The organism is Photobacterium atrarenae, assembly GCF_024380015.1.
Taxonomy (GTDB): Bacteria; Pseudomonadota; Gammaproteobacteria; order Enterobacterales; family Vibrionaceae; genus Photobacterium; species Photobacterium atrarenae.
Window position 1 is genome coordinate 513,777 of record NZ_CP101508.1, and the last position, 57,671, is coordinate 571,447.

Here is a 57,671-nt window from a genome sequence, read left to right on the forward strand (position 1 = left end):
GAGAGAAAACGGTGTCCCGTTGAGGGTACTGTCTTCATTTGAAGATGGTGACGGGACGCTGGTTAGCTTTGATTCTCATGTTTCAGCTGAGGTCGTCGGTGTGGCGCTGAAAAGCCAGCAAACGCAGCTGGAGGTGGCCTTACCGATAGCTGAGCTGCAAGATCAGCTCAACCTGTTTGGCGTGTCGTGCTGGTGTCAGCCCACGACGGCAAATACAACACAATTAGTGACAGCCAATGAGCAGCTGGCCCGTCTGGAGCTGGTGCTGGCAGGAAAAATGCGACCGCTCGCCGGCGTGGCGACCCTGTCGTTGGTCGGTAATGGGGTCGCAGCTCTGGTCGAACCGGTGTGCGCTGTGCTGGCGAAAGCCGGAATCCAGGTGCAGCAACATACGTGTTCGACGCATTGCCTTTCCCTGCTGGTGAGCGATAGTGATCAACAGTTGGCTGTCAATATTGTCCATAAAAGGTTTGTGGTCGAGACCGAAAGTCTGGATAATCGACCGCTTCTCGCTGTTTCTTGAGCAGTGAATATTTACGAATTCGTAGATATTGTTGGATAATAAACATTAAACGCTTATAAAACTGAGATGACTCAAGGAGCACATGAATGCTTATTTTGACACGTCGCGTAGGTGAGACGCTAATGATTGGTGACGAAGTAACCGTTACTGTTCTGGGTGTAAAAGGGAATCAGGTTCGCATTGGTGTAAACGCACCAAAAGAAGTTTCTGTGCACCGTGAAGAAATCTACATGCGTATTCAGGCAGAAAAAGAAACGGGTTCACAAGGATCCGGTAACTACTGATGCAAAAAAGGTCGGCTTAGGCTGGCCTTTTTTATATTTCCTGCACACAGGCCCTCACGCTTGTGGTGATATTTTATTGAAATCAAATGTGATACGGCACAGTGACGTTGGATATATTGCCGGGTTGGCTATTAAGTATCCATCTGCGTCGGCAATGTTACTTTTTGACAATAAAGTGTTTGACTTATTTTGGGGTGGCAGTAATATGAGCCCCCGCAAGACGGTGAGGTGGCCGAGAGGCTGAAGGCGCTCCCCTGCTAAGGGAGTATACGGTTTGTAGCCGTATCGAGGGTTCGAATCCCTCCTTCACCGCCATTCATTTTATGAATGGCCTGCATTGCGCGTCCGTAGCTCAGCTGGATAGAGTACCTGGCTACGAACCAGGCGGTCGGAGGTTCGAATCCTCCCGGACGCGCCATTTTTTATTGCAACGCCTAAAGCGGTGCAAAACACGAATAAAGCGTGCGCTCGTAGCTCAGCTGGATAGAGTACCTGGCTACGAACCAGGCGGTCGGAGGTTCGAATCCTCCCGAGCGCGCCATTATTTAGTGTGGTGAGGTGGCCGAGAGGCTGAAGGCGCTCCCCTGCTAAGGGAGTATACGGTTTGTAGCCGTATCGAGGGTTCGAATCCCTCCTTCACCGCCATTCTTCTCTCCAAGTCATGCTTGAGAAAGAAACCCTGCGCGTCCGTAGCTCAGCTGGATAGAGTACCTGGCTACGAACCAGGCGGTCGGAGGTTCGAATCCTCCCGGACGCGCCATTTTTTATTGCAACGCCTAAGGCGGTGCAGAACACGAATAAAGCGTGCGCTCGTAGCTCAGCTGGATAGAGTACCTGGCTACGAACCAGGCGGTCGGAGGTTCGAATCCTCCCGAGCGCGCCATTATTTAGTGTGGTGAGGTGGCCGAGAGGCTGAAGGCGCTCCCCTGCTAAGGGAGTATACGGTTTGTAGCCGTATCGAGGGTTCGAATCCCTCCTTCACCGCCATTCTTCTCTTCAAGTCTTTCTTGAGAAAGAAACCCTGCGCGTCCGTAGCTCAGCTGGATAGAGTACCTGGCTACGAACCAGGCGGTCGGAGGTTCGAATCCTCCCGGACGCGCCATTTCCCTTTAAGTATCAACGGACTGTTACTTAATACCGATGTTGTTTCAACATTGGGGTTAGGCTTTTCCTGACCAAATGCAACAATATCTGCGCGCTCGTAGCTCAGCTGGATAGAGTACCTGGCTACGAACCAGGCGGTCGGAGGTTCGAATCCTCCCGAGCGCGCCATGATTAAGGTCACAGACCTGATATTGCAACTGCGATATCGAAAGCCTGCGCGTCCGTAGCTCAGCTGGATAGAGTACCTGGCTACGAACCAGGCGGTCGGAGGTTCGAATCCTCCCGGACGCGCCATTTTTTATTGCAACGCCTAAGGCGGTGCAGAACACGAATAAAGCGTGCGCTCGTAGCTCAGCTGGATAGAGTACCTGGCTACGAACCAGGCGGTCGGAGGTTCGAATCCTCCCGAGCGCGCCATCATTAAGGTCACAGACCTGATATTGCATTGCGATATCGAAAAGCCTGCGCGTCCGTAGCTCAGCTGGATAGAGTACCTGGCTACGAACCAGGCGGTCGGAGGTTCGAATCCTCCCGGACGCGCCATCACGACTTTGCAGCGTGATCACGTTGCATTCCTTCAAGATTAAGTGTGCGCTCGTAGCTCAGCTGGATAGAGTACCTGGCTACGAACCAGGCGGTCGGAGGTTCGAATCCTCCCGAGCGCGCCATTTTCTCAAAGCCCGGCCATTGGCCGGGCTTTTTTATTTCTTGCCTTTTTCCTGACAATTGGTCGAAGTGGTTCATTTTGCTATATGAAGTAACGAGATGATCTATCATCGAGCGACTGATTGCATGAATGACATGACGAGTTATCATCTTGTTATGAAACGCTAAATAACGGTGAATCCCCAGTGGTTTGTCTGGCTTGTTGGCCACAGTCAGCGCGATTGCGCCCGTATGCTGCCTTGAAGCGTCCTCCAATCCCCCAGGTTTAATCAGGCACTGTGAGTGTTTAAAATTCAACCTGTTATGTCTAATTGGAAACTTTGTTAAAAAATTGCTGCTAAATCAGGATAAATTGAGGTTAAATGCAGATAATGGCGCTTAAATTGTGAATCAATTTGACATATTTCAGCCACCCGTGTTAATTCTTAGCCAGCCAAACACTCGCTATGAAAGGAATCAATAATGGCAGATTTAAATAATCTGCTGTGGGAGGCGGCGACAATCATGCTCACCGGGATGGTGGTTGTGTTTGCCTTTCTCAGTACCCTTATCTTTCTCGTGCAGCTGCTCGCCAAAGTAGCCCCCAAAGATGACCAGATGGCATCTGCTCCGCAGCCTAGCCCGGCCGCGGCCAATCCCCAAGGCGGGGTACAGGCCGATGTGGTTGCTGCCATCACCGCTGCGGTACATCAGTACCGACAGCGTCACCGCTGATATCAAGGTTGTCGGATAATTTTAATTACAAGGAGTTTGTGAGCATGTCCAAGTCTTTAGCGATCACTGACGTGGTGTTACGTGACGCCCATCAGTCTCTATTTGCTACCCGTTTACGTCTCGAAGATATGCTGCCGATCGCCGAGCAGCTTGATAACGTCGGCTACTGGTCTCTGGAAACCTGGGGCGGGGCAACGTTTGATGCCTGTATCCGTTATCTAGGGGAAGATCCGTGGGAGCGCCTGCGGGCATTGAAACAAGCGATGCCCAAAACCCCGATGCAGATGCTGCTGCGAGGGCAGAACTTGCTGGGTTACCGTCACTATGCCGATGACGTGGTCGAGAAGTTCGTCGAACGTGCCCATGCCAACGGGATGGATGTGTTCCGCATTTTCGATGCGATGAATGATGTCCGCAACTTCGAGCGTGCGGTGAAAGCTGCCGTGGATGTCGGTGCCCACGCCCAGGGAACGATTTCTTACACCACCAGCCCGGTGCACAATTTAGACACCTGGACCGATCTGGCCAAACGCCTCGAAGATCTCGGCTGTCATTCGATCTGTATCAAGGATATGTCCGGCTTGCTCAAGCCGTATGAGGCCGAAGAGCTGGTGAAGCGGATCAAAGCCTCCTGTGATGTGCCGCTGGCTTTGCATTGTCATGCCACGACCGGTCTGTCGACCGCAACGGCGGTGAAAGCCGTCGAGGCCGGATTGGATATTCTTGATACCGCGATTTCGTCGATGAGCCAGACCTACGGCCACACCCCGACGGAAACTGTTGTCGCGATGCTGGAAGGCACTGAGCGCGATACCAAGCTTGATCTCCAGCAGTTGGAGCCGATTGCCGGTTACTTCCGGGATGTGCGCAAGAAATACGCGCAATTTGAAGGCAGCCTGAAAGGGGTGGATGCCCGTATTCTACTGGCCCAGGTGCCGGGCGGTATGCTGACCAATATGGAAAGCCAGCTCAAAGAGCAGGGGGCGGCCGATCGCTTTGACGAAGTGCTGGAAGAGATCCCACGGGTGCGGGAAGATTTGGGCTTTATCCCGCTGGTGACCCCGACGTCGCAGATCGTGGGCACTCAGGCGGTACTGAATGTACTGACGGGTGAGCGATACAAGAGCATCAGTAAGGAAACTGCGGGTGTTCTGAAAGGAGAATACGGTGCGGCGCCTGCGCCGGTGAACGCCGAGCTTCAGGCCCGGGTTCTGGATGGGGCGGAGCCAATTAACTGCCGTCCGGCAGATTTGCTCGATGATGAACTTTCCAGCCTGACCGAAGAGCTGACAGCAAAAGCCAAGGCGGACGGGATCACCCTGGCCGATGAATCGATTGATGATGTCCTGACTTATGCCCTGTTCCCGCAGGTGGGACTGAATTTCCTTAAAAACCGCAACAACCCGGAAGCCTTTGAGCCGGCGCCTGGGACTGAGCCGGAAGCCACACCTGCGCAACCGGCAGCAGCGCCTGTTGCAAGCGGTGGGGTCGAAGCTTACAGCGTGCGTGTGAACGGTCAGGTCTACAACGTGGAAGTGGGACCGGGCGGTGAGTTGTCTTCGGTTGAGCCAGCTGCACAGGCTGCACAACCGGCAGCTGCCCCGGCGACGACGTCGGCTGAGCCGGTTGCGGCGCCACTGGCCGGCAATATCTTCAAAATCAATGTCCAGCCGGGCCACTCGGTGTCGGAAGGCGACGTGCTGGTGATCCTGGAAGCGATGAAAATGGAAACCGAAGTTCGCGCCGCCCGCAACGGGGTTGTCCAGGACTTGCATGTGAAAGAAGGTGACTCCGTGGCGGTCGGCTCTCCGATCCTGAGTTTGGCATAAGAGGAAACCATGGAAGGTTTATTGAAACTTTGGTTAGAAACCGGGATCGCCAACTTTGAGTTCGGCCAGCTGGTGATGATCCTGGTGGGCGCAGGTCTGCTGTTTCTGGCGATTCGCAAGGGGTTTGAGCCCCTGCTGTTGTTGCCGATGGGCTTTGGCGCAATTCTGGCGAATATTCCCAATGCCGGATTTACCGAGCCGGGCGGGTTGCTGTACTACATCTACCATGTCGGGATTGAAACCGGGGTCTTCCCGCTGCTGATCTTCATGGGTGTGGGAGCGATGACCGACTTCGGTGCCCTGATTGCGAACCCTAAAACGTTGCTCCTGGGCGCGGCGGCCCAGTTCGGGATCTTCTTCACCCTGTTCGGCGCGATTTTGCTGAATCTGGTGCCGGGAATGGAGTTTAGTCTGGCGGATGCCTCGTCGATCGCCATTATCGGTGGCGCGGATGGCCCGACGGCGATTTTCCTTGCCAGCCGGTTGTCCCCGGATCTGCTTGGGGCGATTGCGGTAGCGGCATACAGCTACATGGCTCTGGTGCCGATCATCCAGCCGCCGATCATGAAAGCCCTGACGACACCGGAAGAGCGGATGATCCAGATGGAGCAGCTGCGCCACGTCAGCAAAACTGAAAAGGTGCTGTTCCCGCTGGCCGTGCTGCTGATGACGATCCTGTTTCTGCCGTCGGCCACGCCGTTGGTCGGGATGTTCTGCCTGGGCAACCTGATGCGCGAGTCCGGTGTTGTGGAGCGCTTGTCCAACACGGTGCAGAACGAGCTGATCAATATTGTCACCATCATGCTGGGACTGGGGGTCGGCTCTAAGCTGGAAGCGGATAAGTTCCTCCAGTTCGAAACCCTGGGGATCCTGGTGCTGGGTGCTGTTGCGTTTAGCGTCGGGACTGGCGGGGGGGTACTGATGGCCAAGCTGCTCAACCGCTACAGCAAAGAAGCGATCAACCCGTTGATCGGCGCGGCCGGGGTGTCGGCGGTGCCGATGGCGGCCCGGGTGGTGAACAAGGTCGGCCTGGAAGCCAACCCGCATAACTTCCTGCTGATGCATGCCATGGGTCCGAACGTGGCCGGGGTCCTGGGCTCTGCGGTTGCGGCTGGTATTTTGCTCGCCCTGGTGGGGTAGCGCGAAAAATCTCGGAGAACCATCAAAAACGGGTAGCCACAGGCTGCCCGTTTTTTTATGGTCAGTTTGATATGATGCAGAGATTCAGAACCATAAGGAAAGGTGAATATGACAACCTATCAGCAACTGGCGATCACCCGTTTTGGCGAGCCTGCCGTGTTGGCGATGCAAACTCAGCCGTTACCGGCGTTGGCCGACGATCTGGCGCTTTTGGATGATCAGGTCTTAGTGAAGGTGGTGTATGCCGGGGTCAATCCGATCGATGCCAAAACCCGGGCGGGCCTAGGTTGGGCAGCGGCGCAGAATAAGGACAAGCTGCCCTGGGTACCGGGCTATGACATCGCCGGCGAAGTGGTGGCTAGTTGTGAGGCTGCGGGCCGATGGTCGGCTGGCGATCGGGTGTCGGGTTTTATCGGCTTTCCGCTCCAGGGGGGCGGCTATAGCGAGTACGTTGCGGTTCCGGCGGAGCAGCTGAGCCTGGTGCCGGCATCGGTACCTTTGCGTCAGGCGGCAGCTTTGCCGCTGGCCGGACAAACGGCCTGGCAGGCACTGGAGAAAGCGGCGGTGAACGCCGGCGATCAGGTGTTGGTGCTGGCGGGTGCCGGCGGCGTGGGGCATCTTGCCATTCAGCTGGCTGTTGCGCGCGGTGCCAAGGTTTTTGCCAGTTGCTCGGCAGGCAATGCCGATTTTGTGCGCCAGCTTGGAGCGACAGCGCTCGACTACCGGCAAGGGCCGTTGGATGTGCAGCTCAAGGATGCGGATGTGTTGATTGACCTGATGGGCGGCGATGTTGGTATCGGTGCACTCGGTTGTGTCAAAGCCGGTGGCCGGGTGGTGACGGTGCCGACGATCACCGCCGAGCAAGTCTGCAAGCAGGCGCGTCAGCGCGGGTTGCTGGCCGAGGGGATGCTGGTCACGCCATCGGTGATGCAGAACGATGCGATGATGGCCATGCTGGCTGCCGGAACCTTGCGTTTGCATATCGACGCTGTATACCCGCTGGTGGACGGCGCGACGGCCCACCAGGCGATTGAAAGCGGCCATACCCGGGGCAAAATTGTGCTGGCGGTAGGTGGTGATGCGTAACGGTTGTCCGGGCTCGGCCCGGCTCCGCCGAAAGCAAGTGATCTTGTGCCGGGCATTTCAATGCTAGAGTTATTTCAAGGCAGCTCAGCCCTTTGGGTGCTGTTCTCGACCGGCCTGCTCAGTGCAACCCTGCTTCCCGGCGGTTCGGAAGCCAGCCTGGTAGCAGCCTTGAAGCTGGGGGAGCAGCCCGCCTGGCTGCTGGTGATCGTGGCTACGGTGGGCAATACCCTGGGCGGGATGATCAATTACTGGCTGGGAAGATGGCTGCCAGATAAAACTTCTGAGGAGAAAAACGGTCATAAAGCTTTGCAATGGCTGAAAAAGTACGGCTATTGGTCGTTGCTGTTCAGCTGGTTACCCGTGATTGGGGATCCGTTATGTCTGGCTGCGGGCTGGCTGCGCATGCGCCACGACTTGAGCCTGGTACTGATTTTTGTGGGCAAAGCCGTGCGCTATCTGCTGCTGGCGCTGGTTGTCCAAGGTTTATGATAAGGAATGCTTACGTGCAAAAGTGGATTCTAGGTGTCGCTTTGCTTTCTCTTGCGGGGTGCTCGGCCCTTGAGGCGACGCAGGACAAGAGCCCCGCATTACCGGGTGGGGTGACATTTGTTGAACAGGTGACGGATACGGATGATCAGGCCCGGCCGGTGATCCCGTATCGTAAATACATGCTGGAGAACGGACTGACGGTGATCCTGCACGAAGATAACTCCGATCCGCTGGTCCATGTTGACGTGACCTACCATGTCGGTTCGGCGCGTGAAGAACTGGGGAAATCCGGCTTTGCACATTTCTTTGAACATATGATGTTTCAGGGGTCGGAAAACGTCGGCGATCAGGAGCATTTCCGGTTGATCACCGAAGCCGGCGGTACGCTGAACGGCACCACCAACCGGGATCGGACCAACTATTTTGAAACTGTGCCGTCCAACCAGCTGGAAAAAATGCTGTGGCTGGAGTCTGATCGGATGGGTTTTTTGCTCAACGCCGTCTCCCAACGCAAATTTGAGATCCAGCGCTCGACCGTGAAAAACGAGCGCGCACAGCGCTATGAGAACCGCCCTTACGGCTTGGTTTACGAGCGGATGGGCGAAGCACTGTTCCCACGTACCCACCCTTATTCCTGGCAGACGATTGGCTATGTTGAAGATCTCGACCGTGTTGATGTCAATGATCTGAAAGCCTTCTTCCTGCGCTGGTACGGCCCGAACAATGCCACGCTGACCATTGGCGGTGATCTGGATGTGGAGCAGACGCTGGCCTGGGTCAACAAGTATTTCGGCTCGATTCCGCGTGGCCCGCAAGTTGATAAGCCGCAACCACGGTCGGTGACGCTTGAGTATGATCGCTACCTGACATTGGAAGATAAGATCCAGCAGCCGATGCTGCTGATGGCCTGGCCCACCTCGTACCTGGGGGCCGAGGATGAAGCGTCGCTGGATATGCTGGCCCAGGTGGTTGGCGGCGGCAAGAACAGCTTGCTGTATCAGGATTTGGTCAAAACCGGTGAGGTGAACGATGCCGGGGCATTCCATGATTGCGCGGAGCTGGCGTGTACCTTCTATGTTTATGCCATGGCCCAGAGCGGGGAAAAGGGCGATCTGAAGTCACTACGCGCCAAGGTGATGCGGATACTTGAGGGGCTGGAGCAGCGCGGCGTGAATGCCAAAGAGCTGGATGATATCAAGGGTATGGTTGAAGCTGACGCGATATTTGGTCTGCAGAGTGTACGCGGCAAGGTCTCGCAGCTGGCAGCCTATGAAACCTTCTTCGACAACCCGAATTATCTGGGCGTGGAGCTGGATAACCTGCGTGCGGTGACTCCGGCCAGTGTCGAACAAGTATATCAGCGTCATCTCAACGGCAACCCGAGCGTGACACTCAGCGTGGTGCCGCAGGGGCGGACTGCGATCCAGGCAGCCAAGCCGAACTATCAACCGGCGCCGCGGATCATTGCCGAGCACCGGAAAGTCAGTGATGAACAACTGGTGTTGCGAGAAGCCAAAGATGACTTTGATCGCTCTGTGATGCCGGAGCCGTCGTCCCCGGTGCAACCAGTGATGCCGAAGCTGTATGAGTTCGAACTGGCCAACGGGATCAAGGTGCTGGGGACTCACTATCAGGAAACCCCGACGGTCGAGCTACAAATGATGGTGCCTGCCGGGCGTCGGTTTGAGCCGGCCGGCAAGGCCGGGCTGGCGAGCCTGACGGCAGCGATGATGAACGAGGCCAGTCAGAAATCGAGTGTGGAAGAGCTGTCCTCACGTCTTGATCGCCTGGGCAGCACAATTCACTTTGATGCCGGTTTGTACGGCACCGTGGTATCGGTGTCGTCACTGAAGAAAAATCTGGCGGAAACCCTGACCATCCTCGAAGAGCGGCTATTTGCCCCGGCGTTCAATCCGGATGATTTTGCCCGGGTGAAACAACAGGCGCTGGAGGGGATTGTTTATGAACACCAGAAACCGTCTTGGTTAGCGGGTCAGGCTTCGCGTGAAGTGTTGTTTGGCGGCACGTCTTTCAGCTTACCGCCGGAAGGGACCACAGCCTCGGTGAAGGGGATTACTCTGAATGATGTCCAAGCCTTCTATCAGCGTTATTACACCCCGAACGGCACCGATCTTGTGGTGGTCGGGGATATCCAGGCGCAAGCGCTTACGGAGCAGCTGGATTTCCTGGCACAATGGTCCGGTATGCCGAAGCCGGAATATACGCCGCAAACGCTGCCAACCCTGGATCGTCAGGCGATCTGGCTGGTCGACAAACCGGGGGCACCGCAAAGCATGATCCGCCTGGTGCGCCAGGGGTTGCCGTTTGATGCCACCGGAGAGTTGTTTGAAACGCAGCTGGCGAACTTTAACCTGGCCGGTAACTTCAACAGCCGGATTAACCTCAACCTACGGGAAGATAAGGGTTATACCTACGGAGCCGGCGGCTTTCAAAGCGGCGGTAAAGAGGTCGGCATGTCTGCGTTTTATGCCCAGGTTCGGGCGGACGCCACCCTGGCCTCGGTAAAGGAGTTCCTGCGCGAGCTCGAAGCCATGAGCCAGCAGGGGGTCACGGCAGATGAAGTTGCCTTTATGCGCCTGGCGGTCGGGCAAAAAGATGCGCTCAACTATGAAACCCCGGGTAAGAAAGCGCAGCTGCTGGGGCAGATCCTGACCTACGCGCTGCCACAGGACTTTGTTGCCGAGCGCAATGAGATTGTCGCGACCATTACCAAAGCCCGGCTGGATCAGCTGGCCGCGAAATGGTTCGACCCGGCGGATTACCAGATCATCGTGGTGGGGGATGCTGCATCCCTGCGGCCGCAGCTGGAAACGCTGGGGATCCCGGTCAAAGCGCTGCAACCGCGCGGCTAACCGACGGGCAAGCCGGCGTTTATACGCCGGCTTTTTATGTTCCCGCGATACTTGACCGGGCCTTTGCGGACGATGAGGATTGTTTCTGGCCAGTAAAACTGTTTCGTATGAATAATCATGGTAATCGGCAAAAATAATGATTACTCTACCTCACTTCACTCAGTAAAAGATCGAGAATGGCCTTGATGGATTTTTCACAAAGGTTGCAACAGATTTCCGCGAATCCTGATGCACTGACTCAGATAGGGCGTGGCCTGGAACGCGAAGCGCTACGAATCACCCCGGAAGGAACATTGTCTGCACAGCCACACCCGGCTGGATTAGGCTCGGCGCTCACCAACCAATGGGTAACGACCGATTTTGCAGAGTCGCTGCTGGAATTCATTACCCCGGTATCGCGTGATGTGGACAACTTACTGACGCAACTGAGTGATATCCATCAGTTTACTTACAGTAAGCTGGGCGAGGAAACGCTGTGGCCGATGTCGATGCCGTGTTTTGTCGGCAGTGAAGATGATATTACGCTGGCCCAGTATGGCAGCTCGAATAACGGCCGGATGAAAACCCTGTACCGTCAGGGACTCAAGCACCGCTACGGCAGTATTATGCAGGTGATCTCGGGCGTTCATTTCAACTTTTCTTTTCCGGATGCATTCTGGGATCAACTGTTTGGCGAGCAGACGGCTGAAGCACGCCAGGCCGCAGTGTCAGATGCCTACTTTGGCCTGATCCGCAACTACTACCGCTTCGGTTGGCTGATCCCCTACCTGTTCGGCGCATCGCCGGCGCTGTGTGGCTCGTTCCTGGACAACAGCGGCTCAGCCCTGAATTTTGAAAAAGTCGGCTGTGGCACTTATTTTCTGCCTAATGCAACAGCATTGCGCCTGAGCGATCTGGGGTATACCAACCATGAGCAAAGTTCGCTGAAAATTGGCTTTAACAGCCTGGAGCAATACCTGAAAGGCTTGCAACGCGCGATCCGCACCCCATCGGAAGAATTTGCCAAGATTGGTGTCAAGGTTGAGGGTGAATACCGTCAGCTCAATGCCAATGTACTGCAAATTGAGAATGAGCTGTATGCCCCGATCCGACCGAAACGCGTGGCGCAGTCGGGCGAGAAACCGTCCGAAGCTCTGAGCCGGGGCGGGGTGGAGTATATTGAAGTTCGCTCGCTGGATGTTAATCCGTTCAGTCCGATCGGGATTACGGAAGATCAGGTGCGTTTCCTCGATCTGTTCCTGACCTGGGCTGTGCTGTCACCGTCGGATCCAATGGATGATGCCGAATTGGCATGCTGGCGCGATAACTGGAACCGGGTGGTGCTGGATGGTCGTAATCCGGATCTGCAACTGAAAATTGGTTGCAACGGGGAGCGCCTGTCACTGCAGTCTTGGGGGCTGCGGGTGTTTGCTGAGCTGGGCCAAGTGGCCGAGGTGATGGATCAGGCCGCTGGCAGCGATCATTACCAGCAGACTGTTGCTCGGCTGAAAACCTGGGTGGAAAACCCGGATCTGACGCTGTCGGCGCAGCTGCTGGCGCAGATCAAGCAGCAAGACGGAATTGGTAAAGTCGGCAAGGTGCTGGCCGCATCACATGCAGATGCGCTCAAAACCCGTGATTATCAGTTTTACGCAGAGCAGGCGTTTGAGCAGGAAGCGGCTGCATCACATGCCAAGCAGCAGCAGGTTGAGCAGAGCGACACCCAGTCGTTCGACGCTTTTCTTGAGGCGTACTTCGATTATCTGAAATAACACAAGTGGCCTGAGCCCGAAGCTTTGGCTGCAAAAAAAAAGGGCAGCTGCCTTGCTGCCCGGTAATGAATTTCGCAGGGATGACGACAGCACGGCTGCCAGTCATAAATTCTGACCGCCGAATTGCTGTTTGGTTCCCGCTGGGGACGAAAATATGCGTTTTTTGAGACGGACCGTATTGGGCGGTGGACTGGTGATGGTGTTAACCGGCTGTGCCACGCCGCCGCCGAAAGACCAGTCAAACTTATGTCATATCTTCCGCGAGCAGCCCGACTGGTATGAAGCCGGGCTGGACATGCAGGAAGCATGGGGCACCCCCATTCAGGTGGCGATGGCCTTTATCAAGCAGGAAAGCAGCTTTCGTCATGACGCCCGGCCACCGAAGGACTATCTGCTGGGGTTCATCCCCTGGGGGCGGATCAGCAGTGCTTACGGCTATGCCCAGGCTCAGGATCCGGCTTGGGAGGACTACCAGAAGGCAACCGGCAATGGGGGCTCACGCACCAATTTTTCAGATTCGCTGATGTTTGTCGGCTGGTATACTCATGAAACTCAGCGTCAGCTGGGCGTCTCCAAGTGGGATGTCTATAACCAGTACCTGGCTTACCATGAAGGTCGGGGCGGCTACCGGCGCGGCAGTTATCGCGCGAAGCCGGGGGTGATGAAGGTGTCGCGCCGGGTTGAGCAACAGGCCAAGGATTATGGCTGGCAACTGAAGCAATGCCGACAGGAATTGGAAGAGAACCGTAGCTGGTGGCCGTTCTGAGCCAATAAGCACAGGAACAGCTAAGCTATGGAGAGAGCAGAATCACGAAGGGCAAAGGAGAAGGAAGCAATGCCATTACTCGATAGTTTTACGGTCGACCACACCCGCATGCACGCACCGGCGGTCCGGGTGGCCAAAACCATGCAAACGCCGAAGGGCGATACCATTACTGTGTTTGATTTGCGCTTCTGCCGCCCGAATGCAGACATCTTGGGGGAACGGGGCATTCACACTCTGGAGCACCTTTTTGCCGGCTTTATGCGTGATCATTTGAACTCTGAGCAGGTGGAAATTATTGATATTTCGCCGATGGGTTGCCGGACCGGCTTTTATATGAGCCTGATTGGTACGCCGAGCGAGCAGCAGGTGGCTGAGAGCTGGCGGGCGGCGATGGAAGATGTCTTGAACGTGGCCTCTCAGGACCAAATCCCAGAGTTGAATGAATACCAGTGTGGTACCTATATGATGCACTCGCTGGAAGATGCGAAGGATATTGCCAAGCATATTCTGGTCCAGGGCATTGATGTGAACCAGAATGAAGAGCTGGCGTTGCCGGAATCCATGCTGCAGAAGCTGAATGTGAAGTAACGGAGTCGCGCTTTTGGGGGCTATCTCCCTCGGAGTGCATCTGGAATGTGAAATTAAAAAAGCCGGTGAATGCCGGCTTTTTCATGGCAGGTGATCAGGCGACCCGGCTTTTTTTCGCCGGGGGGGCCAGTACCTTGACCAGCTTGATCATGTTGTCCGAGACTTCGACGATTTCCATCTGGTGGCCACCAACTTCAATACTCAGGCGGCAGTCCGGAATGTCTTCGAGGTGTTCAAGGATCAGGCCATTGAGGGTGCGCGGGCCATCCGTGGGCAGATCCCAGTTCAGGCTCTTGTTAAGATCGCGGATATTGGCGGTGCCTTCAATCATCAGGCTGCCGTCGGCCTGCGGGGTGATCTCTTCGGCCAGGGTCGGGGTGATCGAGGTGGTAAACTCACCGACAATCTCCTCAAGGATATCCTCCAGGGTGATCAGGCCCTGGATGTCGCCGTATTCATCGACAATCAGTCCGATCCGTTCTTTATTACGCTGGAACTTCAGCAACTGGATATTGAGCGGGGTGCCTTCCGGGATGAAGTAGACCTCATCGGCCGCCCGGAGCAGGTTGGCTTTACTGAAATCGTTCTTGTCCATCATCAGGCGGTAGGCTTCGCGTACTCGCAGCATGCCGACCACTTCGTCAATGTTGTCGCGGTACAGCACAATCCGTCCGTGGGCGGAGTGGCTGAGCTGGCGGACGATGGATTTCCAGTCATCATTGATGTTGATCCCAGCAATATCGCTGCGCGGGACCATGAGATCTTCGACCGTAACATTTTCCAGATCGAGGATCGACAGCAGCATGTCCTGGTGGCGGCGCGGGATCAGGCCGCCGGCTTCGTTCACCACCGTCCGGAGTTCATCCGAGCTGAGCTTGGCATCGTCTAAGGCATCGACCTTCAGGCCGACCAGACGCAGGAAACCGTTGGTGATCCCGTTGACCAGCCAGACCAGCGGGTAGAGGATCCGCATCAGAAATTGCAGCACGATACTGCTGGTGTAGGACACGCGTTCCGGGTAGAGGGCGGCCAGGGTTTTCGGGGTCACCTCGGCAAATACCAATACCACCAGGGTCAGTGCACCGGTGGCGATTGCGACCCCCATGTCGCCGTAGAGCCGCATCCCGAGGATAGTAGCAATGGCCGATGCCAGAATGTTAACCAGGTTGTTGCCGATCAGGATCAGGCCGATCAGGCGATCCGGTCGCCCCAGCAGCTTTTCAACGCGCTTGGCCCCCCGGTGTCCTTGGTTGGCAAGATGCCGCAGCTTATAGCGGTTGAGTGACATCATGCCGGTTTCAGAACCGGAGAAGTATCCGGAAATGACGAGAAGTAATATCAGGAGGGAGAATAAGACTCCCGTGGATATATCGTCCAAAAAGTTATGCCCTTAACGTTTCTGTTACAAATAATGTGTACCCGGAGTGGGTGGGTGTCAAACCAAAGATGGCTTCATCATCGGCATCAGATACCGATGATGATCTCTTTGACAAACCGGCTCCCGAAGTAGGCCAGTGTCAACAGGAAAGCCCCGACCAGGCTGAACCAGATCACCCGGCGCCCGCGCCAGCCTTTCTGGTAGTGGCCCCACAGCAGGACGCTGTAGACGCACCAGGCGAGCAGGGACAGAACGGCCTTGTGCAGCTTTCCTTGCGCCAGCATATCCTGAATGAAGATAAAACCGGTGATCAGGGTGAGCGTCAGGAGCGAATTTCCGACCAAAATGATCTTGAAAAGTTGTCGTTCCACCATCATTAAAGGGGGAATGTTGGGGTTGATCATCAGGCTCTTTTTCTTTTTTAGTTTGTGATCGAGCCAGGCCAGCTGCACCGCATACAGCGTAGCAATCATCAGCGTGGAGTAGGAGAACAGCGCCAGGGAGATATGCAGCAGCACCTGCGGGTGTGCTTCCAGGTGGGTAATAAACGAGCCCGGAAGCAAGGTGGCCGCGGACAGGTTGATGGCGGCGAAGCTGTAGACCACCGGCAGCAGAAACCAGACTCTGATCCGCAAGATGGCAACCGTGGTCAGCAGGGCGATGATCAGGCTGATCAGTGAGGCGACGTTGAGAATACTTAAGTTCTGGCCAACATCGCCGTGGATCAGGTCTTTCAGCAACAGGATATGCAAGGCAATCGCAGCCAGCGCAGTCATGAAGACCGGTTTGGTTTTGATGCCGTTACTGTTGGTCAACCCAGGAACAACCAGCCCCAGGGCGAGTAAATATAAGCAAGCAGCCATGAAGGCTATCAACATATCCATAGTCGACTGAACAAGTTAAGGTGATTTGAACCCGCAATTATACCTGCTCAATGTCTCGCCGCCAATGTAATGGCGGCCGGAATCTGTGGCGAAGAACTCAGTTCGCAGTTGAACTGAAAGTAAAGTCGCCGCCAGAACATGAAAGCAGGCAGCGGAATGCGGTATACTCACAAGATCTTGCAGATTTAGTTGCGTAACGAGCGAGTAGCACATGTTCGAAAATTTATCGGAGCGTTTATCGCGAACGCTCAAGAATATCAGCGGCCGCGGTCGCCTGACGGACGACAACATCAAGGATACGCTGCGTGAAGTACGTATGGCGTTACTCGAAGCCGATGTTGCGCTTCCTGTTGTCCGTGATTTCGTCAAGCGCGTGAAAGAGCGTGCGGTTGGGACGGAAGTTTCCAAAAGCCTGACCCCGGGGCAGGAGTTCATTAAGATTGTTCAGGCTGAGCTTGAGCAGGTCATGGGTGAGTCCAATGAAGATCTGAACCTGGCCAGCCAGCCACCGGCGGTGATCCTGATGGCCGGTTTGCAGGGTGCCGGTAAAACCACCAGTGTCGGTAAGCTGGGTAAATTGCTCAAAGAGCGCCAGAAGAAGAAGGTGCTGGTGGTGTCTGCCGACGTCTACCGTCCGGCGGCGATCAAGCAGCTGGAAACCCTGGCGGGCGATATCGGCATTGAGTTCTTCCCGTCAAGTCCGGACCAGAAGCCGGTCGATATTGCCAACGCGGCGGTGGATCATGCCAAACGCAAGTTCTTTGATGTCCTGATTGTCGATACCGCGGGTCGCCTTCATGTTGACAGCGAAATGATGGACGAAATTAAAGACGTCCATCAGGCGCTCAACCCGGTTGAAACCCTGTTCGTGGTCGATGCGATGACGGGTCAGGATGCGGCGAATACCGCCAAGGCCTTTGACGAAGCGCTGCCGCTGACCGGTGTGGTGCTGACCAAGGTCGACGGTGATGCCCGCGGCGGTGCCGCGCTGTCGGTGCGCCATATCACCGGCAAGCCGATCAAGTTCCTTGGTGTGGGTGAGAAAACCGATGCCCTGGAGCCGTTCCATCCGGATCGGGTCGCTTCCCGTATCCTCGGCATGGGTGATGTGCTGTCGCTGATCGAAGATCTGGAACGCAACGTCGATAAAGACCAAGCGGAACAGCTGGCGAAGAAATTCAAAGAGAAGAAAGGTTTCGATCTGGAAGATTTCCGCAGTCAGTTGCAGCAGATGAAAAAGATGGGCGGCATGATGGGCATGCTGGACAAGCTGCCGGGCATGTCGCAACTGCCGGACAATGTCAAAGACCAAGTGGATGACAAACAGTTCGTGCAGATGGAAGCTATCATTAACTCGATGACACCGGGAGAGCGTGAGCGACCTGAGCTGATCAAGGGCTCGCGCAAGAAACGGATTGCCCTCGGCTCTGGTACTCAGGTGCAGGATGTGAACCGTCTGCTGAAGCAGTTTACCCAGATGCAGAAGATGATGAAAAAGATGCAGAAGGGCGGAATGAAGAACATGATGCGCAATATGAAGGGCATGATGCCGGGCGGCGGGATGTTCCCGGGCCGTTAAGGCTTTCTTTATCTGCTCAGGGATATTTTACGTTTGCTGGTGAAAATTTAGCTAAAGCGGTTGCATTCGTCAGTTTTCGGAGTAAAATTCCCGAGCTTAATTTGGCACGGGCCCCGTTAATTTAGCGGGGCCACTTTAATTTACAGTAATGCAAAGAGGACGATATGGTAACCATTCGTTTGGCACGTCACGGCGCTAAAAAGCGTCCATTCTATCACATCGTTGTTGCTGACTCTCGCGCTGCTCGCGACGGTCGTAACATTGAGAAAATTGGCTTCTTCAATCCAGTAGCGAAAGGTCAGGAAGAGCGTCTGCGTCTGGACCTGGACCGTGTTAACCACTGGGTAGGTCAAGGTGCAACTGTATCTGACCGCGCAGCTAAGCTAATCAAAGACGCTGCTAAAGCGGCTTAATTAGCCCTGTCTGGTAGCAGAAACGATGAGTTCAAGTAACCAAGACTACGTTGTTGTCGGTAAACTGGGTGCCTCCTACGGTATCAAGGGTTGGCTCAAAGTTTTTTCCTACACAGAACAGTCAGAAAGCATTTTTTCCTATCAGCCGTGGCTTGTGAAAGTCAAGGGTGAGTGGAAGGAGTTCCGCGTTGAGTCGTGGAAACGCCATGGTCAGGGTATGGTCGCGAAGTTAGAGGGATTGGAGGTCCGCGAGGACGCTCAGATGTTCACTAACTGTGAAGTGGCAATACCGGCCGACCAATTACCAGCGTTGTCAGATGAAGAATTCTACTGGCGCGAGTTGTATGGCATGACAGTGGTCACGACCGAAGGTTACGACCTGGGGAAAGTCACTGACATCCTGGAAACAGGATCCAACGACGTACTGGTGGTCAAGGCCAACCTGAAAGATGCTTTCGGACAAAAGGAACGTTTAATTCCGTTCCTCGATGAGCAGGTCATCAAGTCGATTGATCGCACTGCTCAGCGGATCGAAGTTGACTGGGATCCTGGATTTTAATCCCCGGTAATAGGTGAACAAATGAAGGTAGGCATTGTTAGCCTGTTTCCTGACATGTTTCACGCCATTACCAATTTTGGGGTGACAGGCCAGGCGGTAAAGAAAGGCCTTTTGTCGGTAGAAACGTGGAACCCCCGCGATTTTACCCATGACAAGCACCGGACGGTCGATGATCGACCTTACGGCGGCGGACCGGGCATGTTGATGATGGTGCAGCCTTTGCGCGATGCCATTCACGCGGCCAAACAATCTGTCGAAGGTCAGGCTAAAGTTATTTACCTCTCCCCTCAGGGCCGTAAGCTGGATCAAGCGGGTGTTGAGGAGCTGGCGCAGAATGAGAATCTGATTCTGATCTGCGGCCGCTATGAAGGGGTAGATGAGCGCATTATCCAACAAGAGGTAGACGAAGAATGGTCTATCGGGGATTTTGTGCTAACGGGCGGTGAATTGCCGGCCATGACGTTGGTTGATGCAGTGGTTCGGTTTGTACCGGGCGTACTGGGTGACTTTGCGTCGGCAGAAGAAGATTCTTTTGCCAATGGCCTGCTGGATTGTCCGCATTATACGCGTCCTGAAAGGTTGGACGGGCAGGAAGTCCCTCAGGTCTTGCTGTCTGGCAACCACAAGGACATTAGCCGCTGGCGGTTGAAACAATCGCTGGGCCGAACCTGGCTGAGAAGACCAGAGCTCCTGGAAAACCTAGCTCTGACTGACGATCAGGAATTCTTGCTGGCGGAATTTATCCGTGAACACAAAGCAAGTAATTAATTTTATTAGTATCAGTTTATTCTAGGGTATATACCAATGAGTAATATCATCAAAGCTCTTGAGCAAGAGCAAATGAAACAAGACCTGCCAACGTTCGCACCAGGTGACACTGTTGTTGTTCAGGTTAAGGTAAAAGAAGGTAACCGCGAGCGTCTACAGGCTTTCGAAGGCGTTGTAATCGCTAAGCGTAACCGTGGTCTACATTCTGCGTTCACTGTTCGTAAAATCTCGAACGGTGAAGGCGTTGAGCGTGCGTTCCAAACTCACTCTCCAATCGTTGACAGCATTACTGTTAAGCGTCGCGGTGCAGTACGTCGTGCCAAGCTGTACTACCTGCGTGAGCGTTCTGGTAAAGCGGCTCGTATCAAAGAGAAGCTTGCTAAGTAATTCGTCGCGTAAGACGTTTATAGAAAACCCGCCACCCGGCGGGTTTTTTTTATCCACTCCCCAATCCCTTTTCCCGAAGCCGTTGTTTTGAAGCTGTCTCTTTTTCGTAAGGGGACGCTTGTGTTGCGTATGCCTGTTGCTTGTTGTTTGTCGCAAAGGGGCATCATGCTTTCCGACACTGTGGCTGACCCTGGTGTTCGCGTTGCTTGACTGTGCGCTGCTGAACGTCGCCGATGTTGCTTCGTCAGCTTCAGAGCCTCATCTCTGAAATTGGATTTTGAGCTTCCGGCGTCGCTGCCTCAAGGATACAGGGGGACCGTAGAGATGGTTTGTCAGCGGCGCAGAGGATTTCATGCTAGCTGTGGATGAACGCGGAGGCGGGGTGCGAGCACGGGAGAATACTGCCGGGTCGATGAATTCTGAGGAGAAGGTGTATGGCAGGGATGAAATCTAGGCTAATACCAATCGCAGTAAATAACTGGTCATTCTAGCTTGTTCAAATGCTCGATAACTGCGTTAGAATTTTTGACTGTAGAATAACTACTTATCTAAAAATTCTATCTTGTTCTCAAACATTTTTCCGGCGCTATTTCTGATCACTTACTTACTTTGATTGGTATAAAAAGAAACCAGCCGTCGGGCTGGTTTCTGTGGGTGAAGCGTGAGCTTGGGTTAAGCGGTTTCCAGCTTGCCTTTGGTTTCTTCGTCGTCGGCCAGGTCGGTTTCCCCTTTGCCTTTCGAGCGTTTGATGACAAACACGGTTGCGGCCAGGGCGCCGATGATGCCGGCGGTGGTCGAGATGTTCATCGGCAGGCCAAAGCCCAGCTGGCTGTTATTCAGGATGAAGGTAATACAGACCGTAGTCATAAAGATGGCCGGGATGGTGGTTACCCAGTGCAGCTTGTTATGGCGCAGCAGGTAAGCCGATGCAGTCCACAGCATCATCACCGCAGTGGTCTGGTTGGCAAAGCCGAAGTAGCGCCAAATCACTCCGAAGTCGACCTGCGTCAGGATGCCGCCAATCACGAACAGGGGCAGAGCCATCAGCAGGCGGTTGCGCAGGGTTTTCTGCTCCAGGTTGAAGTACTCGGCCAGGATCAGACGGCTGGAGCGGAATGCGGTGTCGCCTGAAGTGATTGGCAGAATGACCACACCCAGGAAGGCGACAATCCCACCGAAGACACCCAGCAAGCCGATAGAAGAGCTGTAAACCACGTTACCCGGACCACCGTTCTTCACCGCTTCAGACAAACCTTCGACAGAGCCGAAGAAAGACAGCGCCAGGGCACACCAGATCAGGGCAATCACGCCTTCACCAATCATGGCACCGTAGAACACGAAGCGGCCGTTTTTCTCATTCTCCATGCAACGCGCCATCAGCGGTGACTGGGTGGCGTGGAAGCCGGAAATGGCACCACAGGCAATGGTGATGAACAAGGCAGGCCACAGCGGCAGATCGTTCGGGTTCATGTTGGTGAACATCTGGCTCATTTCATAGTCGCCCAGCAGCGTGTGCTCGCTGGAGAAACCAATCGCAGTGATCAGGCCGACCGACATGAAGATCAGCAGCGCACCGAACAGCGGGTAGAAGCGGCCGATGATCTTATCGACCGGAACAATGGTCGCGATGATGTAGTAGGCGAAGATGATGCCGACCATGGTGGTCATCGACAGGCCCAGGTCGGTCTGCTCGTTAACCAGGTTGGTGATCATGCCTGCCGGTGCAGAAACGAAGACCACACCCACCAGCAGCAACAGGACAATGGCAAAAATGTTCATGAAATGCTTGGCGCCTTTGCCCAGGTAGCGGCCGGAGATGGTCGGCACGGATGCACCGCCGTTGCGCACGGACAGCATGCCGGAGAAGTAGTCGTGGACGGCACCGGCAAAGATACAACCCAGGACGATCCACAGCATGGCTGCCGGACCGTACAGGGCCCCCATGATCGGGCCGAAGATCGGGCCGACACCGGCAATGTTCAGCAATTGCACCAGGTACACTTTCTTGTTCGACATCGGCACATAGTCGACGCCGTCTTGTTTGCTGTAAGCCGGTGTCTGGCGGTTTTCGTTAATGCCGAACACTTTCTCGATAAATGCACCGTAGATGAAGTATCCACCTACCAGTGCAGCCACGCACATCAGGAACCAGGTCATAGGGTTATCTCTCTTCCGATTGGACTGGATTTGTTTTGCGACCGGGGCCCTGACTTCTACGGGCGGGGATCGGCAAAACTTCTTTGAATTCATGCCATGCTACCGCGCGTTGGCATAGATGCACGTGCTGATCCACTGAGTGGTTGTATAACGAGACGAACGGTCGGTATGCTGGTTGAACGGTTTGGACGGAGACAGTCAGTGGACACTAGGTGCAGGTGAGCGGCGTTCGGAGAAATTGAGCGGATTCAGTCAGGATTCAGCCGGGCGACTTATGGTTATCGGGGAGATGGGAGAATGAGGAGGGTAAGGTGTTGAAAGCGATCTATCGTGCCGGCTTGGTGGTGCTGTTGTTAAGTGGCTGTTCGATGCTGACCACGCAGGCATCGCTGATGGCGGATGAAAACTGGTATCAGCTCGGATTTAACCAGGGGAGCCGGGGAGAAAATGCGGATGAGGAAGCGGTACTTCAGTCCGAAACGCAGGCGGTAGCTCCCGTATTGGCGGTCGATTATCCAGCGTATCGTCGTGGCTATCAAAAAGGGCTGGAATCGTATTGTTCGCTGGAGCAGATGCGCCGGTTCGGATTGGAACGCCGAATGGACTGGGGTGTGTGTGAGTTTCGGCGCCAGGACGGGCAGTTGTATCAGAATTATTGGCAGCAGGGTTTTGATCGCAGCCTGCCCGGAAACGGATAGCTGGTAGGTCCCCGGCTGACAACAGCCGGAATGTTCGGGTCAGCTTAGTCCGAAGCGGTCTTTCAGCTCTTTAAGAAAGCGACGGCTGACCGGGACCTGATGGCCATGCTGGGTGGTGATTTCCGCCAGGCCGTTGTCCAGGAGCTTGATCTCACGGATCGCCTGCGGGTGGATCAGATACTGGCGATGACAGCGGATCAGCGGGGTTTTTTCTTCCAGCACTTTGAGCGTAAGCTGGGTACTGACCCGGCTGTCTTTGGTGACCACATGCACCCCGGCCAAATCACTGTAGGCGGTCTCGATCTCAGCCGGAGCAATCAGCAGGATCCGGTTGTGGCCGGTACAGGGGATCAGCTCCAGCATTTCGGTCATCAGCGGCGAATAATCCGGGCTCAGGCATTCTTTCTTCAGCCGCTTGATGGTTTTTTCAAGCCGGCAGGTCTCAACCGGTTTGAGCAGATAGTCAAAGGCATTATCTTCAAAGGCCTTGAGGGCGTACTCGTCATAGGCGGTCACGAAAATCACCTTGGGCATGGTGTCCGGATCCAGCATGCTGAGCATGTCGATCCCGGTGATCTGCGGCATCTGAATATCGAGAAAAATGGCATCGGGTTTGAGGGAATTGATCTGCTTCAGGGCGTCAATGGCGTTACTGCATTCACCGATCACATTCACTTCCCCGGTTTCTTGCAGTAAATCGATCAGTTCTTCGCGGGCATATCGTTCGTCGTCAATGACAAGGGCTTTGATCATAGTACAGAGTCTCCTTGTACCGATGGCAGGGCATCGGCCGGTAGTGTCAGGGTGGCTCGGGTCCAGGTTTGGGGCTGATAGGTCATGGTGAGCCCGTATTGACGGCCGAACATGTTTCTCAGTCGTTTATCAACAATTTTCATTCCCAGTCCACTCTCTTCGCTAACCGGGGCATAGTTACCGGCATTGTCTTCGACTTCCAGGATGATCCCTGTTTTACAGCGGTAACCGTTGATTGCAATCTTACCATTGTCCAGCAGGGACGAGGTGCCGTGCTTGATCGCATTTTCGACCAGCGGTTGCAGGGTAAAGGTTGGTAGCTTCAGGCCCAGCAGCACCGGGTCGACATTTATCTCAACCGTAAGGCGATCAGAAAAACGCGCCAGCTCGATCTCCAGGTAGGCGTTCACATGCAGCAACTCTTCTTCCAGGGTCACGGTTTCAATGTTCTGCTTGAGATTGCGGCGGAAGAACTGCGACAGGTGCTGGATCAACTGGCGGGCCTTGTCCGGATCGCGCCGTACCACTGAGTTAATGGTATTCAGGGCATTGAACAGGAAGTGCGGGTTGACCTGAGCCTGCAGCAGGCGCAGCTCGGCCTGGGTCAGCAGTGCTTGTTGCTGGGCATAACGACCGGTCAGGATCTGGTTCGACAGTAGCTTGGCGATCCCTTCGCCTAAGGTCAGGTTGACGGTTGAAAACAGCTTGCGCTTCGGCTCGTAGAGCTTGATGGTGCCCAGGACTTCCTGGTTGCCGCCTACCAGCGGGATCACTAATGCCGAGCCGAGTTTACATTTCTCATGCAGCGAGCACTGGTAAGGAATGTCATAGCCGTCGGCATAAATCAGCTCACAGCCGTCAATGGCCCGCTTGGTATAGCCGGAAGAGATTGGGGTGCCCGGCAGGTGGTGATCATCCCCGATGCCGATAAACGCCATAATTTTTTCCCGATCGGTGATCGCAACGGCACCGACGCCGGTTTCTTCGTAAACGATCTTGGCAATTTTTCGGGTACTCTCTTCATTAAAACCCTGGCTCAGGATGCCGACCGAGCGCTGGGCAATTTTCAGCGCCCGGCTGGAAAAAGCCGCAGAATATTTTTCGTAGATGGTTTTCCTGTCCTGAATAATGCTCATAAACATCGCCGCGCCGAGCGAATTGGCAATCACCATCGGCAGGGCAATGGCACTGACCAGGTGCAGGGCTTTGTCAAACGGCTCTGCCACCATCAGGATAATGAACATCTGCAGGATTTCCGCGACCAGAGTGATGGTGAACACGGTAAAAGGTTTGTAGATCTGATCGACCTGCCCCCGGCGGACAAAGTAGCTGTGCATCAAGCCGCCAATCAGTCCCTCGACTGTGGTGGAAATCGCGCAGGCCACGTCAGTAAAGCCACCCATGCTATAGCGGTGGAGCCCCCCGGTCAGACCGACAGCTACCCCGACCACCGGACCGCCCAGCAGGCCGCCCATCACCGCCCCGATTGCGCGGGTGTTGGCGATGGCATCTTCAATGTGAAGCCCGAAGTAAGTGCCTAAAATACAAAAGAGGGAAAACAGCACATAACACGAAAAGCGTTGTGACAGGCGGCCGGAGACTGTGGTGAGCGGCATAAACAGCGGGGTTTTGCTGAGCAGGTAGGCAATCACCAGATAAACGCTGAGTTGCTGTAACAGAGAGAAGATCAGTTCCATCGCGATAGGTCGTGCAGGTGTGATGGGCGCTATAGTAACTGGCTTGCGGGTCAGCACCAAATACAATTGGTGTAATTTTAAGTTTACGAATGGTTATTTTTGTTTACACTCTCTTGCCAGAAGTTAAATTCCCTTGCTATGGTGAATTTATGGAACAGGGCTGCCCTGTTTAACGTCATCGAATTATCACTTGTTTATATAGATTTACAGGGAAGCCAAGATGCAAAGAGATCAGCTCAACAACATTCACATCCAAGATGAATCCGTGCTAATCACGCCAAAAGAGCTCAAAGAAAAAATACCGGTCAGTGAGCATGCTTTACAGTTTATCCACCAATCCCGCCAGACCATTGCCGACATTATTCACAAGCGTGATCACCGTCTGTTAGTGGTGTGTGGTCCTTGCTCGATTCATGATGTGGAAGCGGCCAAAAGCTATGCGATGAAGTTAAAACAGCTTTCCGAAATCTTAAGTGATCAGCTCTACATTGTGATGCGAGTATACTTTGAAAAGCCGCGCACCACCGTGGGCTGGAAAGGCTTGATTAACGACCCGCACCTAGACGGCTCGTTTGAGGTGGAAGAAGGGCTGCATATTGCCCGCCAGTTGTTGACTGATCTGGTAGAGATGGGGATCCCGCTGGCGACCGAAGCGCTGGATCCGATCAGCCCGCAGTATTTGGGCGATCTGTTCAGCTGGGCGGCGATTGGTGCCCGGACGACCGAATCGCAAACCCACCGGGAAATGGCCAGTGGCCTGTCGATGCCGGTCGGATTCAAAAATGGGACTGACGGCAGCCTGGGCACTGCGATCAATGCGATGCAGGCTGCGGCGTCCGGCCACCGTTTTATGGGGATCAACCGGGAAGGACAGGTGGCTTTGCTCAATACCCAGGGCAACCCGGATGGTCATGTGATCCTGCGTGGCGGCAAGCAAACCAACTATGATTCGGTGTCGGTGGCCGAGTGCGAAAACGAGATGACTGCGGCAGGTCTTTCGCCGTCCTTGATGGTAGACTGTAGCCACGCTAACTCGAGAAAAGATTACCGTCGCCAGCCGCTGGTCGCGGAAGATGTGATCCATCAGATCCGCGAAGGTAATACCTCGATTATCGGCCTGATGTTGGAAAGTCATCTTCACGAAGGCAACCAGAGTGCCGATCTGCCGCGCGATGAAATGGCCTACGGCGTATCGATCACCGATGCCTGCATCAGCTGGGAAGCGACGGAGTCCCTGCTGCGCCAAGCGCATCAGGAGTTGACCCCTTTCCTGACAGAACGAAACGCGGGTTAAAGCGTGTTTTTGGCCGACGTCTCTACAGGAGCGCTGGCCAATCTAGAACTGTGCTCGGTAGGCGACAGTTGCTGCTTTGGCTGAACGAATTCGGATAAAAGAAATCATGGTTGCAGAGTTAAGTAAATTAAGAGATCAAATTGATGAAGTTGATCAGCAGATGGTGGAGCTTCTTGCGCGCCGTCTGGCCCTGGTCGAAGAAGTCGGGCATGTCAAAAGTCAGCACGGCCTGCCGATTTATGCCCCGGACCGGGAAGCCGCGATGCTTGCATCTCGGCGCCGGGAGGCGGAAAGCAAAGGGGTGCCGCCGGATCTGATTGAAGATATCTTGTGTCGCACTATGCGCGAATCTTACGCCAGTGAAAATGACTCCGGTTTCAAATGCCTCAAGCCAGATCTGCGTCCGATCGTCGTGGTTGGTGGTCATGGTCAGCTCGGCGGGCTGTTCTGCCGCCTGTTTGAGCTGTCGGGTTACACCGTGCGTAAGCTGGGCAGCCAGGATTGGGAGCGCGCTGATGAATTGCTCTCTGATGCCGGTATGGTGGTGGTGTCGGTACCGATTAACCTGACCGAGCAGGTGATCCGCAAGCTCGATCACCTGCCGGAAGACTGCATCCTGGCGGATCTCACCTCGGTGAAAAGTGGTCCGCTGCAGGCAATGCTGGAAGTGCATCCGGGGCCGGTGGTTGGCCTGCACCCGATGTTCGGGCCGGATATTGCCAGCCTGGCAAAGCAGGTGGTGGCTTACTGTGACGGCCGCAACCCGGAGCGTTACCAGTGGCTGCTGGAGCAGTTCCAGATCTGGGGCGCCAGCTTAAACCGGATCAGTGCAGTTGAACATGATGAAGGGATGACGCTGATCCAAGCGCTGCGCCACTTTACCTCCTTTGCCTACGGGGTTCACTTGGCCGAGGAAGATCCTAAGCTGGAGCAACTGCTGGCGCTGAGCTCGCCGATCTACCGCCTGGAACTGGCAATGGTCGGACGCCTGTTTGCCCAGGATGCCCAGCTCTATGCCGACATTATTATGTCGTCACCGCAGAATCTGGCGATGATCAAGCGCTTCCATCGACGGTTTGGTGAAGCGATTGCGATGCTGGAAGGCAAGGACAAGGCCGCGTTCAAGCAGGCCTTCGGACAGGTGGAAAGCTGGTTTGGAGATTATGCCCAGCATTTTTTAACCGAGAGCCAGGGATTACTTAGACAGGCGAACGACGCAACGCACCGAACATAAGCGAGGGAAACCTTGCAGGATCAAAAACGAGAGCTTCGGCTCTCGTTTTTTTGAGGGCAGGGCTCGCGCTTGACTTACTCTACTTCAATCTCGACTTCCGTCGGCTTGACGTTCTCACTTGGATAGCAGCCGAGTACTTTGATAAAGCGGGTCAAACGAGTCAGCTCTTCCAGCGCCTGCTGCATGACCTCAGACTTGAGGTTCTCTTCGACATCAACATAGAACATCTCTTCCCACGGGTTGCCGATCACCGGACGTGATTCCAGTTTGGTCATGTTGATCTTGAGGTTACGCAGCACCAGCAAACATTCGACCAGCGAGCCAGCCGCTTGCGCTGTGGACATGATCAGTGTGGTCTTAGCTGGGATCAGCGTCGTGACCTCCACCGGTTTGCGGGCGACAACAATAAAGCGGGTGTAGTTTTCCTGCTGGTTGGCAATGTCAGACTTCAGCGGGGTCAGACCGTACAGCTCGCCGCTGGAGGCGTTGCCGATTGCTGCCACATTCGGCAGCTTTAGCTCGGCGACTTGCTGCATCGCTTCTGCGGTGCTGGAGCAGTACTCCTGGGTAATTTTCCCCATCGTATGCAGGTACTCACTACACTGCTGGTGTGGCTGTGGGTGCGAGTACAGGGTATCAATTTGATCCAGGTGGGTATCGACCGCGGTTAGCAGGCAGTGCTCGATGGGTTGAGTGATCTCGCCGACAATCGACAGGCTGGTATGCTGCAGCAGATCGTACACCTCGTTAATCGAGCCGGAGCTGGTATTTTCGATCGGCAGCACCCCGTAGTCGGCATTGCCGGTTTCGACCACATTCACTACATCCCGGAATGTCTCGCAGCTGATCTCGACCAGGCGGGTCTGTTTTTTACTGAAGTAGTTGCGGCTCGCCAGATTAGAATAGGAGCCTTTGGCACCAAGGAAAGAAACCCGGGCGACCGGTTGCAGGCTGTCGGGGTTGGCCAGTTTTTGCAGGTAAGCCTGCTGAAACAGGACAGAGTCTTCAATAATGGTATGGAAAATTTGGGTGACATACTGGGCATCGAGTTGCTCTTGCTTGCCCCATTCAATCAGCTTGAGCAGCAATTCCTGCTCCCGGGCCTGATCCCGGACCGGCTTGGTGGTCTGGATTTTACTCTTGGCTACCGCCAGGCTGAGCTGGCGTCGCTCTGCCAGCAGTTTGATGATTTCATGGTCTATGCGGCTGACATTGTCTCGGATGTCGTCCAGTGAATAAGTTTGCTCTGTCATTGTCTGTCCCTGTCTGCATACGCCTGATACAAAAAAGCCTCCCGGGTGGGAGGCTTCTGTTCGTCTTGCGCTTGTTTCTCGCGTCACGAATCGCCCCCGTTACGGTGACATAAAAAAGAAGCGAAAGAAAAACAGTTGAAATCGGCGCATGATGTTGATGATTTTATCGTTTGTGATCCGTGAATATGATTCCACAGTATTCAGCCGGTCAGATCTTGTCAAGCAGAATGTAAACCGCCCTGCAAAGGCAGGGCGGTTTGAAATCCTCTCGGTGTGATTATGCTTCTTCTTGCTCTTCAACTTCAGCTTCCGGTTTGCTGCTGTGGCTGGCACGACGGGCGGCCGGTTTGTGCGCTTGCTTGTTCAGCTGGCGATCTAGTTTTTGGTACACCTCGGTAATCGCACCGTACATGTCGTCATGCTCTGCAGAGGCGACGATTTGCCCGCCTGGGATTGCAGCGGATACTTCGATTTTGAATTGCTTGCCAGGCTCGGTGCTGATGGTCGCATTTTTGCTGATGAGTGGAACCTGGTATTTCTCTAACTTTTTGAATTTAAACTCAATTCTGTCACGGATAGCAGGAGTGATGTCTAGGTTTTTGCCGGTAATATTCACTGTCATAATTATCTTTCCTCTTTTGCTACCCTTCGTTGGGTTAACTCCAGATTACTAAAATCATGATTGAATAATGTGATCTGGATCATGTTTAGGAGGATGGGATAATGTCCAGAAAAATTATGTGATCCGTCCTCATTTGTTGCAAAATTTTATGATGAAAACACTTGTCCGGAGTGTTGGGACTGAGGCAGTATGAAGCAAGGAAGAATGCTGGCGGCTGGTGCTGACCAGGGACTGAATTCGGTTCAGAACACAGTGTTGGGTGATGTTTAACCAAGCGGAATAAACTTGGATGGAGACCTGTGAGGCTTGCTTTTCCCCTGAGCTGGCTCGTCGCGCCGGCGTCATACCACCGAAGTGAAAAAACAGCAGCCTCAGGCTGCTGCTTTTGTTTTCGGCTTGTCTTTTTCTTGTCTTTTTACTGAGGGTTCAGCGCCATCAGCTCACGGGTATGTTCCAACGGTTGTTGCAGTCCTAATTCCTGGTAGGCGGTTTCCATCAGCGCCAGCGACTGGCGGGCGGCTTGGGTATCCGGGTAGTGACGCTGCAACTGCTGTGCCCGGTTGATCGCAGCGACCCAGGCTTCACGGCGAATATAGTAGTCGGCAGCGGCCAGCTCATAATCAGCCAGGCGATTTTTCAGAAAGACCATCCGCGCTTTGGCATCCGAGGCATATAAGCTGTTCGGGTAACGTTCCAGCAGGCGTTTAAAGTCACGGAAAGCCCGGCGCGAAGGCTCCGGATCCCGATCATGGCGATCGATGTTAAAGAGATCGTGCAAGAAGCTGCGATCCTGGGCCATATTGGTCAAACCGCGCATGTACAACACCCAGTCGGCTTTCTCATGTGCCGGGTTCAGGCGGTTGAACCGATCGATGGTTGCTTCGGCCAGCGCCAGATCATCATTTTTGTAATAGGCATAGATCAGATCCAGCTGAACCTGCTCGGAGTAGGCGCCAAACGGATAACGGGAGTCAAGAGTCTCCAGCCGTTCAATGGCGGTGATCCAGCTGCCTTTCTGCAGCGCTTGCTGGGCGGTGGCATAGAGTTCGGACGGTGGAATGTCGGGCACAATTTCGTCAGTGCTGGAACAGCCTGAAAGAAGGGTAACGGCAAGCAGAGTCGAGATTGTCAGGCGTTTCATTGTGTCGTCTGTTTCCTTGGTCAATTTATTTTCTGTGGATCCATTACGGACAGAGCCGTTAACAGATACAATGGCACTATCAGATTATTTTACGCAGCGTTTGACGTTTAGTCCCACGCTTTTTGAAAAAGTTCGCTATGGCACAGCAAATAGAGTTAACAAATACGGTAAACGAGAGCCAGTTAGGGCAACGCCTTGACCAGGCATTAGCAGAATTATATCCGGATTATTCCCGTTCCCGGATCAAAGATTGGATCCTGGAAGGCAAGGTATCGGTTGATGGTGAAGTGGTCAAGAAGCCGCGCACCAAAATGATGGGTGGCGAGTCGCTGCTTGTTCAAGCTGAAATTGAAGATGAAGTCCGTTGGGTCGCACAGGATATTCCGCTTGATATCGTCTTCGAAGATGAGCATATCCTGGTGATCAACAAGCCGCGCGACTTTGTTGTTCACCCGGGGGCTGGCACCCCGGACGGGACGGTTCTGAACGCCCTGCTGCACCACTGTCCGGAGTTGGCAGAAGTGCCGCGGGCCGGGATCGTTCACCGTCTGGATAAAGACACGACGGGTCTGATGGTGGTGGCGAAGACTATTCAGGCGCAAACACGTTTGGTGCGCGCGTTGCAAAAACGCAAGATCACCCGCGAATATGAAGCCATTGCGATGGGCAAGATGACTGGTGGCGGTATTGTTGAAAAGCCGATTGGCCGTCATTCGACCAAACGTACCTGCATGGCGGTGCATGAGCTGGGGAAACCGGCGATCACGCATTACCGGGTGGCCGAGCATTACCGCGAGCACACCCGCATTGTTCTGCGCCTGGAAACCGGCCGAACCCACCAGATCCGGGTGCATATGTCCTATCTGTCACATCCGCTGGTGGGGGATGCCACCTATGGCGGCCGTCCGCGCCCGCCGCGTCATGCTTCCGATGAGCTGATCCAGGCACTGCGTGCGTTTGATCGTCAGGCGCTGCATGCACGGATGTTACGTTTGGACCACCCGATCACAGGGGAACTGATGGAGTGGCATGCGCCATTGCCGACCGATATGGTGGTGATGATGGATATTCTGCGCAAAGATAAAGAAGAGCACCCAGAGGACGACTACTAACATGTTCCTGACACCCGACTGGCCGGCACCGGCGCATATCAAAGCAGTTTCGACTACCCGTGAAGGGGGGATCAGCCTGGCGCCGTACCAGAGATTGAACCTGGGCGACCATGTCGGGGATCAGTCTGAACATGTAGTATCTAACCGCGAAGCACTGCGCCAGGCTTTAGATTTGGCCCAGCCGCCGGTCTGGCTTAATCAGATCCACAGCAGCCGAGTGTTGACCCTGACGGTGTCGACGTCGGCCTTGCCGGATGCTGATGGGAGCTATACTCAAACCCCCGGAGTGGCCTGTACGGTGATGACGGCGGACTGTCTGCCGGTGTTGCTGTGCGATCAAGATGGCACGCAGGTTGCTGCCGTTCACGCCGGCTGGCGCGGCCTGGCGGACGGCATTCTTGAAGCGGCGCTGGCAAAATTTGCGGGACCGGGTGAGGCGATCTTGGCCTGGCTGGGACCGGCAATCGGACCGGGAGCTTTTGAAGTCGGCAGCGAAGTCCGGGCGCAGTTTATGGCGGTGATGCCGGAAGCTGAAGCAGCGTTTCAACCTCACGGTGAGAAGTGGCTGGCCGATCTGTACCTGCTGGCGCGCCAGCGACTGGCCCGTGCCGGGGTTCACCAAATCTTTGGTGGCGATCAATGTACTTACAGCCAGCCGCAACAATACTTTTCTTATCGCCGCGACGGTATCACCGGCCGTCAGGCCAGCTTGATCTGGATTGAACCTTCGTGAGCGCCCGCCGGGCTCAGGCTTGGCATTGGGTAATATCGACCGATAAATGATCCGGATGATTGAACAGCGCCGTGATGGCGTCATAACTGCCTGAGTAAAACGCACTGAGCGTGATCATGAGCTGCGCCTGACCTTGCGGATCGGTATAAGCCGACAGGTGGGCCTCAATCGCAGAACTGCGTTCAAAGGCTGAGCCGGTCAGGATCCCCTGAAGAACTTCCACTTTTCTTTTGACGATGTCTCCGGCATTGGTGCCGGACGCAAAGTGCGCCACAGATACCAAAGTCACCTGCCCGTTGAATCCCACGTCACATAAGCTGGCCTGCGCCGGTAAGGGGAGAATAAGGAACCAGACACCTGCCCAAAGTGCTTTGAAGCGTCGTTGAATGATACCTGCTATGAACATGAATCCTCTGAATTAAACGTTGGCGATAAGAGCGAAATACTATTTTCCCGGGCTGGAAGGAAAGGAGAGTTCGGCTTTATGCGAGGGAGCTCGACGAATACTTTAAATCCTGAATCAGACTTACATTAGCGATGTTTCATCAGACGCACTTCTTAGCTTGAAAAACTTGAAAATGTCCGCTGCGGCAACCATATCAATGATTGTGATTCAATAATGATAGGGGGCCATATGCGTCTTGACCGCTTTACTAGCAAATTCCAGATGGCGATCTCTGATGCTCAATCGCTAGCATTGGGGCGAGACCATCAGTATATCGAGCCGACTCACCTGATGTTGGCCTTGCTGAACCAGGATGGCAGTACCATTCGTCCGCTACTGACACTGCTGAATATTGATGTATCCCAGCTTCGTTCCAGCTTGTCCGAACAACTGGATCGCCTGCCGAAAGTCAGCGGTATTGGTGGCGATGTTCAGTTGTCCCACGGCATGGGCATGTTACTGAACATGTGTGACAAACTGGCGCAGAAGCGCAAAGACAAATTCATTTCATCTGAGCTGTTTATTCTGGCGGCAGTGGATGATAAAGGTCCGTTGGGACAACTGCTCAAGCAGATGGGCCTGACGGCTGAGAAAGTGGAAAAAGCGATTGAGCAAGTGCGTGGCGGTCAGAATGTTGATGATCCCAATGCGGAAGACAACCGCCAGGCCCTTGAGAAATATACCATTGATCTGACCGAACGCGCCGAACAGGGCAAGCTGGATCCGGTGATTGGCCGGGATGATGAAATCCGCCGCACGATCCAGGTGCTACAGCGCCGAACCAAGAACAACCCGGTGCTGATTGGTGAGCCGGGGGTCGGTAAAACAGCGATTGTCGAAGGACTGGCCCAACGGATTGTCAACGGCGAGGTGCCGGAAGGGCTGCGTCAGAAGCGGGTGCTGTCGCTGGACATGGGTGCCCTGATTGCCGGAGCCAAATATCGCGGCGAATTTGAAGAGCGTCTCAAAGCGGTGCTCAATGAACTGGCGCAGGAAGAAGGCAATGTGATCCTCTTTATTGATGAGCTACATACCATGGTCGGTGCCGGGAAAGGTGAAGGGGCCATGGATGCCGGGAATATGCTCAAGCCGGCCTTGGCACGCGGTGAATTGCATTGTGTGGGTGCCACCACGCTGGATGAATACCGCCAGTATGTCGAAAAAGATGCCGCGCTCGAGCGCCGTTTCCAGAAAGTGCTGGTGGAAGAGCCGACGGTGGAAGATACCGTGGCGATCCTGCGAGGCCTGAAAGAGCGCTATGAGCTGCACCACCATGTGGAGATCACAGACCCGGCAATCGTCGCAGCGGCCGGCCTGTCCCATCGTTACGTCTCTGATCGTCAGTTGCCGGATAAGGCCATTGACCTGATCGATGAAGCCGCATCCAGTATCCGGATGCAAATTGACTCCAAACCGGAGTCGCTCGATCGCCTCGAACGCCGAATTGTACAGCTCAAGATTGAGCAGCAGGCGATGGAAAAAGAGAGTGATGATGCCAGCAAAAAGCGCTTGAGCGATTTACGCGAAGAGCTGGACAGCAAAGAACGTGAATATGCTGAACTGGAAGAAGTCTGGAATGCAGAAAAAGCGGCACTGTCCGGTACTCAGCACATCAAGGCCGAGCTGGAGCAGGCGCGGACGGATATGGAAGTGGCGCGCCGCGCGGGTGATTTAAACCGGATGTCGGAGCTGCAATACGGCAAAATCCCGGCCCTGGAGAAACAACTGGATCTGGCCACACAGGCGGAAATGCAGGAAATGAGCCTGCTGAAAAACCGGGTCACTGATGCTGAAATTGCCGAAGTACTGTCGCGTCAGACCGGGATCCCGGTGGCGAAAATGCTGGAAGGAGAGCGTGAGAAACTCCTTCGCATGGAAGAGGCCTTACACAAACGGGTGATCGGCCAGAACGAAGCCGTGGATGCGGTGGCGAATGCAATACGCCGTAGCCGGGCCGGACTGTCGGACCCGAATCGTCCGATCGGCTCGTTCCTGTTCCTCGGCCCGACTGGGGTCGGTAAAACTGAGCTGTGTAAAACGTTGGCGAACTTCATGTTCGACAGTGATGATGCCATGGTCCGCATCGATATGTCGGAATTTATGGAGAAACACTCCGTCGCCCGCTTGGTGGGGGCGCCTCCGGGTTATGTCGGTTATGAGGAAGGGGGCTACCTGACCGAAGCGGTTCGACGTAAGCCTTATTCCGTGATTTTGCTTGATGAGGTGGAAAAAGCTCACCCGGATGTGTTCAACATCCTGCTTCAGGTGCTGGATGATGGTCGCCTGACGGATGGTCAGGGCAGAACGGTCGACTTTCGTAACGCTGTGGTGATCATGACCTCGAATCTGGGGTCGGATCGAATCCAGGAACACTTCGGTGAGCTGGACTATGACGGTATGAAGCAAACGGTCATGGAAGTGGTGCATCATCATTTCCGCCCTGAGTTTATTAACCGGGTTGATGAAACCGTGGTCTTCCACCCACTGGGCGAGGCGCATATCAAGAATATCGCGTCAATACAGCTGGAGCGTTTAGTCAAGCGTCTGCAAGAGCGTGATTATTTGCTGAAGGTGAAAGACAGTGCGTTGGATCTGATTGCTGAAGCTGGGTTTGACCCTGTGTATGGTGCCCGTCCGCTCAAGCGTGCGATTCAGCACTATATCGAGAACCCGCTGGCGCAGGATATCCTGTCGGGCAAGTTTGAGCCGGGCAAAGCCATTGCGGTGACAGCTGAAGACGGTAAGATTGCCGCCAAGCAGTGACGAGTCATTAAACATCTCGAAAATCGAAGGCCCTCATTTGAATCAAATGGGGGCTTTTTATGGGTGAGATTTTAGATAAAAGGAGTTTTGACCCGTTTTATTGATTCTGAAACATCGGAATAGACGGCCAATGGGCAAAGGTTGTGATGAAAAAACAAACCCAAGTTGGTGTTGTGGTCAATATTTGTTCGGTTGGTCGTTTTTGATGATATTTTTAGAAAAACTCTCTTGCCAATATGATCCAAGTCTCTATAATGCCGCCTCACCGACACGGAGTATGGCGAAATAAGTCAGCGTCGTGAAAGGAATGTTCTTTAACAATTTGACCATGCAATCTGTGTGGGCACTCGTGAAATGATAGTCAAAACTTTTTGTCTTCACTTTTAAAAAAGTGAAAGCAAAATAGGTATCAATGAACTGAGTGACCAAAACGAATAACTTCGGTTATTTGGCACAGTCAATTCGTTCTAACTTAGTTAGAACAATCAGTATTCATTGAGCCAAACAAAATCTTAAATTGAAGAGTTTGATCATGGCTCAGATTGAACGCTGGCGGCAGGCCTAACACATGCAAGTCGAGCGGCAGCGACTTAACTGAACCTTCGGGGAACGTTAAGGGCGGCGAGCGGCGGACGGGTGAGTAATGCCTGGGAATATGCCCTGATGTGGGGGATAACCATTGGAAACGATGGCTAATACCGCATAATCTCTTCGGAGCAAAGAGGGGGACCTTCGGGCCTCTCGCGTCAGGATTAGCCCAGGTGAGATTAGCTGGTTGGTGAGGTAACGGCTCACCAAGGCGACGATCTCTAGCTGGTCTGAGAGGATGATCAGCCACACTGGAACTGAGACACGGTCCAGACTCCTACGGGAGGCAGCAGTGGGGAATATTGCACAATGGGGGAAACCCTGATGCAGCCATGCCGCGTGTGTGAAGAAGGCCTTCGGGTTGTAAAGCACTTTCAGTCGTGAGGAAGGCGGCCAGGTTAATAGCCTGGTTGTTTGACGTTAGCGACAGAAGAAGCACCGGCTAACTCCGTGCCAGCAGCCGCGGTAATACGGAGGGTGCGAGCGTTAATCGGAATTACTGGGCGTAAAGCGCATGCAGGCGGCTTGTTAAGCCAGATGTGAAAGCCCGGGGCTCAACCTCGGAATCGCATTTGGAACTGGCAGGCTAGAGTCTTGTAGAGGGGGGTAGAATTTCAGGTGTAGCGGTGAAATGCGTAGAGATCTGAAGGAATACCGGTGGCGAAGGCGGCCCCCTGGACAAAGACTGACGCTCAGATGCGAAAGCGTGGGGAGCAAACAGGATTAGATACCCTGGTAGTCCACGCCGTAAACGATGTCTACTTGGAGGCTGGGGTCTTGAATTCTGGCTTTCGGAGCTAACGCGTTAAGTAGACCGCCTGGGGAGTACGGTCGCAAGATTAAAACTCAAATGAATTGACGGGGGCCCGCACAAGCGGTGGAGCATGTGGTTTAATTCGATGCAACGCGAAGAACCTTACCTACTCTTGACATCCAGAGAACTTAGCAGAGATGCTTTGGTGCCTTCGGGAACTCTGAGACAGGTGCTGCATGGCTGTCGTCAGCTCGTGTTGTGAAATGTTGGGTTAAGTCCCGCAACGAGCGCAACCCTTATCCTTGTTTGCCAGCACTTCGGGTGGGAACTCCAGGGAGACTGCCGGTGATAAACCGGAGGAAGGTGGGGACGACGTCAAGTCATCATGGCCCTTACGAGTAGGGCTACACACGTGCTACAATGGCGCATACAGAGGGCGGCGAGCTAGCGATAGTGAGCGAATCCCAAAAAGTGCGTCGTAGTCCGGATTGGAGTCTGCAACTCGACTCCATGAAGTCGGAATCGCTAGTAATCGTGGATCAGAATGCCACGGTGAATACGTTCCCGGGCCTTGTACACACCGCCCGTCACACCATGGGAGTGGGCTGCACCAGAAGTAGATAGCTTAACCTTCGGGAGGGCGTTTACCACGGTGTGGTTCATGACTGGGGTGAAGTCGTAACAAGGTAGCCCTAGGGGAACCTGGGGCTGGATCACCTCCTTAACGATATGACGCATTGTTTGACGCAGTGTCCACACAGATTGCCTGGTCGAAATAGAAAGAACATGTTGTTCTAAGTGCCCAAACTTAGAAACCAAAGTCCCATTCGTCTAGAGGCCTAGGACACCGCCCTTTCACGGCGGTAACAGGGGTTCGACTCCCCTATGGGACGCCACGGGTCGTTAGCTCAGTTGGTAGAGCAGTTGACTTTTAATCAATTGGTCGCAGGTTCGAATCCTGCACGACCCACCATTTCCTTTCCACGAAGGAAAGCAAGTTTGCTTCTGCTTTTTAAAGCGGAGACAAATAAGCAACTATCGTGGGCGATTAGCTCAGTTGGGAGAGCACCTCCCTTACAAGGAGGGGGTCACTGGTTCGAGCCCGGTATCGCCCACCACTTTTCCTTTATGCTGCGTTATCGCATTTCTCGTTTAGCAAACTAGACATCGAAACCCGACGCCTTGCCTAAAGAAAAAGCACCACATGATGGGGCTATAGCTCAGCTGGGAGAGCGCCTGCTTTGCACGCAGGAGGTCAGCAGTTCGATCCTGCTTAGCTCCACCACTCTTTAAGGGTTTTCCCTGAGAATCTTTAAACAGTGGATATCGAAAGATAAACACATGCTCTTTAACAATCTGGAAAGCTGACTAGTAAATTGAATGTTTGACATTCAATACTAAAGTTTCATTTCTCTTCATTGAAGCGTGATGAAACGAGTTCTCAAGCAATACACATTCAAGTGTCTTGTGTAAGAAGAGTCCGGCAAAACAAACTAATCCGTCAAGTCATTGATGGAAACCTTGGTCGTTTGCGATACAGACCCCTTGGGGTTGTATGGTTAAGTGACTAAGCGTACACGGTGGATGCCTGGGCAGTCAGAGGCGATGAAGGACGTACTAACTTGCGATAAGCGTAGATGAGGCAGTAAGAGCCACTTGAGTCTACGATTTCCGAATGGGGAAACCCAGCTGCAGCAGCAGTTATCATTAAGTGAATTCATAGCTTAATGAGGCGAACCGGGGGAACTGAAACATCTAAGTACCCCGAGGAAGAGAAATCAACCGAGATTCCGGCAGTAGCGGCGAGCGAAACCGGATTAGCCCTTAAGTTGATTTGGTGTCAGGTGAAGGCTCTGGAAAGTGCCGCGATACAGGGTGATAGCCCCGTAACCGACAACACCTTATCAGTGAAAACGAGTAGGACGGGACACGTGTTATCTTGTCTGAAGATGGGGGGACCATCCTCCAAGGCTAAATACTCCTGACTGACCGATAGTGAACCAGTACCGTGAGGGAAAGGCGAAAAGAACCCCTGTGAGGGGAGTGAAACAGAACCTGAAACCGTGTACGTACAAGCAGTAGGAGCACCCTCGGGTGTGACTGCGTACCTTTTGTATAATGGGTCAGCGACTTAATTTCAGTAGCAAGGTTAACCGTATAGGGGAGCCGTAGGGAAACCGAGTCTTAACTGGGCGTGCAGTTGCTGGGATTAGACCCGAAACCAGGTGATCTAGCCATGGGCAGGTTGAAGGTGCGGTAACACGCACTGGAGGACCGAACCGACTAATGTTGAAAAATTAGCGGATGACTTGTGGCTAGGGGTGAAAGGCCAATCAAACCTGGAGATAGCTGGTTCTCCCCGAAAGCTATTTAGGTAGCGCCTCGGACGAATACTACTGGGGGTAGAGCACTGTTAAGGCTAGGGGGTCATCCCGACTTACCAACCCTTTGCAAACTCCGAATACCAGTAAGTACTATCCGGGAGACACACGGCGGGTGCTAACGTCCGTCGTGGAGAGGGAAACAACCCAGACCGCCAGCTAAGGTCCCAAAGTTATCGCTAAGTGGGAAACGATGTGGGAAGGCTCAGACAGCCAGGATGTTGGCTTAGAAGCAGCCATCATTTAAAGAAAGCGTAATAGCTCACTGGTCGAGTCGGCCTGCGCGGAAGATTTAACGGGGCTAAGCGATACACCGAAGCTGCGGCAATGCATTTTATGTATTGGGTAGGGGAGCGTTCTGTAAGCCGTTGAAGGTGGCCTGTAAGGGCTGCTGGAGGTATCAGAAGTGCGAATGCTGACATGAGTAACGATAAAGGGGGTGAAAAACCTCCTCGCCGGAAGACCAAGGGTTCCTGTCCAACGTTAATCGGGGCAGGGTGAGTCGACCCCTAAGGCGAGGCCGAAAGGCGTAGTCGATGGGAAACGGGTTAATATTCCCGTACTTCTTGCTATTGCGATGGGGGGACGGAGAAGGCTAGGTGGGCCTGGCGACGGTTGTCCAGGTTCAAGGGTGTAGGCTGTAATCTTAGGCAAATCCGGGATTACAAGGCTGAGACCTGATGTCGAGCCGCTACGGCGGTGAAGTCATTGATGCCATGCTTCCGGGAAAAGCCTCTAAGCTTCAGATAGCAAGGAATCGTACCCCAAACCGACACAGGTGGTCGGGTAGAGAATACCAAGGCGCTTGAGAGAACTCGGGTGAAGGAACTAGGCAAAATGGTACCGTAACTTCGGGAGAAGGTACGCTGCCGGCGGTAAAGAGACTTGCTCTTGGCGCTGCTGGCAGTCGCAGATACCAGGTGGCTGCAACTGTTTATTAAAAACACAGCACTGTGCAAAATCGAAAGATGACGTATACGGTGTGACGCCTGCCCGGTGCCGGAAGGTTAATTGATGGGGTTATCTTCGGAGAAGCTCTTGATCGAAGCCCCGGTAAACGGCGGCCGTAACTATAACGGTCCTAAGGTAGCGAAATTCCTTGTCGGGTAAGTTCCGACCTGCACGAATGGCGTAATGATGGCCACGCTGTCTCCACCCGAGACTCAGTGAAATTGAAATCGCAGTGAAGATGCTGTGTACCCGCGGCTAGACGGAAAGACCCCGTGAACCTTTACTACAGCTTGGCACTGAACATTGACCCTACATGTGTAGGATAGGTGGGAGGCTTCGAAGCAGGTACGCCAGTATCTGTGGAGCCGTCCTTGAAATACCACCCTTGTAGTGTTGATGTTCTAACGTCGGCCCTTATCGGGGTTGCGGACAGTGCCTGGTGGGTAGTTTGACTGGGGCGGTCTCCTCCCAAAGCGTAACGGAGGAGCACGAAGGTGGGCTAATCACGGTCGGACATCGTGAGGTTAGTGCAATGGCATAAGCCCGCTTGACTGCGAGAATGACGGTTCGAGCAGGTGCGAAAGCAGGTCATAGTGATCCGGTGGTTCTGAATGGAAGGGCCATCGCTCAACGGATAAAAGGTACTCCGGGGATAACAGGCTGATACCGCCCAAGAGTTCATATCGACGGCGGTGTTTGGCACCTCGATGTCGGCTCATCACATCCTGGGGCTGAAGTCGGTCCCAAGGGTATGGCTGTTCGCCATTTAAAGTGGTACGCGAGCTGGGTTTAGAACGTCGTGAGACAGTTCGGTCCCTATCTGCCGTGGGCGTTGGATGATTGAGAGGGGCTGCTCCTAGTACGAGAGGACCGGAGTGGACGAACCGCTGGTGTTCGGGTTGTGTCGCCAGACGCATTGCCCGGTAGCTAAGTTCGGAATCGATAACCGCTGAAAGCATCTAAGCGGGAAGCGAGCCTCAAGATGAGTCATCCCCAAGGCTTCAAGCCTTCTGAAGGGTTGTCGTAGACTACGACGTTGATAGGCAGGGTGTGTAAGCGCTGTGAGGCGTTGAGCTAACCTGTACTAATTGCCCGTGCGGCTTAACCATACAACACCCAAGGGGTTTTGTTTACGAAGTACGGACTCCGCAAGCACTTGAATGGAGTGTTTGAGAATACTGGTCAGATTTTCCGAGATTGTATCTTCCGCCGAAGGCGCAAGATAAACAGAATTTGCTTGGCGACCATAGCGTTATGGACCCACCTGATCCCATGCCGAACTCAGCAGTGAAACGTAACAGCGCCGATGGTAGTGTGGGGCCTCCCCATGTGAGAGTAGGACATCGCCAGGCTTCCAATTTAGTGCGGAGTGGTAGTTCAGTTGGTTAGAATACCGGCCTGTCACGCCGGGGGTCGCGGGTTCGAGTCCCGTCCACTCCGCCAATTCTTTGAAAGCCCCGCTAGAAATAGCGGGGCTTTTTACATTGTGCGCCGAGCATGGCGTTGTTCTAGGAGGTGAAAGTCCTCTACGGGCTCAGTCGAGCGAGAACCGTTAGCCTATGCAAGGGTGCCCACCGTGAGGTGGGATCTGAAGGAAGCAAACGGCAAAACTTGGGTGTGACGAACAGAAACCTGATAGTAGGCCAGTACAACTTGGGTAACCTAGCAATATATAGAACAGCCCAATGCCTCGACGGGAAGTGTGTACGGGTAAATCAGGCACAGCCAAGGGAAAGAACAACGTCTTACCTCGGGAGATCTTACGACCTGTCTCGGATGAGACTAATACAACAGTGATGTTGTGTGACGGGTAATAAGAAGTCAGCAGAAGGCATAGTACCTTGGGGAAGTACAACCCAAGGGAAGGCCGGAACTGAATATATCAAGAAGCAGTCACTAGACACTCAATCATGTGGGGTCATAGCAAGATGAACAACATCTCTACGTACTACTGGGCAACACCGCAAGTGACGCTCATGGCCACGAAGAATGACAAGCATGATCGGCGTAGACAGGAGGACGAGTCTTGGTGACCTCAACTCAGTTGATGGAGCGGATCTGCTCCTCAACAAATCTGAACCAAGCCCTGAGAAGAGTGAAGAAGAACAAGGGATGTGCTGGGGTTGATAAACTCGACATAACAGCGACTATCTCGATGCTTCGGCAGTCTTCTAATGGGCAAGCGCTCCGCCAGAGCCTTCTGGACGGGAGCTACCAACCGCAACCCGTTCTGGGTGTAGAAATTCCCAAACCTAGCGGGGGAGTGAGGCAGCTAGGTATCCCAACTGTACTTGATAGGGTAGTCCAACAGGCCATTACCTCAGTACTGACAGATATCTACGAACCTCAGTTTTCAAGCAACAGTTATGGGTTCAGGCCTAACCGCAGTGCCCACCATGCATTGGTGGCAGCAAGCCACTACATCAGGGAGGGGCGGGGTTATGTAGTCGACATAGACCTGGCGAAATACTTCGATACTGTGAACCACGATAGACTGATGCACAGGCTATCGGAGGACATCACAGATAAACGGGTCCTGAAGCTGGTCAGGTCATACCTACAGGCAGGCATAATGCGAAACGGGTTAGTTGAGCAGAGGCAACGAGGGACGCCACAGGGTGGACCATTATCTCCGCTGCTATCAAATATCGTATTAGATGAGTTGGATAAAGAGCTTGAGCGAAGAGGGCATAAGTTCTGCCGATATGCAGACGACTGCCAAATCTACGTGCACAGTGAGGAAGCCGCCAATCGAGTAAAAGCCTCAATCACGGAGTTCTTGGAGCAGAAACTGAAACTCAGGGTTAACCGTGAGAAAAGTGCGGCAACGAGAGTGACAGAGCGGACTTACCTAGGCCATCGCTTTCAACGAGATGGAAGCATCCATATCTCGAAGACAGCACAAACTCAGATGAAGAAGCGAGTGCGTCAAATAACGAAGCGGAATCGAGGGCGAGAGTTGAAGACAGTCCTAGTCGAACTCACTCAATACCTAAGAGGTTGGCAACACTATTTCAAGCTTGCCATACGGAAAAGCGCGATGCAGCGCTTGGATGAATGGATAAGGCGGCGCTTACGGTGCTATCGCCTCAAGCAGCGCAAGCGCAGATACAGCATAGCGACATGGTTACGCCAAGAGGGTGTAAGCGAACGCAATGCGTGGAAGCTGGCGATGTCAGATAAAGGGTGGTGGCACTTGGCTTTATCGCCCCAGCTCAATCAGGCCATGCCAATGAAATGGTTCAAGGAGATGGGTCTGTACTCGTTGCGAGATGGGTACGAGTCACTGAAAATATATTCGGAACCGCCGTATGCGACCCACGCTTGTACGGTGGTGTGAGAGGACGGAGGCCGTGAGGCCTCCTCCTACTCGATTGTTGATTTTGAAGGTCCGTCCTTCGGCCGGATAGCCCGAGACTAGGCGTCCCCGACGAAAGATTCGGGCTTTTTTACGTTTGGAGCTTTCTATGTCCGTCCTGTGGACTAATGAGCCCCACCGGAGTGCCGGCCCAGCTTTAAGAAGCCCTGCTGGAAACTGCAGGGCTTTTTGCTATTTTTTTCTCCTGGATTGTCATACCCGTTTACAACTCTTTGCCTTGGCACTGCAATTGGGGCTTGTGGTGGCCGTCGCGGTTGTGAGAGGGTATGGCCATGAACTGGAATGGAACAACATCTCATGAAATTCTTTTTTGAACGTACTGAAACCGATCAAGCAATTCAGATTGTACTGAAACCTCACTCTTTGTATCTCATGCTGTTGATGCTCGGCGGTTGGTTGCTGAACGATCTGGTTATGCAGTCGGCCCCGATAGCCCAAGTGATCATGCCGGTCTTTATCGTCTTCATGGTGATCCGCTTTTTCGCGCTGATCAGGATCCAGAAAGAGGTGTTGGTAGCGATGAAGCAAAATAAGGTCACCACCACCGGGAGTAAATTCTCTTTCGCCAACCCTTTCACTTATACCATCAATAAGTAATTTCACTACTGTTGCGTCGCCCGATTGCCGGGCGGTGTATCACTCTTTCCTGTTAAGAAATAATCTCTGTAGAACACGCTGCTTCTTGTTCGCCGCTTGTTGTGGATAATAAAGAGTTCGCCCTCATTTGGGCAGTTCATTGAGAACAATACAGGAGCGTTATGGACAGATTTCACTGGAAACCCTTGTTGTTGGCGTGTTTGATCGTCAGCATCGGTCAGCTGAGCCTCGGATTGATCTTTCCGTCGCTACCCTGGATCGCAAAGGATCTTGGGATCAGTGCCGATCAGGCCCAGTACCTGGTTTCCGGTTATCTGCTCGGTTTCGGCGGCTCCCAGCTGATCTACGGGCCGCTGTCTGATGTCATTGGTCGTCGGCCGGTATTGCTGTCCGGGTTGTTGATCGCTATGGCTGGCTTGCTGATTGCGGTGTTTCAGGCGGAGTCGTTTACGTGGCTGCTGCTCGGTCGCTGTATCCAGGGGCTGGGCGCCGGGAGTGTGTCCGTTCTGGCCCGGGCGACAATCCGCGACAGTTACTTGAGCCACCACCTGGTGAGGGCGATGAGCTGGGTGGCCATTGTGGCGGCATTTACCCCGATCATTGCGCCTGTGCTGGGCGGGTTGATCAACCACTATGCCGGCTGGCTGGCAGTGTTCGTGTTGCTGCTGGGGTATGTTGCGGTGATTTGGTTGCTGATGGCGATGACGTTTAAAGAGACCCTGGCCAAACCAGCTCAATCGCGCTCGGTCGGCCAGTTGGTGATGTCCTATGGCACGCTGTTGCGTGAGCGCCATTTTCTGATCTTTGCTGGGATCGGCTGGCTGAATTTTGCTCTGGTGGTGCTGGCGATCTCGCTGTTGCCCTTTATCATGCAGGTGCAAATCGGGATGTCGTCTGATGAATATGCACTCTGGGCGATGGTTCCGGCGATAGGTTTTCTCTCCGGTGGTTTGCTGTGTCAGCGGTTGAGTCCGAAATTTGGTGCTCACCGGATGCTTCTCATCGCCCCTTTTCTGCAACTCACCGCAGGTTTGATCCTGATTTGTTCGCCTCTGGTGCCAACCTGGGTGATCTCCGGCCACTTTTTCCTCGCCATGACCAATGGCCTGGCGTTTCCTTGTGCTCAGTCTTTGCTGTTGGTCCCGTATCGTGAACGCTCCGGGACCGTGTCGGCGCTCTCCGGTGCCTGTCAGATGATGTTTGCCTCGCTTGCCAGCAGCCTGCTGCTGAAAGCAGGGATTCAGCAACCGGCACAGTTGGGCGGGGTGATCCTGGTTGCAGCGGTGAGCGGTGCTCTCCTGGTGACGCTGGGTGCCCGTAGTTCCAGTGGACGGCAGGCGGTGGCTTCGCTGAGTGAAGTCCGGTAATGGCAGAAAAGTTGAACCATAATTAAGACAGCTGAAGCAAAGTGGTTATAGGCAATGAAATGTGCAAGCACTGTCTTTTAGTGGTCGGGCTCCTGTTGGTTGGCTGTGTTAGTCCTCATGAAGCAGAGTTGTCGCAGCAGGATGCCTGGGATCAGTTGGGGGCTTATCACGGCAAGCAGGGGTATCTCGAGTGGGATGAAAAGCGGCTTAGTAAACAAGGCGCCATGACGGAAACGGATTACGAGGAATATCGTGCTGGCTATCTACAGGGCCGGTATGAGTACTGTAGTAAGAAAAAACAAGTCACTACCGTGGTGAATCCCGGCTATCCGGACGAATGCAAGCCGAACCAGGGCAGTTATGGTCTGGTGGAGCGCGGTTATTAGCGTTCGGGGCGCGAGCATAAAAAAGGCTGCAACGCAGCCTTTTTCGTATTTCATGCCTGGGAATTAGTTGTTGCTGTGCAGTTCGCTGTTGAGCTCAACCGCAGTCTTGTTGGTCAGACACTCGATTTGGCCGGTGACTGAATTACGACGGAACAGCAGATCGGACTTGCCGGCCAGATCGCGGGCTTTCACGACTTCTACTTCTTGACCGTTCGCATCGAGCATACGGACTTTAGAGCCGGCAGTGACGTACAGGCCGGATTCGATGGTGCAGCGATCACCCAGTGGGAAGCCAAGCCCGGCGTTGGCGCCCAACAGGCTGTTTTCACCAATAGACACGACCACTTTACCGCCACCGCTCAGGGTACCCATGATGGAAGCACCGCCGCCGATATCTGAGCCTTCGCCAACCATGACACCGGCAGAAATACGACCTTCCACCATGCTCACGCCAGCTGTACCGGCATTGAAGTTGATAAAGCCTTCGTGCATGACGGTGGTGCCTTCACCCACGTGGGCACCCAGGCGAACGCGTGAGGTATCAGCGATTCGGACCCCGGCCGGAACCACGTAATCGACCATTTTCGGGAACTTATCGACGCAATCGACCGTCAGGGTTTCGCCGTTCAGGCGCGATTCGATCTGGCGCTCTTCCAGCTCTGGCAGATCGATCGGGCCTTGGTTGGTCCAGGCGATGTTATGCAGCAGGCCGAAAATACCGTCCAGCACCACACCGTGTGGCTTCACCAGGCGGTGAGAGATCAGTTGGAGTTTCAGGAAACCTTCGGCAACGGACGTAGGCGCAGCATCGCTCGCCAGCACCACAATCACCAGCGGCTGTGAAGACAGGGAGGCTTTGGCTGCAAACTGGGCACTTTTCTCTTCACCTGCGGTGTTGAACGCCGTCGCCAGGTCGGCACACTGGGCCGGGGTGACTTCAATGGCCTGGTTGCCTTCTTTGTAATCGACGACTTCTGCAATGGCTGAAACCAGCGCATCAGACGGGTTCAGGACTGGCGTCGGAAAGAAAGCTTCAATGATTTTGTTGTCGCGGTTTTTGGTTGCAGTACCAAGGGCTAGGGCAAAGCTGGCCATGATTGATCGTTCTCCATGTCAAATTGATTGAGCAATGCAGTTGAGACCGGTGGTCTGCTGAAGCTGCTCATCGTGAATAAACCCATCATAATGACACTTGGCACGATATTGAAGGGGGAGTGGGCGATTGAGTGAAAATTGGCGGCAGATTGGTGTGAATCACACCGGAATCCAAAGAGAAGTGTGATAGAAAAATCAGTTTAGTGTGAGTTTTATGCATAAATAAACCTCCATGAAGGAGGCTTATTCAAAAGAGCGTGTCAAAGCCGAGCGGACTCAGGCAGCATCCGGCGTGGATTCAGCCGCTTCGTCAGATTGAACTTCGGCTGGCTTTGCCGGTTTCTTTTTCGGGGCCGCTTTTTTCTTGGCACCCAGTGCGACTAGCACTTCCTCACGTTTATGCGCCAGGAACAGTGATAGTTCTTCTTGTTTGGCTTCATCTTCGAACAATTCGCTTTCGCCCAGCAAAGCAAACATCTCGTCAGCCATATCTAGCATTTTGTCGTATGCGTCGGCTTCGGATTTAGAGGTGAAAGTCATCTTTTCTTCTCCGTTGCGCTCAACCACATATTTGACGATAACAGCCATGGTCACCCTCTCCGAAATTGATTTACTGGCTGTTTATACAGTAGCATGGTGGCTATTGTCCAGAGGGAAGCGAATTAATGTGATGGCGAGAGAAAAATTCGATCAGATTTATGCCCGTGCAGCAGCGCGCAAAGGCGGCGATGCTGCGTTGGAAAGTTTACTGGCGACACCGCTTACAGCTGATGAAATCAAAGCAATTCCAGACAGTCGCTGGCTGGCGGCCTTTTCCGAAAAAGTGTTTCAGTCTGGCATGAGCTGGAAAGTGGTGCGCAGCAAGTGGCCCAACTTCGAAGAAGCCTTTTTTGGCTTCGACATTGAGAAAATGCTGCTGATGCCGACGGAAATGTGGGAGCGCAAGGCAACCGACCCGGCGATTATCCGCCATCTGGGCAAAGTGATGACCATTCCGGCCAATGCTCAGATGATCCATGAAGCAGCGTTGAAGCACGGTTCCTTCTCGGCAATGGTGGCCGACTGGCCGGGCGAGAATATCACCGGCCTGTGGCGCTATCTGAAAAAGCATGGCCAGCGGTTGGGCGGCAATACCGGTCCGTATACGCTGCGGGTCATGGGCAAGGATACCTTCATTGTGAGCCAGGATGTCGAAGCCTATCTGCGTCATACCGGGATCATCGACGGCGGCAAGGATACCCAGCGCTCGCAACAGGCGATGCAGCAGGCGTTCCACGCCTGGCAGCAGGAATCCGGCCGACCGCTGTGTCAGATCAGCCAGGTGATTGCCTTCAGCCTGGGCGACAACCGGGTTTAAGGCACTGCGGGACGAGAAGGTTCGCTGAGAGCTTAAAGTGATGGCTGGGTGTTCGGGAGTCGCCATTCCCGGCAGAACTCGATAAACAGTTTCAGTAACGGGCTCTGGTACTTTTCCCTGTGATACAGCAACCAGTATTGGCGGTGCATATCCAGTGGTAGTTCGAGCTGTATCAGGCGTTGATCGTTGACGGCATGGGCCACGGCAAGGCGGGACAGACAGGTCAGCCCCAGCCCGGCGGCAGCACAATTGATAATGGCTTCGGTGGTGTTGAGTTCAAATGCCTGTTGCCAGTGTTCTAAGCGTGGCGCGATTCGGTTGAGGAAAAACTCCCGGGTGCCGGAGCCCGGCTCGCGGAGGATCCATTGGGATTGCTCCAGATCCGACAGCTGCAGTGCCGGCACGCGGGTCAGCGGGTGCTCGGGATGACACACCACGATCATTTCGTCATCCAGCCAGGGTTCTGCCGCTAAATCCGGAGCCTGGACTTTGCCTTCAACCAGGCCGATATCGAGCTCGAACTCGTTCAGTTTGTCGCAAATCTGGGTGGTGTTGGCGATATGCAGCGACTGCTCTTCATGGTCACAGCGGGCGCGAAAGTCACGCAGCAGGAAGGGCGTGATCTGGTTGCCCACGGTGTCGCTGGAGCCAATCTTCAACTGGCCGGTCACGGGACCGGTGTGGTCAAACAATTGCTCAATCGCCCGACTGCGCGCCAGTAATTCATCGGCCAGCGGTAACAAGCGTTTGCCTTGCTCGTTGATGATCAGCCGGTTGTTGTTACGGTCAAACAGTTTGTGTCCCAGTTGTTTCTCCAGCTCAGACAGCGCCATGCTGACTGCTGGTTTGGAGAGAAATAACCGCTCGGCTGCGGCCGTAATCGTGCCTTCCTGGACCACGGTAACAAAAACTTTTAGTTGCTTGAGTGCAATCGCCATTTCCTGCTTCGTTCAATAGGGTTGAGCCTGAATCATAAAGGATTCAGCATAGCTTAACCATGCTTACTGTTGCCCGATGCCCTGCTCCGGAGAGTGTAGCGAAGCAGCAACCGGACGTGCAGCGAGTGTTGTCAGGCTGATGGCTTTTGCTTGCACGGGTGGCGCGGAATACGTTGGGGCTGAAAAGCCGCCAGTGCCACAGCCTTTCGTTTGCAGGGCGCCCGGGATTGATAGACAATCAGGCTAATTTTCTTTGTCTGCGAGCGACCTGCGTGTTTACTGTTTATCACTCCAATCAACTGGAACTGCTGAAATCCCTGCTGGTGGAGCTGATCCGGCTCGATCCGCTTGAGAACCCGTTCGAGCAGGAGCAAATCCTGGTGCAAAGCCCTGGGATGTCGCAATGGCTGAAGCTGGAGCTGGCCAAGTCCTTCGGGATTGCGGCCAATATCGAATTTCCGCTCCCGGCGACCTTTATCTGGACCATGTTTACCCGGGTGCTGGCCGATGTGCCTGAGCGCAGTGCCTTCAACAAAGAGGCCATGACCTGGAAGTTGATGAAGGTACTTCCGGAACTGCTCAGCCTGCCGGCGTTTGAGCCGCTGGCCCGCTATCTGCAGGAAGATGAACAGTCCGTCAAACGCTATCAGCTGGCCGGCAAAATCGCAGACATTTTTGACCAGTACCTGGTGTATCGCCCGGAGTGGATCCAGGCCTGGGAAGCGGGGGAGATCGACCCTGAGCTGACGGGGGAGCATCCGTGGCAGCCGCTGCTGTGGCAGGCGCTGTATGATCATACCCTGGCGCAGGATCAGTCGCCGTATCACCGGGCTAACCTGTACGATCATTTTATTGAAACCCTCGATAGCTATGCCCAGAGCGGTGCGCCGCTCCCGGCCGGGTTACCGAAGCGCTTGTTCGTGTTCGGGATTTCGGCTTTGCCGCCGCGCTACCTCGACGCCCTGGCGGCGCTTGGCAAGCATATTGATGTCCACCTGATGTTCACCAACCCGTGCCGTCATTACTGGGGGGAAGTGCGGGATCGTAAATACCTCGCCCGGCTGGCGGCCCGGCAGCGCCAGCAAATCCGGTGGTGCGTTGATCACAGCGAGCGTGGCGAGCTGATCTCGCCGCTCAAAGGCGATCTGGAAGAGAACCTGGTCGATGATACCCATGAGGGGGCGGTTGGCAATACCTTGCTGGCGTCGCTGGGCAAGCTGGGCCGGGATAATCTTTACCTGTTGTCCGAGATGGAAGCCTACGATGTGGAGGCGTTTGTCGAGATTGAGTCGGACACACTGTTGCATGCGATCCAGGCCGATATTCTCAACCTGGATGATCGTCTCGATGACACCCTGACCGAATCCAGCCACCACAAGTTGGCGATTTCCCCACAGGATCAATCGCTGGCCATTCACGCCTGTCACTCGCCGATGCGCGAGGTGGAAGTGCTGCATGATCGCTTGCTGGCAATGCTGGCCGCAGATCCGTCGCTGTCGCCGCGCGACATCATTGTGATGGTCGCCGACATCAACAGTTACAGCCCGTATATTCAGGCCGTGTTCGGCAATGCGCCGGGCGATCGCTATATCCCGTTTTCGATTTCCGATCGCAGTGCTGATCAGGAAAACCCGGTGTTGCTGGCGTTCCTACGGCTGCTGAGCCTGCCCGAAAGCCGCTGTCAGGCCTCAGAGCTTCTCGAACTGCTGGAAGTCCCGGCGGTGATGGCGAAGTTCGGCTTCGACAGCGACCGCTTTGAGCGGGTCAAAAGCTGGATTGAAGAAGTCGGGATCCGATGGGGGCTGGATGAAGCCACCGCCAGCGAGTTCCAGTTGCCGCGCCAGCGCCAGAACACCTGGTTGTTCGGCCTGCAACGTATGCTGCTCGGTTATGCAATGCCGCAGGAATCCGGTTTGTATCAGGGCATCCTGGCCTATGACGAAGTGCAGGGTATGGATGCCGAGCTGGCCGGTCAGCTCGGCCTGTTTGTCGAAATGTTGATGCACTACCGTCAGCAGCTGGCGCAGCAGCAACCAGCACAGGCATGGACCGGGCTGCTCAATCAGCTGCTGGATGATTTTTTCCGGGTTGATACCGACGGGGAAATGGTGCTGCGGATGATCCGCGATAAGCTCGAGCAACTGGAGCAGCAGTTGCTCGATGCCGGATACCGGGAAGTCATCAGCCCGGCGGTGCTGCGCAGCTATCTCAATGATAAGCTGTCCGGCGAGCGGATCAGCCAGCGCTTCCTCGCCGGTCAGGTCAACTTCTGTACCCTGATGCCGATGCGTTCGATCCCGTTCAAGGTGGTCTGCCTGCTGGGGATGAACGACGGCGTGTACCCACGCTCGATCCCGCCGGAAGGCTTTGATCTGATGGCCGGACAGGGACGTTACGGGGATCGTTCGCGCCGGGATGATGACCGTTATCTGTTCCTCGAAGCAATTCTCTCGGCGCAGGAAGCCTTGTATATCAGCTATGTCGGCCGCTCGATCCAGGATAACAGTGAGAAAATGCCGTCGGTGCTGGTCAGCGAGCTGCTTGAATACTGCCAGCAGGGATACTGCCTGGAAGGCGATCAGCCGCTGAGCGCCGATGAATCGGCGGCCCGCATCGTCGACGCGCTGCAACATTATCATCCGCTGGTGCCGTTCAGCCCGCAGGCGTTTCAGGGGCCGAATCCGAGTTTTGCCGCCGAATGGCTGCCGGTTGCCCGGCGTCATCAGGTGGCGAGCGAAGCGTTTCACAGCCAGCCGTTGGCCCGGGAGCCGGAGAGCGAGGGCACCGAGCCTGAGCTGGAGTTGGCGGAGCTGATCCGTTTCTGGCGTCTGCCGGTGCAGTATTTTTTCAACCGGCGGTTGAAAGTCTTCTTCGAGGCGGCCAAAGGGGCGATGGCAGACGATGAGCCGTTTGCCCTCGACGGGCTGGGCCGCTTCCAGCTGCGCAGCGAATTACTGACTGCCTTTCTGGAGGCCGGCAGCCAGGGCACACCGGCACAGAAAGATGCGCTTTTTGCTCGCTTTACCTGCTATCAACAAGCTTCCGGCGCGCTGCCGCTCGGGGAGTTCGGCGCGCTGGAGCTGGCTCAGGAGCGCGGGCCGATCGAGACGCTGGCCGATACCGTAACCGGGCTGATGGCCCAGCCGCTGCCGGATGTCGAGGTGGACCTAACGTTGGATCTCGGCGAGCGTTCAATCCGCTTGCTGGGCTGGCTCAGGCACCACACCCTGGCAGGGCTGGTGCGTTATCGTCCGGGGGCGATCCGGGCGCAGGATATTTTGCAGGGCTGGATGGAGCACCTCTGTCTGGCCTTGGCCGGTCAGGCCGGGCCAACGCATTTGCTGGGCGTGGATGAGCACTACACGCTGGCCCCGGTCGACGCGGCAGAAGCCCGGACCCACCTGACATCCTTATTACTGGCTTATGATCAGGGACTGTTGCAACCGTTGCCGTATTTCCCACGCACGGCACTGGCAGGGTTGCAGGCGTGCCAGGATAAGCAGGGCAACTGGCACAGTGACGAGGACACGCAGGAGAAAGCCCGGCTCAAGATGGCCGAAGCGTTCAACGGCGGGTATCTGTTCAGCGGTGAAGGGATGAATGTGTATATCAACCGGGTATGGCCGGAATGGGACGATTCTGTCAGTAAATCGGCGGCGCTGGCCGCAGAAACTTACCTCAAACCGGCAGTGCTGAAACTACAGAAAGTTGAGTCGTAGGGCTGGGCAAGCAGGGAAAGAAAAAGTAGCGTGGCCGCCAGCAAATCATTGTAGATTGTAGGGTGCTTGCTGTACGGCCACAGGTCCAGAGGTGACCAGATTTCGTGGGGCGAATGATAGCGAATGACGCCGGGGGAAAATGTGAAAGATCTCTCATATCAACAGATAAGAATGTCATTAAATTCGATATATTCCTTTGAGTTCGCCCCTGATCACAAAAAAATATATTGGACGAACAGGGTTTCGGGCCATAACAGGAACGCATGTATCCGATGAGTCAACAACATACATCAGCAGATCATCTTCAGGACGGTTCGGCAGTCGCGAGCACCACGCCGCAGGCGCTGGAGCCGATGACGTTTCCGCTTCACGGCAACCGGCTGATTGAAGCCTCGGCCGGGACCGGGAAGACCTTTACCATTGCCAGTCTCTACCTGCGCCTGCTGCTCGGCCATGGCGATCCTGTCAGCCGGTTTCCGCGCGAATTGCCGGTCGATCAAATTCTGGTGGTGACGTTTACCGAAGCTGCCACGGCTGAGCTGCGCGATCGGATCCGGCGGCGGATCCACGATGCCCGTCTGGCCTTTAATCGCGGCCAGAGCAACGATCCGGTGATTGCCCCGTTGCTGGATGAGATCCCGGATCACAAGGCGGCTGCGGCGATCCTGCTTCAGGCGGAGCGGCAGATGGACGAGGCGGCGATTTTTACCATTCACGGATTTTGTCAGCGGATGCTGACCCAGAATGCCTTTGAATCCGGCAGCCTGTTCGACAATGAATTTGTGACCGAAGAGAGTCAGTTGCGGGCGCAGGTGGTGGCCGATTACTGGCGTCGCCATTTTTACCCGCTGTCTCGCACCCTGGCGTCTGAAGTACGCAGCATCTGGGCCTCGCCGGGTGCACTGTTAAAAGACATTAACCTGTTCCTGTCGGGCGCGGAGGTTGCGATCCGGGCTCCCGAGCTGTCCGGCTCCCTGGAGCAGCTGCATGCACAGAATATCGCTCGCATTGAGCAGGTGAAGCAGCTGTGGCGGGCCGATGCCGCCGACTTTCAGGCCCTGATTGCTGACTCCGGCGTGAACAAGCGCAGCTATACCAAAACCAGCTTGCCGAAAGCGCTGGCGGAAGTGGGGGCCTGGGCCGATCAGGACACCACGGATTACCGTCTGCCCAAGGCGCTGGAGAAGTTCTCGCAGCAGGTGTTGGTGGAGAAAACCAGCAAAGGTAATCCGCCGCAGCATCCGGTCTTTGTCGCGATTGATGAATTACTCGAAAACAAACCCAATGTCAGGGATCCCTTGCTGGCCCATGCCATTCGCGAGTGTCGCCAGCTCTTGGCTGAAGCCAAGCAGCGCAAAGGCTGGCTGTCATTTGATGATCTGCTGACCCAGCTGGCTGCCGCGCTGGCCAATGACCCTGATGGCAGCCTGGCGGCGCGGATCCGCAGCCAGTTCCCGGTAGCAATGATCGATGAATTTCAGGATACCGATCCCCTGCAATACAGCATTTTCAATACCGTGTACGGCGAGCAGCGCCCGCAGGCAGCCGATGTAACCGAAGTGTCGGTGGACATGGCGGCACAATCGCCGGACTGCGGCCTGTTTATGATCGGCGATCCCAAGCAGGCCATTTATGCCTTCCGGGGGGCGGATATCTTTACCTATATCCGTGCCCGACGTCAGGTTAGTGCTCACTACACCCTGGGCACCAACTGGCGCTCGACCGCTGAAATGGTCACCGCGGTGAATTGCATTTTTGAACAACCATCCCGGCCGTTTATCTACGATCTCGACATCACCTTCCTGCCGGTCAAGTACAGTCCGAAAGCGGGCAATCGCAGCTGGCAGCTGGCAGGCTGCAAGCAGCCGGCCCTGACCTTCTGGTCTCAGGAGGCCGATGTACCGGTCAAAAAAGGCGACTATCAGCAGGTAATGGCAGCGGCGACTGCCGCTGAGATCCAACGCATCCTGACCTTGTCACAGCAGGGCGACGCCAAACTGATGGACGGCGAGGAGAGCCAGCCGATCCGCGCCAGTGATATTTCGGTGCTGGTGCGTACCGGCAACGAAGGGGCGATGATCCGTCAGGCGCTGGCTGCGCAGGGGATTGCCAGTGTCTACCTGTCGAACCGCGACAGCGTTTTTGCCTGCGCCGAAGCTCAGGATCTGCAACGGTTGCTGGCTGCTGTCCTGATCCCGGAAGATGAGCGGGCATTACGTGCGGCACTCGCCTCCGGGCTGTTTGCGCTCAGTGCCCGCCAGCTCGATGAACTCAATGTCAGCGAAGAGAAGTGGGAGCAGCAGGTTGCTGAGTTTCGCGAGTATCGCAAAGTATGGCAAACCCGTGGGGTGTTGCCGATGCTGCGACAGGTGCTGACCAAGCGCCAGATCCCGGAGCGGCTGTTGGCCGAAAACGGCGGCGAGCGGCGCCTGACCGACATTCTCCATCTCGGCGAGTTGTTGCAACAGGCGAGCCAGACCCTCGACAGCGACCACGGCCTGATCCGCTGGCTGGCCGAGCACATCGACATGCCGAACGGCGATGTTGATGAGCAGCAGTTACGGCTGGAATCGGATCGCAATCTGGTGCAAATCGTCACCATCCACAAATCCAAGGGGCTGGAATATGATCTCGTCTTCCTGCCGTTTGTCTGTGGCTACCGGGCGGCGGACACCGCGTTGTTTCACGATGAAGTGACCCAGCAGGCGGTGCTGGATGTCACCGGGCAGGAAGAGAGCCTCGCCCTGGCGGAGCAGGAGCGGCTGGCGGAAGATTTGCGGCTGATGTATGTGGCGCTGACCCGCGCCGTTTACGGCTGTTATATCGGCATGGCGCCGCTGCGCAACGGCCTGAGTCGCAAGGAGCCGACCGGGCTGCACCAGTCGGCCATCGGCTGGCTGGTTCAGGATGGTCAGGAAGGCGGGATAGCCGAGCTGGAGCAGGCATTGCTGAAGCTGGCTTCGGCTTGTGCCTCGATTGCAGTGACAACGCCGCCTGCGTTGCCGGAAACTGCGTGGACGCCGGTTGAAAGTGAGCCGCCGGAACTGGCTGCGGCGACCTTCCAGCAGCAAATTGAGCGCAACTGGTGGATCACCAGTTATTCTGGCCTCATCAAGCAGGGCCACCATAACCATGATGCTTCGTTCGAGATGCCAGGTTTTGATACCGACTCCTCCGGCGAGCAGCAGGCCGAAGACGGCGAGGCGGAAGCGCAGCAGCTGTCGATTTACACCTTCCCGCGCGGTGCCCGGCCGGGGACGTTCCTGCATACCCTGTTTGAGGAGATCGAGTTTACCGCGCCGGTTGACAGCGAAGCGACCCGGGAGAAAATCCTGGCCCTGTTGCGGCTGGAGAACTATGACGCCGCCTGGCTGCCGGTGCTGCAGCAACTGATCGCCGATGTGCTGCGCTGCCCGCTCGATGGTGAGGCCATGTGCCTGGGGACGCTCCCGGCCTCGCAGCGCCTGACCGAAATGGAATTCATGCTGCCGATTAACGTCCTGTCGGCGCCGCTGCTGAATAAGGTGATCGCCCGCCATGACCCGCTTTCAGCCCGGGCCGGCGAGCTGGGATTTGCCACCGTCAGCGGCATGCTCAAAGGCTTTATCGATCTGGTGTTTGAGTACCAGGGGCGCTACTACGTGCTGGACTGGAAATCCAATTACCTGGGCGATGATCCTGAGGTGTATCGCGGCGAGAAGCTCAATGAGGCGATGCGGGATCACCGCTATGACTTGCAGTACCAACTCTATGCCCTGGCGCTGCATCGCTTCCTCAAAAGCCGCAAGGCAGATTATGACTATGATCGCCATTTTGGCGGCGTGTATTACCTGTTCCTGCGCGGGATGCAGGCCGATGGGACCAGCGGGATCTTCAATGCCCGCCCGAGTCTGGCATTGCTTGAAGAACTGGAAACCCTGATTGACGGAGAATCCCTCGATGCTTAAACAGCTTGAATCACTGACCCGACTGGGGGCTATCCGTCCGCTGGATTCACAGTTTGCCCGTTTTATTGCCACCTCCGTTGCGGCCGAAGATCCCGAAACACTTCAGCCTCTGATCACCTTGGCCGCTGCGTTGGCGAGTTACGAGCTGGGGCGCGGCCATGTCTGTTTGCCGCTGGCCCGGCTCGACGGGCAGCACTTGTTTGGCCTCAATCGTGAGTTGAGCGCTCAGCTGAGTGAAGGATTACCTGCTATCGGGGAGTGGGAAAATCTGTTGGGGGCATCCGCGGCGGTGTCGGACGGCAGCGAAGCGACGCCGCTGGTGCTGGCTCAGGGCCGCTTGTATCTCCATCGCTACTGGCAATATGAGCAGACGGTGGCGCAGCGGTTGCGCCAGGCGGCGCAGGGCGTGACCACTGAAATGGCCGAGAGCGCCCAGATGGCGACCGAGCTGGATACCCTGTTTGCGCGTAGTTATGCCTACCTGTTTCAGGACTTGCAACAGTTGCGGGGGTCATCATCCGACTCGTCG

42 protein-coding genes, 18 tRNA genes, 3 rRNA genes and 1 other annotated feature (2 of these 64 cut by a window edge) are annotated in these 57,671 nt (G+C 54.8%); of the genes, 51 read left to right on the forward strand and 12 right to left on the reverse strand.

Going from position 1 to position 57,671, the window contains the following annotated elements; genetic code table 11:
* From NNL38_RS02550 to luxS, 24 genes are all read left to right on the forward strand, one after another.
* Positions 1-523: the final stretch of an aspartate kinase gene (locus NNL38_RS02550; protein WP_255389498.1), read on the forward strand. 674 nt of this gene lie to the left of the window's left edge; only the last 523 of its 1,197 coding nucleotides appear in the window; its start codon lies beyond the left edge, outside the window; it ends in the stop codon at positions 521-523.
* 86 nt (positions 524-609) lie between these two features.
* A complete protein-coding gene (csrA, locus tag NNL38_RS02555; protein WP_036818084.1) occupies positions 610-807 on the forward strand; it encodes a carbon storage regulator CsrA in 198 nt (65 codons plus the stop codon).
* A 222-nt stretch (positions 808-1,029) separates the two neighbouring features.
* Positions 1,030-1,122 (forward strand) — tRNA-Ser (locus NNL38_RS02560).
* A gap of 26 nt (positions 1,123-1,148) precedes the next feature.
* Positions 1,149-1,225, forward strand: a tRNA-Arg gene (locus NNL38_RS02565).
* 46 nt (positions 1,226-1,271) lie between these two features.
* A tRNA-Arg gene (locus tag NNL38_RS02570) sits at positions 1,272-1,348 on the forward strand.
* A gap of 11 nt (positions 1,349-1,359) precedes the next feature.
* Positions 1,360-1,452, forward strand: a tRNA-Ser gene (locus NNL38_RS02575).
* A 38-nt stretch (positions 1,453-1,490) separates the two neighbouring features.
* Positions 1,491-1,567, forward strand: a tRNA-Arg gene (locus tag NNL38_RS02580).
* A gap of 46 nt (positions 1,568-1,613) precedes the next feature.
* Positions 1,614-1,690 (forward strand) — tRNA-Arg (locus tag NNL38_RS02585).
* Between the two features lie 11 nt (positions 1,691-1,701).
* Positions 1,702-1,794: transfer RNA gene (locus NNL38_RS02590), tRNA-Ser, on the forward strand.
* Between the two features lie 38 nt (positions 1,795-1,832).
* Positions 1,833-1,909 (forward strand) — tRNA-Arg (locus NNL38_RS02595).
* 93 nt (positions 1,910-2,002) lie between these two features.
* Positions 2,003-2,079 (forward strand) — tRNA-Arg (locus tag NNL38_RS02600).
* A gap of 49 nt (positions 2,080-2,128) precedes the next feature.
* A tRNA-Arg gene (locus NNL38_RS02605) sits at positions 2,129-2,205 on the forward strand.
* A 46-nt stretch (positions 2,206-2,251) separates the two neighbouring features.
* A tRNA-Arg gene (locus NNL38_RS02610) sits at positions 2,252-2,328 on the forward strand.
* Positions 2,329-2,377: 49 nt separating this feature from the next.
* Positions 2,378-2,454: transfer RNA gene (locus NNL38_RS02615), tRNA-Arg, on the forward strand.
* Positions 2,455-2,502: 48 nt separating this feature from the next.
* Positions 2,503-2,579, forward strand: a tRNA-Arg gene (locus NNL38_RS02620).
* A 460-nt stretch (positions 2,580-3,039) separates the two neighbouring features.
* Positions 3,040-3,291, forward strand: coding sequence for an oxaloacetate decarboxylase subunit gamma (locus NNL38_RS02625; protein ID WP_255389503.1), 252 nt, complete (start codon positions 3,040-3,042; stop codon positions 3,289-3,291).
* Positions 3,292-3,335: 44 nt separating this feature from the next.
* Positions 3,336-5,120, forward strand: a complete 1,785-nt coding sequence (gene oadA, locus NNL38_RS02630; protein ID WP_255389505.1) for a sodium-extruding oxaloacetate decarboxylase subunit alpha — start codon at positions 3,336-3,338, stop codon at positions 5,118-5,120.
* A gap of 9 nt (positions 5,121-5,129) precedes the next feature.
* On the forward strand, positions 5,130-6,260 hold the full coding sequence (locus tag NNL38_RS02635) for a sodium ion-translocating decarboxylase subunit beta (RefSeq protein WP_255389507.1): 1,131 nt from the start codon (positions 5,130-5,132) through the stop codon (positions 6,258-6,260).
* A 108-nt stretch (positions 6,261-6,368) separates the two neighbouring features.
* Positions 6,369-7,346 (forward strand): NADP-dependent oxidoreductase, encoded by a 978-nt coding sequence (locus tag NNL38_RS02640; protein ID WP_255389509.1) that lies wholly within the window; start codon positions 6,369-6,371, stop codon positions 7,344-7,346.
* Positions 7,347-7,406: 60 nt separating this feature from the next.
* The gene (locus tag NNL38_RS02645; protein ID WP_255389511.1) at positions 7,407-7,835 is read left to right on the forward strand and encodes a YqaA family protein; all 429 of its coding nucleotides are present in this window, start codon (positions 7,407-7,409) and stop codon (positions 7,833-7,835) included.
* Between the two features lie 14 nt (positions 7,836-7,849).
* Entirely contained in the window at positions 7,850-10,708 is a 2,859-nt protein-coding gene (locus tag NNL38_RS02650) for a M16 family metallopeptidase (RefSeq protein ID WP_255389513.1), read from the forward strand.
* A gap of 185 nt (positions 10,709-10,893) precedes the next feature.
* Positions 10,894-12,459, forward strand: coding sequence for a glutamate--cysteine ligase (gene gshA, locus NNL38_RS02655; protein WP_255390544.1), 1,566 nt, complete (start codon positions 10,894-10,896; stop codon positions 12,457-12,459).
* Positions 12,460-12,613: 154 nt separating this feature from the next.
* Positions 12,614-13,225, forward strand: coding sequence for a transglycosylase SLT domain-containing protein (locus NNL38_RS02660; RefSeq protein WP_255389515.1), 612 nt, complete (start codon positions 12,614-12,616; stop codon positions 13,223-13,225).
* Between the two features lie 69 nt (positions 13,226-13,294).
* A complete protein-coding gene (gene luxS, locus NNL38_RS02665; RefSeq protein ID WP_255389517.1) occupies positions 13,295-13,813 on the forward strand; it encodes an S-ribosylhomocysteine lyase in 519 nt (172 codons plus the stop codon).
* A gap of 94 nt (positions 13,814-13,907) precedes the next feature.
* On the opposite strand, the gene NNL38_RS02670 is transcribed toward luxS, so the two are convergent.
* Positions 13,908-15,191, reverse strand: coding sequence for an HlyC/CorC family transporter (locus NNL38_RS02670; RefSeq protein ID WP_255389519.1), 1,284 nt, complete (start codon positions 15,189-15,191; stop codon positions 13,908-13,910).
* An 86-nt stretch (positions 15,192-15,277) separates the two neighbouring features.
* The gene (locus NNL38_RS02675; protein ID WP_255389521.1) at positions 15,278-16,075 is read right to left on the reverse strand and encodes a cytochrome C assembly family protein; all 798 of its coding nucleotides are present in this window, start codon (positions 16,073-16,075) and stop codon (positions 15,278-15,280) included.
* Between the two features lie 211 nt (positions 16,076-16,286).
* On the opposite strand from NNL38_RS02675, the gene ffh reads away from it, so the two are divergent.
* The 5 genes from ffh to rplS all read left to right on the forward strand — a co-directional run bounded on the left by ffh (position 16,287) and on the right by rplS (position 19,781).
* Positions 16,287-17,654 carry a signal recognition particle protein gene (gene ffh / locus NNL38_RS02680; protein WP_255389523.1) on the forward strand — a complete coding sequence of 456 codons (1,368 nt, stop codon included), beginning with the start codon at positions 16,287-16,289 and terminating at the stop codon, positions 17,652-17,654.
* A gap of 164 nt (positions 17,655-17,818) precedes the next feature.
* Positions 17,819-18,067 carry a 30S ribosomal protein S16 gene (gene rpsP, locus NNL38_RS02685; RefSeq protein ID WP_255389525.1) on the forward strand — a complete coding sequence of 83 codons (249 nt, stop codon included), beginning with the start codon at positions 17,819-17,821 and terminating at the stop codon, positions 18,065-18,067.
* Positions 18,068-18,092: 25 nt separating this feature from the next.
* On the forward strand, positions 18,093-18,626 hold the full coding sequence (gene rimM, locus NNL38_RS02690; RefSeq protein WP_255389526.1) for a ribosome maturation factor RimM: 534 nt from the start codon (positions 18,093-18,095) through the stop codon (positions 18,624-18,626).
* A gap of 21 nt (positions 18,627-18,647) precedes the next feature.
* Positions 18,648-19,394 carry a tRNA (guanosine(37)-N1)-methyltransferase TrmD gene (gene trmD / locus NNL38_RS02695; protein ID WP_255389527.1) on the forward strand — a complete coding sequence of 249 codons (747 nt, stop codon included), beginning with the start codon at positions 18,648-18,650 and terminating at the stop codon, positions 19,392-19,394.
* A 36-nt stretch (positions 19,395-19,430) separates the two neighbouring features.
* A complete protein-coding gene (gene rplS, locus NNL38_RS02700; RefSeq protein ID WP_255389528.1) occupies positions 19,431-19,781 on the forward strand; it encodes a 50S ribosomal protein L19 in 351 nt (116 codons plus the stop codon).
* Positions 19,782-20,453: 672 nt separating this feature from the next.
* Here the strand turns inward: rplS and NNL38_RS02705 are convergent.
* On the reverse strand, positions 20,454-21,938 hold the full coding sequence (locus tag NNL38_RS02705; protein ID WP_255389529.1) for a carbon starvation CstA family protein: 1,485 nt from the start codon (positions 21,936-21,938) through the stop codon (positions 20,454-20,456).
* A gap of 311 nt (positions 21,939-22,249) precedes the next feature.
* On the opposite strand from NNL38_RS02705, the gene NNL38_RS02710 reads away from it, so the two are divergent.
* Positions 22,250-22,636, forward strand: a complete 387-nt coding sequence (locus tag NNL38_RS02710) for a DUF2799 domain-containing protein (RefSeq protein WP_255389530.1) — start codon at positions 22,250-22,252, stop codon at positions 22,634-22,636.
* A gap of 39 nt (positions 22,637-22,675) precedes the next feature.
* Here the strand turns inward: NNL38_RS02710 and btsR are convergent, their stop codons facing one another.
* Both btsR and NNL38_RS02720 read right to left on the reverse strand, forming a co-directional pair.
* A complete protein-coding gene (btsR, locus tag NNL38_RS02715) occupies positions 22,676-23,389 on the reverse strand; it encodes a two-component system response regulator BtsR (RefSeq protein WP_255389531.1) in 714 nt (237 codons plus the stop codon).
* Positions 23,386-25,086, reverse strand: coding sequence for a sensor histidine kinase (locus NNL38_RS02720; RefSeq protein WP_255389532.1), 1,701 nt, complete (start codon positions 25,084-25,086; stop codon positions 23,386-23,388). Before NNL38_RS02720 ends, btsR begins: the two co-directional genes overlap by 4 nt.
* Positions 25,087-25,306: 220 nt before the next feature.
* On the opposite strand from NNL38_RS02720, the gene NNL38_RS02725 reads away from it, so the two are divergent.
* Both NNL38_RS02725 and tyrA read left to right on the forward strand, forming a co-directional pair.
* Positions 25,307-26,380, forward strand: a complete 1,074-nt coding sequence (locus tag NNL38_RS02725) for a 3-deoxy-7-phosphoheptulonate synthase (RefSeq protein WP_255389533.1) — start codon at positions 25,307-25,309, stop codon at positions 26,378-26,380.
* Between the two features lie 106 nt (positions 26,381-26,486).
* A complete protein-coding gene (tyrA, locus tag NNL38_RS02730; RefSeq protein WP_255389534.1) occupies positions 26,487-27,614 on the forward strand; it encodes a bifunctional chorismate mutase/prephenate dehydrogenase in 1,128 nt (375 codons plus the stop codon).
* A gap of 74 nt (positions 27,615-27,688) precedes the next feature.
* Here tyrA and pheA read toward each other — a convergent pair whose 3' ends face one another.
* From pheA to bamD, 3 genes are all read right to left on the reverse strand, one after another.
* Complete coding sequence (gene pheA, locus NNL38_RS02735) at positions 27,689-28,867, reverse strand: prephenate dehydratase (RefSeq protein WP_255389535.1); 1,179 nt, start codon at positions 28,865-28,867, stop codon at positions 27,689-27,691.
* 27 nt (positions 28,868-28,894) lie between these two features.
* Positions 28,895-29,013, reverse strand: a sequence feature (Phe leader region).
* A 131-nt stretch (positions 29,014-29,144) separates the two neighbouring features.
* The gene (gene hpf / locus NNL38_RS02740; protein WP_255389536.1) at positions 29,145-29,489 is read right to left on the reverse strand and encodes a ribosome hibernation-promoting factor, HPF/YfiA family; all 345 of its coding nucleotides are present in this window, start codon (positions 29,487-29,489) and stop codon (positions 29,145-29,147) included.
* 415 nt (positions 29,490-29,904) lie between these two features.
* On the reverse strand, positions 29,905-30,630 hold the full coding sequence (gene bamD, locus NNL38_RS02745) for an outer membrane protein assembly factor BamD (RefSeq protein ID WP_255389538.1): 726 nt from the start codon (positions 30,628-30,630) through the stop codon (positions 29,905-29,907).
* A gap of 137 nt (positions 30,631-30,767) precedes the next feature.
* On the opposite strand from bamD, the gene rluD reads away from it, so the two are divergent.
* Both rluD and pgeF read left to right on the forward strand, forming a co-directional pair.
* Positions 30,768-31,742: a 23S rRNA pseudouridine(1911/1915/1917) synthase RluD gene (rluD, locus tag NNL38_RS02750; protein ID WP_255389539.1), complete on the forward strand. Its 975-nt coding sequence runs from the start codon at positions 30,768-30,770 to the stop codon at positions 31,740-31,742.
* 1 nt (position 31,743) lies between these two features.
* Positions 31,744-32,475, forward strand: coding sequence for a peptidoglycan editing factor PgeF (gene pgeF, locus NNL38_RS02755; protein ID WP_255389540.1), 732 nt, complete (start codon positions 31,744-31,746; stop codon positions 32,473-32,475).
* A 13-nt stretch (positions 32,476-32,488) separates the two neighbouring features.
* Here pgeF and NNL38_RS02760 read toward each other — a convergent pair whose 3' ends face one another.
* Positions 32,489-32,881, reverse strand: a complete 393-nt coding sequence (locus NNL38_RS02760) for a hypothetical protein (protein ID WP_255389541.1) — start codon at positions 32,879-32,881, stop codon at positions 32,489-32,491.
* Positions 32,882-33,109: 228 nt separating this feature from the next.
* Between NNL38_RS02760 and clpB the strand changes: the two genes are divergently transcribed.
* The 13 genes from clpB to NNL38_RS02825 all read left to right on the forward strand — a co-directional run bounded on the left by clpB (position 33,110) and on the right by NNL38_RS02825 (position 46,086).
* Complete coding sequence (gene clpB, locus NNL38_RS02765; RefSeq protein ID WP_255389542.1) at positions 33,110-35,683, forward strand: ATP-dependent chaperone ClpB; 2,574 nt, start codon at positions 33,110-33,112, stop codon at positions 35,681-35,683.
* 514 nt (positions 35,684-36,197) lie between these two features.
* Positions 36,198-37,749 (forward strand): 16S ribosomal RNA (locus NNL38_RS02770).
* A gap of 96 nt (positions 37,750-37,845) precedes the next feature.
* Positions 37,846-37,921 (forward strand) — tRNA-Glu (locus tag NNL38_RS02775).
* A 1-nt stretch (position 37,922) separates the two neighbouring features.
* Positions 37,923-37,998, forward strand: a tRNA-Lys gene (locus NNL38_RS02780).
* Positions 37,999-38,067: 69 nt separating this feature from the next.
* A tRNA-Val gene (locus tag NNL38_RS02785) sits at positions 38,068-38,143 on the forward strand.
* Between the two features lie 91 nt (positions 38,144-38,234).
* Positions 38,235-38,310, forward strand: a tRNA-Ala gene (locus NNL38_RS02790).
* A gap of 272 nt (positions 38,311-38,582) precedes the next feature.
* Positions 38,583-41,466, forward strand: a 23S ribosomal RNA gene (locus NNL38_RS02795).
* Positions 41,467-41,593: 127 nt separating this feature from the next.
* Positions 41,594-41,709: ribosomal RNA gene (gene rrf / locus NNL38_RS02800) — 5S ribosomal RNA — on the forward strand.
* The 16S, 23S and 5S rRNA genes sit together here with 5 tRNA genes alongside, the layout of an rRNA operon.
* A 14-nt stretch (positions 41,710-41,723) precedes the next feature.
* A tRNA-Asp gene (locus NNL38_RS02805) sits at positions 41,724-41,800 on the forward strand.
* Positions 41,801-42,404: 604 nt separating this feature from the next.
* A complete protein-coding gene (ltrA, locus tag NNL38_RS02810; RefSeq protein ID WP_369414611.1) occupies positions 42,405-43,697 on the forward strand; it encodes a group II intron reverse transcriptase/maturase in 1,293 nt (430 codons plus the stop codon).
* Positions 43,698-44,033: 336 nt separating this feature from the next.
* Positions 44,034-44,333: a hypothetical protein gene (locus NNL38_RS02815; RefSeq protein WP_255389543.1), complete on the forward strand. Its 300-nt coding sequence runs from the start codon at positions 44,034-44,036 to the stop codon at positions 44,331-44,333.
* A gap of 161 nt (positions 44,334-44,494) precedes the next feature.
* On the forward strand, positions 44,495-45,700 hold the full coding sequence (locus tag NNL38_RS02820; RefSeq protein ID WP_255389544.1) for a multidrug effflux MFS transporter: 1,206 nt from the start codon (positions 44,495-44,497) through the stop codon (positions 45,698-45,700).
* Positions 45,701-45,759: 59 nt separating this feature from the next.
* Positions 45,760-46,086 carry a DUF2799 domain-containing protein gene (locus NNL38_RS02825; RefSeq protein ID WP_255389545.1) on the forward strand — a complete coding sequence of 109 codons (327 nt, stop codon included), beginning with the start codon at positions 45,760-45,762 and terminating at the stop codon, positions 46,084-46,086.
* A gap of 63 nt (positions 46,087-46,149) precedes the next feature.
* On the opposite strand, the gene dapD is transcribed toward NNL38_RS02825, so the two are convergent.
* Both dapD and NNL38_RS02835 read right to left on the reverse strand, forming a co-directional pair.
* On the reverse strand, positions 46,150-47,181 hold the full coding sequence (gene dapD, locus NNL38_RS02830; RefSeq protein WP_255389546.1) for a 2,3,4,5-tetrahydropyridine-2,6-dicarboxylate N-succinyltransferase: 1,032 nt from the start codon (positions 47,179-47,181) through the stop codon (positions 46,150-46,152).
* A 276-nt stretch (positions 47,182-47,457) separates the two neighbouring features.
* The gene (locus NNL38_RS02835; RefSeq protein WP_255389547.1) at positions 47,458-47,769 is read right to left on the reverse strand and encodes a YebG family protein; all 312 of its coding nucleotides are present in this window, start codon (positions 47,767-47,769) and stop codon (positions 47,458-47,460) included.
* 82 nt (positions 47,770-47,851) lie between these two features.
* On the opposite strand from NNL38_RS02835, the gene NNL38_RS02840 reads away from it, so the two are divergent.
* A complete protein-coding gene (locus NNL38_RS02840) occupies positions 47,852-48,538 on the forward strand; it encodes a DNA-3-methyladenine glycosylase I (protein WP_255389548.1) in 687 nt (228 codons plus the stop codon).
* A gap of 32 nt (positions 48,539-48,570) precedes the next feature.
* Here the strand turns inward: NNL38_RS02840 and NNL38_RS02845 are convergent, their stop codons facing one another.
* On the reverse strand, positions 48,571-49,476 hold the full coding sequence (locus NNL38_RS02845; RefSeq protein WP_255389549.1) for a LysR substrate-binding domain-containing protein: 906 nt from the start codon (positions 49,474-49,476) through the stop codon (positions 48,571-48,573).
* Positions 49,477-49,748: 272 nt separating this feature from the next.
* Between NNL38_RS02845 and recC the strand changes: the two genes are divergently transcribed.
* The 3 genes from recC to recD form a co-directional block, all read left to right on the forward strand.
* Positions 49,749-53,195, forward strand: a complete 3,447-nt coding sequence (recC, locus tag NNL38_RS02850; RefSeq protein ID WP_255389550.1) for an exodeoxyribonuclease V subunit gamma — start codon at positions 49,749-49,751, stop codon at positions 53,193-53,195.
* 272 nt (positions 53,196-53,467) lie between these two features.
* On the forward strand, positions 53,468-57,142 hold the full coding sequence (gene recB / locus NNL38_RS02855; RefSeq protein WP_255389551.1) for an exodeoxyribonuclease V subunit beta: 3,675 nt from the start codon (positions 53,468-53,470) through the stop codon (positions 57,140-57,142).
* On the forward strand, positions 57,135-57,671 hold the 5' end (the start) of the coding sequence (recD, locus tag NNL38_RS02860) for an exodeoxyribonuclease V subunit alpha (RefSeq protein WP_255389552.1). 1,575 nt of this gene lie beyond the right edge of the window; the window shows 537 of its 2,112 coding nt (coding positions 1-537); it begins with the start codon at positions 57,135-57,137; the stop codon falls past the right edge of the window. Before recB ends, recD begins: the two co-directional genes overlap by 8 nt.

Coding starts and splice junctions, on each gene's coding strand:
- NNL38_RS02815 (WP_255389543.1), top strand. CDS start 44,034: ATGAAATTCTTTTTTGAACGTACTGAAACCGATCAAGCAATTCAGATT.
- NNL38_RS02840 (WP_255389548.1), top strand. CDS start 47,852: ATGGCGAGAGAAAAATTCGATCAGATTTATGCCCGTGCAGCAGCGCGC.
- ltrA (WP_369414611.1), top strand. CDS start 42,405: ATGGAGCGGATCTGCTCCTCAACAAATCTGAACCAAGCCCTGAGAAGA.
- NNL38_RS02635 (WP_255389507.1), top strand. CDS start 5,130: ATGGAAGGTTTATTGAAACTTTGGTTAGAAACCGGGATCGCCAACTTT.
- btsR (WP_255389531.1), bottom strand. CDS start 23,389: ATGATCAAAGCCCTTGTCATTGACGACGAACGATATGCCCGCGAAGAA.
- NNL38_RS02835 (WP_255389547.1), bottom strand. CDS start 47,769: ATGGCTGTTATCGTCAAATATGTGGTTGAGCGCAACGGAGAAGAAAAG.
- NNL38_RS02845 (WP_255389549.1), bottom strand. CDS start 49,476: ATGGCGATTGCACTCAAGCAACTAAAAGTTTTTGTTACCGTGGTCCAG.
- bamD (WP_255389538.1), bottom strand. CDS start 30,630: ATGAAACGCCTGACAATCTCGACTCTGCTTGCCGTTACCCTTCTTTCA.
- pgeF (WP_255389540.1), top strand. CDS start 31,744: ATGTTCCTGACACCCGACTGGCCGGCACCGGCGCATATCAAAGCAGTT.
- oadA (WP_255389505.1), top strand. CDS start 3,336: ATGTCCAAGTCTTTAGCGATCACTGACGTGGTGTTACGTGACGCCCAT.
- tyrA (WP_255389534.1), top strand. CDS start 26,487: ATGGTTGCAGAGTTAAGTAAATTAAGAGATCAAATTGATGAAGTTGAT.
- NNL38_RS02705 (WP_255389529.1), bottom strand. CDS start 21,938: ATGACCTGGTTCCTGATGTGCGTGGCTGCACTGGTAGGTGGATACTTC.
- ffh (WP_255389523.1), top strand. CDS start 16,287: ATGTTCGAAAATTTATCGGAGCGTTTATCGCGAACGCTCAAGAATATC.
- rimM (WP_255389526.1), top strand. CDS start 18,093: ATGAGTTCAAGTAACCAAGACTACGTTGTTGTCGGTAAACTGGGTGCC.
- luxS (WP_255389517.1), top strand. CDS start 13,295: ATGCCATTACTCGATAGTTTTACGGTCGACCACACCCGCATGCACGCA.
- gshA (WP_255390544.1), top strand. CDS start 10,894: ATGGATTTTTCACAAAGGTTGCAACAGATTTCCGCGAATCCTGATGCA.
- rpsP (WP_255389525.1), top strand. CDS start 17,819: ATGGTAACCATTCGTTTGGCACGTCACGGCGCTAAAAAGCGTCCATTC.
- NNL38_RS02820 (WP_255389544.1), top strand. CDS start 44,495: ATGGACAGATTTCACTGGAAACCCTTGTTGTTGGCGTGTTTGATCGTC.
- clpB (WP_255389542.1), top strand. CDS start 33,110: ATGCGTCTTGACCGCTTTACTAGCAAATTCCAGATGGCGATCTCTGAT.
- NNL38_RS02760 (WP_255389541.1), bottom strand. CDS start 32,881: ATGTTCATAGCAGGTATCATTCAACGACGCTTCAAAGCACTTTGGGCA.
- rluD (WP_255389539.1), top strand. CDS start 30,768: ATGGCACAGCAAATAGAGTTAACAAATACGGTAAACGAGAGCCAGTTA.
- pheA (WP_255389535.1), bottom strand. CDS start 28,867: ATGACAGAGCAAACTTATTCACTGGACGACATCCGAGACAATGTCAGC.
- csrA (WP_036818084.1), top strand. CDS start 610: ATGCTTATTTTGACACGTCGCGTAGGTGAGACGCTAATGATTGGTGAC.
- trmD (WP_255389527.1), top strand. CDS start 18,648: ATGAAGGTAGGCATTGTTAGCCTGTTTCCTGACATGTTTCACGCCATT.
- NNL38_RS02825 (WP_255389545.1), top strand. CDS start 45,760: ATGTGCAAGCACTGTCTTTTAGTGGTCGGGCTCCTGTTGGTTGGCTGT.
- NNL38_RS02660 (WP_255389515.1), top strand. CDS start 12,614: ATGCGTTTTTTGAGACGGACCGTATTGGGCGGTGGACTGGTGATGGTG.
- NNL38_RS02645 (WP_255389511.1), top strand. CDS start 7,407: ATGCTAGAGTTATTTCAAGGCAGCTCAGCCCTTTGGGTGCTGTTCTCG.
- NNL38_RS02675 (WP_255389521.1), bottom strand. CDS start 16,075: ATGGATATGTTGATAGCCTTCATGGCTGCTTGCTTATATTTACTCGCC.
- NNL38_RS02725 (WP_255389533.1), top strand. CDS start 25,307: ATGCAAAGAGATCAGCTCAACAACATTCACATCCAAGATGAATCCGTG.
- NNL38_RS02720 (WP_255389532.1), bottom strand. CDS start 25,086: ATGGAACTGATCTTCTCTCTGTTACAGCAACTCAGCGTTTATCTGGTG.
- recB (WP_255389551.1), top strand. CDS start 53,468: ATGAGTCAACAACATACATCAGCAGATCATCTTCAGGACGGTTCGGCA.
- rplS (WP_255389528.1), top strand. CDS start 19,431: ATGAGTAATATCATCAAAGCTCTTGAGCAAGAGCAAATGAAACAAGAC.
- hpf (WP_255389536.1), bottom strand. CDS start 29,489: ATGACAGTGAATATTACCGGCAAAAACCTAGACATCACTCCTGCTATC.
- NNL38_RS02640 (WP_255389509.1), top strand. CDS start 6,369: ATGACAACCTATCAGCAACTGGCGATCACCCGTTTTGGCGAGCCTGCC.
- dapD (WP_255389546.1), bottom strand. CDS start 47,181: ATGGCCAGCTTTGCCCTAGCCCTTGGTACTGCAACCAAAAACCGCGAC.
- NNL38_RS02625 (WP_255389503.1), top strand. CDS start 3,040: ATGGCAGATTTAAATAATCTGCTGTGGGAGGCGGCGACAATCATGCTC.